Source organism: Paenibacillus aestuarii (genome assembly GCF_027789125.1).
GTDB lineage: Bacteria > Bacillota > Bacilli > Paenibacillales > NBRC-103111 > Paenibacillus_E > Paenibacillus_E aestuarii.
The window spans coordinates 1-57,671 of record NZ_JAQFVF010000046.1; the positions used below are offsets into that span (position 1 = coordinate 1).

Annotated in this window: 56 protein-coding genes and 1 riboswitch (1 of these 57 running past the window's edge); of the genes, 52 read left to right on the top strand and 4 right to left on the bottom strand. The window is 50.1% G+C overall.

The window, feature by feature from the left end; translation table 11 throughout:
- Positions 1-969: 969 nt before the first annotated feature.
- The 34 genes from dpsA (at position 970) to O9139_RS19780 (ending at position 36,488) form a co-directional block, all read left to right on the top strand.
- Positions 970-1,869 carry a dipicolinate synthase subunit DpsA gene (gene dpsA / locus O9139_RS19615; protein WP_270881165.1) on the top strand — a complete coding sequence of 300 codons (900 nt, stop codon included), beginning with the start codon at positions 970-972 and terminating at the stop codon, positions 1,867-1,869.
- Positions 1,866-2,459, top strand: coding sequence for a dipicolinate synthase subunit B (locus O9139_RS19620; protein ID WP_270881166.1), 594 nt, complete (start codon positions 1,866-1,868; stop codon positions 2,457-2,459). Before dpsA ends, O9139_RS19620 begins: the two co-directional genes overlap by 4 nt.
- Positions 2,460-2,491: 32 nt before the next feature.
- Entirely contained in the window at positions 2,492-3,529 is a 1,038-nt protein-coding gene (locus tag O9139_RS19625) for an aspartate-semialdehyde dehydrogenase (RefSeq protein ID WP_270881167.1), read from the top strand.
- Positions 3,530-3,577: 48 nt separating this feature from the next.
- Positions 3,578-4,795, top strand: a complete 1,218-nt coding sequence (gene dapG / locus O9139_RS19630) for an aspartate kinase (protein ID WP_270881168.1) — start codon at positions 3,578-3,580, stop codon at positions 4,793-4,795.
- A gap of 30 nt (positions 4,796-4,825) precedes the next feature.
- Complete coding sequence (gene dapA, locus O9139_RS19635; RefSeq protein ID WP_270881169.1) at positions 4,826-5,689, top strand: 4-hydroxy-tetrahydrodipicolinate synthase; 864 nt, start codon at positions 4,826-4,828, stop codon at positions 5,687-5,689.
- 174 nt (positions 5,690-5,863) lie between these two features.
- Complete coding sequence (locus tag O9139_RS19640; protein WP_270881170.1) at positions 5,864-7,540, top strand: ribonuclease J; 1,677 nt, start codon at positions 5,864-5,866, stop codon at positions 7,538-7,540.
- 196 nt (positions 7,541-7,736) lie between these two features.
- Positions 7,737-8,474 carry a ClpP family protease gene (locus O9139_RS19645; RefSeq protein ID WP_270881171.1) on the top strand — a complete coding sequence of 246 codons (738 nt, stop codon included), beginning with the start codon at positions 7,737-7,739 and terminating at the stop codon, positions 8,472-8,474.
- A complete protein-coding gene (locus O9139_RS19650) occupies positions 8,474-8,704 on the top strand; it encodes a YlzJ-like family protein (protein ID WP_270881172.1) in 231 nt (76 codons plus the stop codon). Before O9139_RS19645 ends, O9139_RS19650 begins: the two co-directional genes overlap by 1 nt.
- Positions 8,705-8,777: 73 nt before the next feature.
- Positions 8,778-11,426, top strand: a complete 2,649-nt coding sequence (locus O9139_RS19655; protein ID WP_270881173.1) for an FtsK/SpoIIIE family DNA translocase — start codon at positions 8,778-8,780, stop codon at positions 11,424-11,426.
- 405 nt (positions 11,427-11,831) lie between these two features.
- Entirely contained in the window at positions 11,832-12,644 is an 813-nt protein-coding gene (gene sleB, locus O9139_RS19660) for a spore cortex-lytic enzyme (protein ID WP_270881174.1), read from the top strand.
- A gap of 103 nt (positions 12,645-12,747) precedes the next feature.
- Complete coding sequence (gene yfmF / locus O9139_RS19665; protein WP_270881175.1) at positions 12,748-14,028, top strand: EF-P 5-aminopentanol modification-associated protein YfmF; 1,281 nt, start codon at positions 12,748-12,750, stop codon at positions 14,026-14,028.
- Between the two features lie 3 nt (positions 14,029-14,031).
- Positions 14,032-15,321, top strand: a complete 1,290-nt coding sequence (yfmH, locus tag O9139_RS19670) for an EF-P 5-aminopentanol modification-associated protein YfmH (protein WP_270881176.1) — start codon at positions 14,032-14,034, stop codon at positions 15,319-15,321.
- On the top strand, positions 15,318-16,073 hold the full coding sequence (gene ymfI, locus O9139_RS19675) for an elongation factor P 5-aminopentanone reductase (RefSeq protein WP_270881177.1): 756 nt from the start codon (positions 15,318-15,320) through the stop codon (positions 16,071-16,073). The genes yfmH and ymfI overlap by 4 nt, the downstream gene beginning before the upstream one ends.
- Positions 16,074-16,179: 106 nt before the next feature.
- Positions 16,180-16,428 (top strand): DUF3243 domain-containing protein, encoded by a 249-nt coding sequence (locus O9139_RS19680; protein ID WP_270881178.1) that lies wholly within the window; start codon positions 16,180-16,182, stop codon positions 16,426-16,428.
- 115 nt (positions 16,429-16,543) lie between these two features.
- Positions 16,544-17,398, top strand: coding sequence for a hypothetical protein (locus O9139_RS19685; RefSeq protein WP_270881179.1), 855 nt, complete (start codon positions 16,544-16,546; stop codon positions 17,396-17,398).
- A gap of 127 nt (positions 17,399-17,525) precedes the next feature.
- Entirely contained in the window at positions 17,526-18,269 is a 744-nt protein-coding gene (locus O9139_RS19690; protein ID WP_377524134.1) for a DUF3388 domain-containing protein, read from the top strand.
- A 47-nt stretch (positions 18,270-18,316) separates the two neighbouring features.
- Complete coding sequence (locus tag O9139_RS19695) at positions 18,317-19,195, top strand: helix-turn-helix domain-containing protein (RefSeq protein WP_270881181.1); 879 nt, start codon at positions 18,317-18,319, stop codon at positions 19,193-19,195.
- 141 nt (positions 19,196-19,336) lie between these two features.
- Entirely contained in the window at positions 19,337-19,828 is a 492-nt protein-coding gene (locus O9139_RS19700) for a YajQ family cyclic di-GMP-binding protein (protein WP_270881182.1), read from the top strand.
- A 116-nt stretch (positions 19,829-19,944) separates the two neighbouring features.
- Complete coding sequence (rimO, locus tag O9139_RS19705) at positions 19,945-21,273, top strand: 30S ribosomal protein S12 methylthiotransferase RimO (RefSeq protein WP_270881183.1); 1,329 nt, start codon at positions 19,945-19,947, stop codon at positions 21,271-21,273.
- The gene (pgsA, locus tag O9139_RS19710; RefSeq protein ID WP_270881184.1) at positions 21,270-21,857 is read left to right on the top strand and encodes a CDP-diacylglycerol--glycerol-3-phosphate 3-phosphatidyltransferase; all 588 of its coding nucleotides are present in this window, start codon (positions 21,270-21,272) and stop codon (positions 21,855-21,857) included. Before rimO ends, pgsA begins: the two co-directional genes overlap by 4 nt.
- Before the next feature lie 61 nt (positions 21,858-21,918).
- Positions 21,919-23,169 (top strand): competence/damage-inducible protein A, encoded by a 1,251-nt coding sequence (locus O9139_RS19715; protein WP_270881185.1) that lies wholly within the window; start codon positions 21,919-21,921, stop codon positions 23,167-23,169.
- Between the two features lie 171 nt (positions 23,170-23,340).
- Entirely contained in the window at positions 23,341-24,387 is a 1,047-nt protein-coding gene (gene recA / locus O9139_RS19720; protein WP_270881186.1) for a recombinase RecA, read from the top strand.
- 76 nt (positions 24,388-24,463) lie between these two features.
- Positions 24,464-25,153, top strand: coding sequence for a regulatory protein RecX (locus tag O9139_RS19725; RefSeq protein ID WP_270881187.1), 690 nt, complete (start codon positions 24,464-24,466; stop codon positions 25,151-25,153).
- Between the two features lie 377 nt (positions 25,154-25,530).
- Positions 25,531-27,069, top strand: coding sequence for a ribonuclease Y (rny, locus tag O9139_RS19730; RefSeq protein ID WP_270881188.1), 1,539 nt, complete (start codon positions 25,531-25,533; stop codon positions 27,067-27,069).
- Positions 27,070-27,141: 72 nt separating this feature from the next.
- Positions 27,142-27,936 (top strand): TIGR00282 family metallophosphoesterase, encoded by a 795-nt coding sequence (locus tag O9139_RS19735; RefSeq protein WP_270881189.1) that lies wholly within the window; start codon positions 27,142-27,144, stop codon positions 27,934-27,936.
- Positions 27,937-28,074: 138 nt separating this feature from the next.
- Positions 28,075-28,335: a stage V sporulation protein S gene (locus O9139_RS19740; protein WP_005550495.1), complete on the top strand. Its 261-nt coding sequence runs from the start codon at positions 28,075-28,077 to the stop codon at positions 28,333-28,335.
- Positions 28,336-28,463: 128 nt separating this feature from the next.
- The gene (locus O9139_RS19745) at positions 28,464-29,405 is read left to right on the top strand and encodes a dipeptidase (RefSeq protein WP_270881190.1); all 942 of its coding nucleotides are present in this window, start codon (positions 28,464-28,466) and stop codon (positions 29,403-29,405) included.
- 202 nt (positions 29,406-29,607) lie between these two features.
- On the top strand, positions 29,608-31,356 hold the full coding sequence (locus tag O9139_RS19750) for a 2-oxoacid:acceptor oxidoreductase subunit alpha (RefSeq protein ID WP_270881191.1): 1,749 nt from the start codon (positions 29,608-29,610) through the stop codon (positions 31,354-31,356).
- Entirely contained in the window at positions 31,344-32,210 is an 867-nt protein-coding gene (locus O9139_RS19755) for a 2-oxoacid:ferredoxin oxidoreductase subunit beta (RefSeq protein WP_270881192.1), read from the top strand. Before O9139_RS19750 ends, O9139_RS19755 begins: the two co-directional genes overlap by 13 nt.
- 114 nt (positions 32,211-32,324) lie before the next feature.
- Positions 32,325-32,897: a phosphate propanoyltransferase gene (gene pduL / locus O9139_RS19760; protein ID WP_270881193.1), complete on the top strand. Its 573-nt coding sequence runs from the start codon at positions 32,325-32,327 to the stop codon at positions 32,895-32,897.
- Between the two features lie 204 nt (positions 32,898-33,101).
- The gene (gene miaB / locus O9139_RS19765; RefSeq protein ID WP_270881194.1) at positions 33,102-34,688 is read left to right on the top strand and encodes a tRNA (N6-isopentenyl adenosine(37)-C2)-methylthiotransferase MiaB; all 1,587 of its coding nucleotides are present in this window, start codon (positions 33,102-33,104) and stop codon (positions 34,686-34,688) included.
- An 84-nt stretch (positions 34,689-34,772) separates the two neighbouring features.
- Positions 34,773-35,186, top strand: coding sequence for a RicAFT regulatory complex protein RicA family protein (locus tag O9139_RS19770; RefSeq protein WP_270881222.1), 414 nt, complete (start codon positions 34,773-34,775; stop codon positions 35,184-35,186).
- Between the two features lie 94 nt (positions 35,187-35,280).
- Positions 35,281-36,015: a phosphonate ABC transporter ATP-binding protein gene (locus O9139_RS19775; RefSeq protein ID WP_270881195.1), complete on the top strand. Its 735-nt coding sequence runs from the start codon at positions 35,281-35,283 to the stop codon at positions 36,013-36,015.
- Positions 36,012-36,488: a low molecular weight protein-tyrosine-phosphatase gene (locus O9139_RS19780; protein ID WP_270881196.1), complete on the top strand. Its 477-nt coding sequence runs from the start codon at positions 36,012-36,014 to the stop codon at positions 36,486-36,488. Before O9139_RS19775 ends, O9139_RS19780 begins: the two co-directional genes overlap by 4 nt.
- 57 nt (positions 36,489-36,545) lie before the next feature.
- Here O9139_RS19780 and O9139_RS19785 read toward each other — a convergent pair whose 3' ends face one another.
- Positions 36,546-36,953: a hypothetical protein gene (locus tag O9139_RS19785; RefSeq protein WP_270881197.1), complete on the bottom strand. Its 408-nt coding sequence runs from the start codon at positions 36,951-36,953 to the stop codon at positions 36,546-36,548.
- Between the two features lie 201 nt (positions 36,954-37,154).
- Here O9139_RS19785 and O9139_RS19790 point away from each other — a divergent pair, with 201 nt between their 5' ends.
- The 10 genes from O9139_RS19790 (at position 37,155) to mgrA (ending at position 46,379) form a co-directional block, all read left to right on the top strand.
- Positions 37,155-37,319: a hypothetical protein gene (locus tag O9139_RS19790; protein WP_270881198.1), complete on the top strand. Its 165-nt coding sequence runs from the start codon at positions 37,155-37,157 to the stop codon at positions 37,317-37,319.
- A gap of 119 nt (positions 37,320-37,438) precedes the next feature.
- The gene (locus O9139_RS19795) at positions 37,439-38,449 is read left to right on the top strand and encodes a 2-oxoacid:acceptor oxidoreductase family protein (RefSeq protein WP_270881199.1); all 1,011 of its coding nucleotides are present in this window, start codon (positions 37,439-37,441) and stop codon (positions 38,447-38,449) included.
- A gap of 42 nt (positions 38,450-38,491) precedes the next feature.
- A complete protein-coding gene (locus O9139_RS19800) occupies positions 38,492-40,795 on the top strand; it encodes a thiamine pyrophosphate-dependent enzyme (protein WP_270881200.1) in 2,304 nt (767 codons plus the stop codon).
- Positions 40,796-40,861: 66 nt separating this feature from the next.
- A complete protein-coding gene (locus tag O9139_RS19805) occupies positions 40,862-41,149 on the top strand; it encodes a hypothetical protein (protein WP_270881201.1) in 288 nt (95 codons plus the stop codon).
- 146 nt (positions 41,150-41,295) lie between these two features.
- A riboswitch (cyclic di-GMP riboswitch) is annotated at positions 41,296-41,383 on the top strand.
- A 155-nt stretch (positions 41,384-41,538) separates the two neighbouring features.
- Positions 41,539-42,492 carry a C40 family peptidase gene (locus O9139_RS19810; RefSeq protein WP_270881202.1) on the top strand — a complete coding sequence of 318 codons (954 nt, stop codon included), beginning with the start codon at positions 41,539-41,541 and terminating at the stop codon, positions 42,490-42,492.
- Between the two features lie 107 nt (positions 42,493-42,599).
- Positions 42,600-43,193: a ribonuclease H-like YkuK family protein gene (locus O9139_RS19815; protein WP_270881203.1), complete on the top strand. Its 594-nt coding sequence runs from the start codon at positions 42,600-42,602 to the stop codon at positions 43,191-43,193.
- A 144-nt stretch (positions 43,194-43,337) separates the two neighbouring features.
- Positions 43,338-43,844 (top strand): ADP-heptose synthase, encoded by a 507-nt coding sequence (locus O9139_RS19820; RefSeq protein WP_270881204.1) that lies wholly within the window; start codon positions 43,338-43,340, stop codon positions 43,842-43,844.
- Between the two features lie 20 nt (positions 43,845-43,864).
- On the top strand, positions 43,865-44,902 hold the full coding sequence (locus O9139_RS19825) for a phosphotransferase (protein ID WP_270881205.1): 1,038 nt from the start codon (positions 43,865-43,867) through the stop codon (positions 44,900-44,902).
- Positions 44,903-45,085: 183 nt separating this feature from the next.
- Positions 45,086-45,208 (top strand): hypothetical protein, encoded by a 123-nt coding sequence (locus O9139_RS19830; RefSeq protein ID WP_270881206.1) that lies wholly within the window; start codon positions 45,086-45,088, stop codon positions 45,206-45,208.
- A gap of 178 nt (positions 45,209-45,386) precedes the next feature.
- Positions 45,387-46,379 carry an L-glyceraldehyde 3-phosphate reductase gene (mgrA, locus tag O9139_RS19835; protein ID WP_270881207.1) on the top strand — a complete coding sequence of 331 codons (993 nt, stop codon included), beginning with the start codon at positions 45,387-45,389 and terminating at the stop codon, positions 46,377-46,379.
- 3 nt (positions 46,380-46,382) lie between these two features.
- Here mgrA and xerS read toward each other — a convergent pair whose 3' ends face one another.
- From xerS to O9139_RS19850, 3 genes are all read right to left on the bottom strand, one after another.
- Entirely contained in the window at positions 46,383-47,465 is a 1,083-nt protein-coding gene (gene xerS, locus O9139_RS19840; protein WP_270881208.1) for a tyrosine recombinase XerS, read from the bottom strand.
- Positions 47,466-47,912: 447 nt separating this feature from the next.
- Positions 47,913-48,122, bottom strand: a complete 210-nt coding sequence (locus tag O9139_RS19845; RefSeq protein WP_270881209.1) for a hypothetical protein — start codon at positions 48,120-48,122, stop codon at positions 47,913-47,915.
- 119 nt (positions 48,123-48,241) lie between these two features.
- A complete protein-coding gene (locus O9139_RS19850) occupies positions 48,242-48,967 on the bottom strand; it encodes a YqjF family protein (RefSeq protein WP_270881210.1) in 726 nt (241 codons plus the stop codon).
- A 78-nt stretch (positions 48,968-49,045) separates the two neighbouring features.
- Between O9139_RS19850 and O9139_RS19855 the strand changes: the two genes are divergently transcribed.
- The 8 genes from O9139_RS19855 to O9139_RS19890 form a co-directional block, all read left to right on the top strand.
- Positions 49,046-49,246: a YwbE family protein gene (locus tag O9139_RS19855; RefSeq protein WP_270881211.1), complete on the top strand. Its 201-nt coding sequence runs from the start codon at positions 49,046-49,048 to the stop codon at positions 49,244-49,246.
- 305 nt (positions 49,247-49,551) lie between these two features.
- A complete protein-coding gene (locus tag O9139_RS19860) occupies positions 49,552-50,919 on the top strand; it encodes an aspartate aminotransferase family protein (RefSeq protein WP_270881212.1) in 1,368 nt (455 codons plus the stop codon).
- A 16-nt stretch (positions 50,920-50,935) separates the two neighbouring features.
- Positions 50,936-52,294, top strand: coding sequence for an NAD(P)-dependent oxidoreductase (locus tag O9139_RS19865; protein WP_270881213.1), 1,359 nt, complete (start codon positions 50,936-50,938; stop codon positions 52,292-52,294).
- Positions 52,295-52,305: 11 nt separating this feature from the next.
- Complete coding sequence (gene preA / locus O9139_RS19870) at positions 52,306-53,571, top strand: NAD-dependent dihydropyrimidine dehydrogenase subunit PreA (protein ID WP_270881214.1); 1,266 nt, start codon at positions 52,306-52,308, stop codon at positions 53,569-53,571.
- A gap of 31 nt (positions 53,572-53,602) precedes the next feature.
- Entirely contained in the window at positions 53,603-55,003 is a 1,401-nt protein-coding gene (hydA, locus tag O9139_RS19875; RefSeq protein ID WP_270881215.1) for a dihydropyrimidinase, read from the top strand.
- 9 nt (positions 55,004-55,012) lie between these two features.
- Entirely contained in the window at positions 55,013-55,225 is a 213-nt protein-coding gene (locus O9139_RS19880; protein WP_270881216.1) for a hypothetical protein, read from the top strand.
- 286 nt (positions 55,226-55,511) lie between these two features.
- Complete coding sequence (locus O9139_RS19885) at positions 55,512-57,272, top strand: ABC transporter ATP-binding protein (protein ID WP_270881217.1); 1,761 nt, start codon at positions 55,512-55,514, stop codon at positions 57,270-57,272.
- Positions 57,269-57,671: the start of an ABC transporter ATP-binding protein gene (locus tag O9139_RS19890; RefSeq protein WP_270881218.1), read on the top strand. The gene runs 1,433 nt beyond the window's last position; 403 of the gene's 1,836 nt are visible here — the first part of the coding sequence; it begins with the start codon at positions 57,269-57,271; the stop codon falls past the right edge of the window. The genes O9139_RS19885 and O9139_RS19890 overlap by 4 nt, the downstream gene beginning before the upstream one ends.

The window sequence follows — 57,671 nt, forward strand, 5'->3', positions numbered from 1 at the left end:
ATTGGGTAAAATCGACCTGCAGCGCGCTCACCAGAAGTCAGTCACTCTCTAATTGGGTAAAATCGACCTGCAGCGCGCTCACCACAAGTCAGTCATTCTCTAATTGGATAAAATCGACCTGCAGCGCGCTCACCACAAGTCAGTCACTCTCTAATTGGATAAAATCGACTTGCAGCGCGCTCACCAGAAGTCAGTCACTCTCTAATTGGGTAAAATCGACCTGCAGCGAGCTCACCAGAAGTCAGTCACTCTCTAATTGGATAAAATCGACCTGCAGCGCGCTCACCAGAAGTCAGTCACTCTCTAATTGGGTAAAATCGACCTGCAGCGAGCTCACCAGAAGTCAGTCATTCTCTAATTGGATAAAATCGACCTGCAGCGCGCTCACCAGAAGTCAGTCACTCTCTAATTGGATAAAATCGACCTGCAGCGAGCTCACCACAAGTCAGTCATTCTCTAATTGGATAAAATCGACCTGCAGCGAGCTCACCAGAAGTCAGTCACTCTCTATTGGGTAAAATCGACCTGCAGCGCGCTCACCAGAAGTCAGTCACTCTCTAATTGGGTAAAATCGACCTGCAGCGCGCTCACCACAAGTCAGTCACTCTCTAATTGGATAAAATCGACCTGCAGCGCGCTCACCACAAGTCAGTCACTCTCTGATGGATAAAATCGACCTGCAGCGCGCTCACCACAAGTCAGCCACTCTCTAATTGGGTAAAATCGACCTGCAGCGCGCTCACCACAAGTCAGCCACTCTCTAATTGGGCAAAAGCGGACTTCGGCATCTTACACGCACACGCACATTCAACACTCCCACAGCGGCCTTTTTTTTGCGTTTTCTTCTTTTTGTACAAGAAAAGAAAGGCTGGGCGAAGCTAAGGAACTGAGCGTGAAGAAGTCACCCATCCTTGGGCGAAAGCATAAGATAACATATCGAAACGGACCGAGAAAGGGGTGTAAGCGGGAATGCTTACTGGTATTTCGGTTGCTTTCATGGGCGGAGACGCTCGGCAGCTTGAAGTGATACAGAAGTTCACGGAACTTGATGCGACGATAACATTGATCGGCTTTGATAATTTGGGCCGGCAATTTAGCGGAGTGACCAGCGCCAAGCTGCAGCCGTCGCTGCTTGCGAACATTGACGCTTTGGTATTGCCTGCTGTAGGTACTGATGATGCGGGCCAAGTGGAATCGATCTTTTCCAGCGATGAGTTGATTTTGACGGATGATCACATTGCAGCGATGCCTAAACATGCCAAAGTATACACGGGGATGGCCAAGAGCTATTTGAAGAAGCTTTGCGCTGCACATGGGATTACTTTGGTTGAATTATTCGATCGTGACGATGTGGCCATTTACAACTCGATCCCAACCGCAGAAGGCGCTTTGATGATGGCGATCCAGAACACGGATATTACCATTCACGGCTCCATGTGTATGGTTCTTGGGTTTGGCCGCACCGGATTTACGATGGCAAGAACGCTGCAAGGATTAGGCGCGACAGTGAAGGTTGGCGTAAGGAAACCGGAGCATTTTGCCAGGGCGTACGAGATGGGATTTCAGCCTTTTTACACGAAGGATCTGTACCCGGAAGTGGGGAATATTGACTTGCTTTTTAATACAATTCCGACTATGATAGTCACAGCGCAAGTAATTACCAATATCCCACATCGCGCGCTCATCATCGATTTGGCTTCGAAGCCCGGCGGAACGGATTTCCGTTTCGCGGAGAGACGAGGCATTAAAGCGATGCTGGCGCCCGGATTACCTGGCATCGTCGCACCGAAGACAGCTGGCCGCATCATCGCGAATACGCTGAGCCAACTGATCGAGGAAGACTTCATAGACAGGAGCGATGTGGAATGAATTGGCAGGATAAAACGGTGGGATATGCATTAACCGGTTCCCATTGTACATTAGAAGAAGTGATGCCGCAGATTAAGAGATTCGTAGATGCGGGAGCTAGGGTGATTCCGATTGTTTCCAATTCAATCCTGACAACAGATACGCGTTTTGGCAAATCTGCGGATTGGCAGCAGCAATTGAAGGACATTACAGGGAATGACATCATATCTTCCATTGTCGATGCAGAACCGCTTGGCCCATCCAAGCTGTTGGATGTTATGGTGATTGCGCCATGCACCGGCAACACGACCAGCAAGCTGGCAAATGCCATGACGGAAAGCCCGGTACTTATGGCAGCCAAAGCGCAAATGAGGAATCAGCGCCCGCTCGTTCTGGCGATCTCCACGAACGATGGCCTTGGACTGAATGCAATGAACATTGCGAAGCTCCTCATTACGAAGAACATTTACTTTGTTCCGTTCGGCCAAGATGCGCCAGGCGCCAAGCCCAATTCGCTGGTGGCCAGAATGGATTTGATAATGGAAGCTTGTGAAGCGGCGCTGCAAGGCAAGCAGATGCAGCCGATGCTCATTGAGAGATTTCAATATTAATTGATATACAATTTGACCGAAGGGGAGAGGACATGTCGAACCAGAAGCTATTCAACGTTGCAGTTGTCGGCGCAACAGGCGCCGTCGGTGAACAAATCATTCGTCTGCTTGAAGAGCGGAATTTCCCCATTCAAGAACTGAAATTGCTGTCCTCCGCCCGTTCTGCGGGCGTGAAGCTCACTTTTCGCGGTCAACCGGTCATCGTTCAAGAAGCTACGCCAAATAGCTTCAACGGAGTAGAGATTGCGTTATTCAGCGCTGGAGGAGATGTCTCCAAGGCGCTGATTCCGCATGCCGTTGAAGCCGGTGCAATCTGTATCGATAACACTAGTGCTTATCGGATGGATCCGGATACGCCGCTTGTCGTCCCTGAAGTGAACGTTGACAAAATCAATGAACACAGGGGCATCATCGCGAATCCGAACTGTTCAACGATTCAGATGGTTGCCGCATTGAAACCATTGTATGACCGCTATGGTATATCCAAAATCATCGTTTCAACTTATCAAGCGGTGTCCGGCGCAGGTGCCAAAGCGATCAACGAGATGCTGCGCCAGTCCAAAGAGGTATTGGAAGGAAAGGCATCCAATCCTGACATTTTGCCTGTCGGGTCGCTGCCAGTGAAGCATCAAATCGCCTTCAATGCGATTCCGCAAATTGATAAGTTTCATGACAACGGCTTTACCAACGAAGAGATGAAAATGATTCTCGAAACGAAGAAAATCATGGGCGACGACGCCATTGAGGTGACGGCGACTTGCGTTCGGATCCCGGTGGTATACGGTCACTCGGAATCCGTCTATGTCGAGTTGAAAGAAGATTTCGACATCGAGGAAGTGAAGAGCTTAATGGCAAGCGCGCCTGGTATTGTCCTTGCAGATAACCCGGCTGAGCAGGTGTACCCGCTCGCCACTGACGCTGCAGGCAAGCTGGAGACCTTCGTGGGGCGCGTCCGCCGCGATTTGAGCAACCCAAGAGCAGTCAATATGTGGATTGTATCCGACAATCTGCTGAAAGGCGCTGCGTGGAATGCGGTACAAATTGCTGAATATATTGCTATTGAACAATAATTAGCACCTGCTGCACGTTGAAGCAGGATATGAATTTGGGGGAAACACATGCGTATACTCGTACAGAAGTTCGGAGGTACATCGCTTTCCACCGTTCAAGCTAGAGAACATGTCATTGGTCATATTCAAGACGCACTAGCGCAAGAGTATAAATTAGTTGTTGTGGTGTCAGCGATGGGGAGGAAGGGAGAACCCTATGCGACGGATACGCTCCTCGACCTTGTTCGTCAGAACGGGGAGGGGCTGCCGGCAAGGGAGCTCGATATGTTGATGGGCTGCGGCGAGTTAATCTCAGCCGTACATTTGAGCAGCTTGCTGCAGGCAAATGGCATTGCGTCAACTGTTCTTACCGGCGGGCAAGCCGGCATTCAGACGAATGACGTGCATGGCAATGCGCAAATTACATCGATCCAACCTACTCGGATTCTTGAATTATTAGAGCAAGGACAAGTGGTCGTCGTAACAGGATTCCAAGGGGTATCCAGCCAGGGAGAGTTAACGACACTTGGTCGCGGAGGCAGCGATACATCGGCAACGGCACTCGGTGCGGCGCTGAAAGCTGACATCGTTGACATTTTCACCGATGTCAACGGCATCTTAACGGCCGATCCGCGCATCGTTGAGGATGCCAAACCGCTGGTTCGCGTGAGCTTTGCCGAAATTTGCAACATGGCGCATAACGGCGCGAAAGTCATCCATCCGCGTGCAGTCGAAGTTGCGATGCAGGCCAATATTCCGATTCGCGTCCGGTCCACCTTCTCGAAGGAGCTGGGCACATTGGTCACTGCCGGCGACACGATTCATCATGAGTCCAGTCAAGTAACGGACCGGTTCGTCACAGGCATTGCGCAATTTACGAACATTACGCAGATCCAGGTAAGCGCGATAGAAGGCGATTTCGATCTCCATCTGCGCGTTTTCAAGACGATGGCTCAGCATCAGATCAGCGTCGATTTCATTAACGTGAACATTTCCGGTGTCGTGTACACCGTATTTGACCACGAAGCTGATCGCGCTGTCCGTTTACTGAAAAACCAAGGCTATGAGCCGAAGGCTCTGCGCGGTTGCGCCAAAGTATCGGTTATCGGCGGCGGCATGAACGGTGTACCGGGCATTATGGCGCAAATTGTCGAAGCTTTAACCAATGAGGACATTCGGATTCTGCAATCGGCAGACTCGAATACCACCATTTGGGTGCTTGTGCATGGGGAAGATATGGTCAGATCCGTTCGGGCTCTGCACCAGAAATTTTATTTGAACAAATAATCATTTATGTAAGCTTTGGGAGGCGTTACGGTGGATTTCGGAAGAGTAGTCACAGCGATGGTAACCCCATTTGACGATCAATTACGCATCAATTGGGACCAGGTTGAACCACTGATTAATTATTTAATCGAAGAACAGCAATCGGATAGCCTCGTGATCTGCGGGACTACAGGTGAATCTCCGACGCTGACGGAAGAAGAGAAGCTGCAGTTGATCGAAGCATCCGTCCGCGCTGCCAAAGGCCGCTGCAAAATCATTGCAGGTACGGGCTCTAATGACACAGCACACACGATTCATTTTTCTCAAAAAGTTGAAAAACTTGGAGTTGACGCGCTTCTCGTCGTCGCTCCTTACTATAACCGTCCTTCGCAAGAGGGGCTCTATCAGCATTTTAAAGCGGTTGCAGAAGCGGTTCAAGTTCCTATCGTGCTGTATAATGTGCAAGGACGCACAGGTGTGAACATCGATGCGGATACAACGATTCGCCTTTCGAGCATTCCGAACATTGTGGCTACCAAAGATTGCGCCAACACGGATCAGCTTACGCGCATTTTGAATGGCGTTGCGGCAGATTTCTCGGTGTACAGCGGGGAGGACAGCAATACGCTGCCAGCGATCGCCATCGGCTGCAAAGGCATCATCAGCGTTGCCAGCCATGTGATTGGAAAAGAAATGCAATCTATGATAAAGTATTATTTAGAAGGCAATATACAGCAAGCGGGAGAACTCCACCGTAAATTACATCCTATTTTTACCGGAATTTTCTGTGCGCCAAGCCCTGCTCCAATCAAGCATGCCCTTGCTTTGAAAGGAATCCAGACAGGCGGCGTAAGACTTCCGTTAGTTCAGGTATCCGAGCAAGAAGGACAATTCATCCAATCTCTTTTTGTATGATAACGCCTAATGAATCGGTGCTTCCAGCATCGGTTTTCTTTTTTGGGGGACACTAGCGATAGCAGGGTGGTTCGACTTGTAATTGCTGTTTTTCTTCATGTATAATGGTTGCAAGTGACTGGTTCGGTTTAATCATCTAAAATTCGTCGTCCAATCTAAGAAGGAGGTATATTCTTGTCCAAAAAAAATATAGATAAACTTTTGATCTTCGCTCTTGGCGGCGTGGGCGAAATCGGAAAGAACATGTACTGCGTGCAGTACGCGAACGATATTGTAGTTATTGACAGCGGTTTAAAATTTCCAGAGGAAGATATGCTCGGGATTGATATCGTCATCCCGGATATCGGCTACTTGACGGAAAATCGGGATAAAGTACGCGGCATTATCATCACTCACGGTCATGAAGACCACATTGGCGGTCTGCCATATGTGCTTAAGCATTTGAATGTTCCTGTGTACGGGACGAAACTGACACTTGGCTTGATCGAAGCGAAGCTGAAAGAAGCGAACCTGCTTGGGGAAACGAAGCGGATGCTGATTAATTCGGAATCTGTACTCAACCTCGGAACGATTACGGCTTCATTTTTCAAAACTAATCATAGTATTCCGGACTCTGTGGGCGTAGCTTTGGATACGCCGGAGGGCGTCGTTGTTCATACAGGGGACTTCAAGTTCGACCAGACTCCGGTCAACGAACAATACGCAGACTTGCACCGCATGGCGGAAATTGGGAAGAAAGGCGTTCTCGCCTTGCTTTCAGATAGTACGAACGCGGAGCGTCCAGGCTACACAGGCTCGGAAAAAAGCGTTGGCGTGGAAATTGAAGAAGTGTTCCGCAAAGCTAAGCAAAGAGTGATCATTGCGACTTTCGCTTCGAACATTCATCGCGTGCAGCAGGTTTTCGATGCCGCAGCCGCTACGAATCGCAAAGTGACCGTCATCGGCCGCAGCATGGTGAACGTGGTTTCGATCGCGAGCGAGCTAGGCTATCTGCACATTCCGGACGGCATGCTGATTGAGCCTGAAGAGGTGAACAAGCTTGCCGCAGATCGTGTCGTCATTTTGTCGACGGGCAGCCAAGGCGAGCCAATGTCAGCATTGACGAGAATGGCCCGTTCCACGCATCGCAAAGTTGACATTTTGCCGGGAGATACCGTCATTATTGCAGCTACACCGATTCCGGGGAATGAGCGTTATGTCGGTCGTACGGTGGATGAGCTGTTCCGTATCGGTGCTAACGTGATCTACGGTCCTGGTTCTGTTACCGGGGTGCACGTATCAGGTCACGGCAGCCAAGAGGAATTGAAGCTGATGCTGAATCTGATGAAGCCGAAGTATTTCATCCCGATTCACGGGGAATACCGCATGCTCCGTCAGCATGGTTTGCTGGCTGAGTCGGTAGGTATCAACCGTGAAGATATCTTCATCTGCGATATCGGAGATACGGTTGAAGTTCAGAACGGCGTAGCCCGCAAAGGCTCCAAAGTCCAAAGCGGCAACATTCTGATCGATGGCTTAGGCGTTGGCGATGTCGGTAATATCGTGCTGCGCGACCGTAAATTGCTGTCGCAAGACGGAATTTTGGTCGTCGTCGTGACGCTGAGCAAACAAGACGGCAAAATTTTATCCGGTCCGGATATCATTTCCAGAGGATTCGTCTATGTTCGTGAATCCGAAGGCCTCTTGGAAGAAGCGAACCGTATTGTAACGAATACGTTGACGAAACTCATGAACGAAAATGTGAACGAATGGGCATCTCTCAAAACGAATGTGAAAGATGCGCTTGGACGATTTTTATATGAACAAACCAGAAGAAGACCTATGATCCTTCCTATTATTATGGAAGTCTAGTCTCGAACTAGTCACTTGAACCTATGCAAATAACGAGAGCTCTCTCCACCGCGGAGGAGCTCTTTTTTTGGTTCCCGACTGCCAATGCATGAAAGTGTCGCGGTCACATCATACTATGGGAGATACTGAGAACTGTCAGTGTATGGATGGCAACGACGCCAGCTCATCTGGCGATTAACGCTTGGGAGGAATAGTCATGGCAGATACGAAGCAGCAGGAACCAGCAACAGAAGAGGGGAAAAAGAACCCCGCACTCGAAAATATTCAACAGCTAGGCCAGACGAGTACGCCGCCTACCGGTGAGTCGAACATTTTTTGTTTGACTATCATCGGCCAAGTGGAAGGTCACATTGTGCTCCCGCCTCAAAATAAAACGACAAAATACGAGCATATCATTCCCCAGCTTGTTGCGGCTGAGCAGAATCCGAAAATTGAAGGTGTGATGATCATCTTAAACACCGTCGGGGGCGACGTGGAAGCCGGGCTTGCCATTGCGGAAATGATCTCGACGTTATCGAAACCAACGGTTACCTTGGTGCTCGGCGGGGGTCATAGCATTGGCGTACCGATTGCGGTATCGGCGAATCATTCGATCATTGCCGAAACGGCCACGATGACGATTCACCCGATCCGTTTAAACGGGTTAGTTATCGGAGTGCCACAAACGTTTGAGTATTTGGATAAAATGCAGGAGCGCGTCACACGCTTCGTCACCAAACATTCGCATGTCTCCGAGGAGAAATTCAAGGAGTTGATGTTCAAAACCGGCGAGCTTACCCGTGATATCGGAACGACGGTTATCGGTGCGGATGCCGTCAAGTACGGCTTGATTAACCAAGTCGGCGGCATTGGCGAAGCGATCAAAGAATTGAATCAGCGGATCGAAGAGAAGCGGAAAACAGCCACGACGGCGGCTAATGAGGTGCTCGTCTAATGATCCATTATTCAATCGTACCACTGGAGGATATTTATCAAGGGATGGACAGCTTTGCTCCCAATTATATGGAAATTACAGTGCAGGGCGTGACCATGCAAGTGGAGCCGGTCGGCGGCTTCCAAGCGCGGATCGTACGGCTGCACAGCTGTAATCCGCAAGATTATTTGAATACGCGCTATGCGCCGGGGACGATGATTACATACAGTCCTGATTTGTCAGTGACCTAAGTTAGCTAAGCCTTTCTGCCAGTATCTTCCCCCTAACCCGATATGGTATAATGTGGTCTTGGGGGTGACATGAATGGCAAGACGCAAAAAGAAGACGACGAAGTCCGTCAAGTCCGTTAAGACGAACCTGCTCTTCGAGTTATACGGGATTGTCATCTTGATTTTTTCGGTCATCGCGCTAGCCCAGCAAGGCCATGTTGGCAATTCGTTGACGTATTTGTTCCGCTTTTTCGTTGGAACCTGGTACGCGCTGATACCGTTAATTTTTATTTATGTGGCGTTGTATGCCATGATCAAGCGAGCGTGGCCTCCGCTGAAAACTTCGAAGAAAGCAGGAATCCTCCTGTTTATTCTGGGGCTGCTCATTAAGAATCATATTGATTTGTTCGCGCAGTTATACCCGGACGGCGGATTTTCATCCGGCAAAGTCATTTCCTCGACGTGGGAAGCCATGTTAGCTGGGCTTCATCCTACGGAAGCCGGCAAGGCTGCACTGCAGCACGGAATCGGCGGGGGTATGATCGGTGCTGTGCTGTATGCGATCCTGTATTTTTTGTTCGATTATTTAGGGGCGAGACTGATTCAATACGCTTTGTTTGTCATCGGTTTCATCCTGGCCACAGGTCTATCTTATGTTGATATTGGGCATATGGTTCGTGGCCGTTTCCAAAATGTGGGCGACAATTTCAAAGAACGAATGAAAGAATGGCTGCAGGATCGGGAAACGCGTCAGCCGCAGCGTGCGGCGGTTGCAGCGGAAACCGGCGGCGCAGGGGGCTCAAGTGGTTCGGGAAGCGGCAACAACCGGATGAAGAAGCCGGCCTATGTGCCTGTCGACGATGAGTTTGATGAAGAGGTATTAAGGCCTGTGAAACGGGCGAAGAAGGCACCATTGTTCATGGAGCTGCTGCGTCCAGTGAAGGAAGGGCGGAAGAAGCCGGAAGTTGACAAGGATGATGAAGATGAGCAAAGCCCATCTGACGCTACGGAGAAGGTCGTCTACCAGGCTGAGCAAGCGGATCGGGACGAGGCGCCTGGTATCGCCATGGATCAGCGGGAAGATCAGCCAGTTACACCGATCATTCGCGACTTTCAAGAGCAAGTGTATCAGGAAGCGCAGCAAATGGGCCTTGGGGATGAGGGGCTGGTCCAACAAACCGTTCCGGCAGCCAAGGCCGCTGCTCAGACGGCACCTGCTAAGCTAGCCAGCTCGAAAGCGGAAGGAGCAGGAGAGACGGGGGATGATGGCGAGAACGTCTCAATGGAGTTCAAGCAGGATGCGCCTCAAGTTCAGCTGCGTCCCTACGAGCTGCCTGCATTAGATTTGTTGGCCAAGCCTGCTGTCGGCAAAGGCAGCGAGATGTCGGACTACAAAGCGAATGCCAGGAAGCTGGAGGCGACTCTCGAGAGCTTCGGCGTCCGCGCCAAAGTGTTGGAAGTTGTGCGCGGCCCAGCCGTGACACGCTATGAGATCCAACCTGACGTGGGGGTCAAAGTCAGCCGGATCGTCAGTTTGACGGATGACATCGCCTTGGCGCTCGCGGCCAAAGATATCCGGATGGAGGCACCGATTCCCGGCAAGTCAGCCATCGGTATCGAAGTGCCGAACTTGGAAGTGTCGATCGTGACGATGCGCGAGGTCATGGAGACGAATGCCTTTAACGAAGCAAGCTCACGCTTGTCGGTCGTATTGGGGCGCGACATATCCGGCCAGCCGATCGTCGGCAATCTGGCGAGAATGCCGCATTTGCTCGTAGCGGGTGCGACAGGCTCAGGGAAGTCCGTCTGCATTAACGGAATCATTACGAGCATTTTGTACAAAGCCAAGCCGAATGAAGTAAAGTTCTTGATGATCGACCCGAAGATGGTCGAGCTGAACGTGTACAACGGCATCCCGCATTTGCTGGCGCCCGTTGTGACTGATCCGCGCCGGGCATCGCTGGCGCTTAAAAAAATCGTCGTCGAGATGGAAAAGCGCTACGAGCTGTTCTCTAAGAGCGGTACACGCAATATCGAAGGTTATAACGCGATGTTGACGGAAAGCGGCACAGCGCCGCCTCTGCCTTATTATGTTGTCATCGTCGATGAGTTGGCCGACTTAATGATGGTCGCCGCCAATGATGTCGAGGATTCGATCTGCCGTCTGGCGCAGATGGCGCGTGCAGCAGGCATTCACTTGATCATTGCGACCCAGCGTCCGTCCGTGGACGTTATCACAGGGGTCATCAAAGCGAACATTCCTTCACGGATCGCGTTCGGGGTTTCCTCACAGGTCGATTCCCGTACGATCCTGGACATGGTTGGCGCCGAGAAGCTGCTAGGGCGGGGAGACATGCTCTACCTGCCGGTTGGCGCATCGAAGCCGGTTCGCGTGCAGGGCGCTTTTTTATCCGATCAGGAAGTCGAACACGTCGTGACCTTCTGCCGGACGCAGGAGCAGGCGAACTACCAGGAAGAGCTGGTGCCGCAGGTCGAGGAGCAGACGGAGGAGCAGGAAGAATTTGCGGACGAGCTGTATGATCAAGCGGTACAAATCGTTCTCGAAGCGAAACAAGCTTCGGTTTCCTTACTGCAGCGCCGCATGCGCGTAGGTTATACCCGTGCCGCCCGTTTGATTGATTCCATGGAAGCCAAAGGGGTTGTAGGCCCTTATGAAGGAAGCAAACCGCGGGAAGTATTGATGTCCGTGGAGCAGTATCACCATAATCGAATCAGTTCCTAACGCGATTAAGAGAAGCACTCTCAGTATGAGAGTGCTTTTTTGTTGATATCAGCTTGGAAAATGGAAAATCAAGACTGCATCCGCTCAAACACTAAACTCTCCGCATTTAGAGCCTTACCGCCACTTGGCATAACATGCTGTATAACGGTTAAGCCGACTTGCAGCAGATGCAAGGCTTAACACACGCGCTCCAGTCTGATATCTGCCGATAAAGTGCAGCCCGCCCCCTTTCGATCCCCCAGCAGTCTGATCTTGTCAACTTATTGCCGAAGGTAATGGAATTTTCATTATAGCTTGTGACCCGGTCCAGGTTATGAGAGTTTTTTGTTGTGCATAATCATCGCCTTCCATTCTCATAATAAGCAAGAAAAGGCTGCTATTTGAAAAGAGAGGTTGAGTACGGGAATGAACAAAAGACTAATCGTCATCACGTTTTGTATCGTTTTTGTATTAGTTGTAGCATTTCAGCTTAAACAAAAGATGACTCCGTCAACAGAAGAAACGTTTAGTAAAAACGAGATCAGATATGGAGCAACAGGGACGGATGTTAATGAACTTCAAGGACGACTGAAATTCATCGGCTTTTACGGAGGCAATATTGATGGGGATTTTGGTTACAAAACTTTGGTCGCTGTGAAACGTTTCCAAGGTGAATTCGGGATGACCGTTGACGGTATTGTCGGGCCGAAAACGAAACTGAAGCTGTGGGAGGCAACCAAAAACTGGAAGCCTACAGTGCCAATCTCAGGTGGCGGCACCAGCGGCACTAGCGGCGGTGGAACCACAACAGGTGGTGGAGGTGGCGGAGCGACAACAGGCGGAGAATCCTCGGCGAATCTGACCCCGTCGAACAACTTGGGCCTATCCGAGCAGGATCTGAATTTGATGGCCAATGCCGTTAACGGCGAGGCGCGTGGCGAGCCTTACATAGGTCAAATAGCGGTGGCTGCGGTCATTCTCAACCGTGTGAAGAATCCTAGCTTCCCGAATTCCGTATCCGGCGTGATCTTTCAGCCAGGTGCTTTTACCGCTGTAGCCGACGGCCAGATTTGGCTGACGCCTAACGAATCTACGAAGCGAGCTGTCAAGGATGCGCTGAACGGCATGGACCCTACCGGCGGCTGCATTTACTATTTTAACCCGGAAACGGCCACATCCAAATGGATCTGGAGCCGCCCGCAAGTGAAGCAGATCGGCAAGCATATTTTCTGTAAATAATAGCAGTGAGGACAAGGAGAAGGAGCCAGCTTTGGTTGCTTCTCTTGTTCGTATAGGAATATAATGGATACATATCTTGGAATCAGGAAGGGAGACACGACCTTTGAAGCAGATACACTTTGAGCGGAGCACGTTGAATCATATACGCCTTCACGTGCTGCCAACAGATCAATTTAAGACATTTGCCATATCGGTGTACATAGGCCGTCCCTTAGCGGAACAAACCGTTACAAGCACGGCGCTGACGCCTTTTGTATTGCGAAGGGGCACTGAGCTCAGGCCGGAAACAAAGCAATTTCGCGAGTACCTGGACGATCTGTATGGTGCCGGCTTTGGCTTCGATATTTACAAACGCGGTGATTATCAGATTGTGCAGATGCGCATGGATATCATCAATGATCGTTTCGTCTCTTCTAATGAATCCCTTTTGAAGAAGGGGCTGGAATTCGTTGGGGAAACGCTCACACGCCCAGCCATGGAGAACGGCCATTTCCGTGATAAATATGTCGATTCCGAAAAGCAGACGCTGCAGAAGCGCCTCGAAGCTGTCATTAACGACAAAGTGCGTTATGCGGCTGAGCGCTGTATCGAAGAGATGTGCAGCGACGAGCCCTATCGCCTGCATGCGCTTGGCAAGATCGAAGAGCTTGAAGGGCTTAGTTCGCAGTCTTTGTACAACGATTATCAAGCTTGGCTGCAAACCGCGCCGCTTGATATTTATGTGGTCGGCAATACGACGCTTGAAGAGGTAGAAGCCATCGTCAAAGAGGCGTTCAAGATCGACCGCAGTCAAGATGCGGTTTATGAGACCTCGAAGACACATGCCGTGCAGCGTGAGGTTAAAACAGTCGTTGAACGCCTTGATGTCAATCAAGGCAAATTGAATATGGGTCTGCGGACCAACGTCAGTTACCGGGATGAGCAGTATCCGGTCGCCCTGATGTATAACGGCGTGCTTGGCGGTTATGCACATTCAAAGCTGTTCATCAACGTTCGGGAGAAAGCGAGCCTGGCCTACTATGCCTCTTCGCGGTTTGACGGGCATAAGGGAATTCTGACCATCCAATCGGGCATTGAGATGCAAAATTATGAGAAGGCCGTCGACATCATCAAGCAGCAGCTGCAAGCGATGGAGCAAGGGCAAATCAGCGAGACCGAAATGAACCAGACGCGGGCGATGATCTCCAATCAGCTTCGTGAGCTGCAGGATTCGGCATTTGAATTGATCTCATTTGATTTTAATGCGATTTTATCCGGAAAAGAGCGCACCGTCTCTGGCCTCATCGAAGCCGTGAATCAGGTGGACGCAAAGACAATCGCGGAAGCTGCGAAGCGGGTTCAGCTGGATACGATTTACTTTTTGCGGGATCAGAAAGGGGAGTAGACCATGAAGGTAATACCTTATCCACATCTCAATGAAACGCTCTATCACGAGCAGCTTGACAATGGGTTACATGTGTTTGTACTTCCCAAAGAAGGCTTTCAAAAGACGTATGCGACCTTTACAACGAAATATGGGTCGGTTGACAATCATTTTCAAGTTGAAGGGAAAGAGGAAGTGCGTGTACCTGACGGGATTGCGCATTTTCTGGAGCATAAAATGTTCGAAGAGCCGGAAGGCGACATCTTCGCCAGCTTTGCTTCGCAAGGTGCATCGGCGAATGCGTTCACTAGCTTCGACCGTACGGCTTATTTGTTTTCCTCGACGGATCACATTTTGACAAACCTCAAAACGTTGATTAACTTTGTGCAAAACCCTTATTTTACGGATGAAAACGTTGAAAAGGAAAAGGGCATTATCGGTCAGGAAATCAAAATGTACCAGGATCACCCAGATTGGAGAAGCTATTACGGGCTTATCGAGTCGTTGTATGCGAAGCATCCGATCCATATCGATATTGCCGGAACAGTGGAATCCATCGCGCAGATTACGAAAGAAACTCTATATGAGTGCTACCATACGTTCTATCATCCGAGCAATATGAGCTTATTTGTCGTAGGCGGCGTGAATGCCGAGGAAGTGGTGGCCTTTGTTAAAGAGAACCAGGCAGCCAAAAGCTTCCCTGCACAAGGGCAGATCCATCGGTTTGCTGTAGAGGAGCCGCTGGAAGTCCGTGAGGCGCGCCGCATAACGAACCTTCCTGTCTCCATGCCGAAATGCTTGTTCGGACTGAAAGAGCCGGCGCCTGGCGTCAGCGGCAAAGACCTGCTCGTCCGAGAAGTTACGACGAAGCTGATGCTCGATATTTTGTTCAGCTCCAGCTCTGATATTTATCAAGCGCTTTATGATGAGCAGCTGATTACCGATAACTTTGGCCATGATTATAACTGCAGCGAAGATTATGCCTTTTCGATTCTGGGCGGAGATACGAAGGATCCGGATCAGCTCGTGGCGCGAATCAAAGAAGAGGTGGAAAAGCGCCGAGAGCCCGGCCTTGACGCCGTTACGTTCGAACGCAGTCGGAAGAAGAAAATCGGCAATTTCCTGCGCATGATGAACTCTCCGGAAGCTATTGCCAACGAGTTTACGAAATACCGCTTCAAAAGCATCGATTTGTTCGATATTTTGCCTGTCTATGAGAGCTTGACACTTGAAGACGTCAATAAGCGCTTCTGCGAGCATTTCGATTGGAGCCGTCTGGCTGTCTCGATCGTGCAAAGCAGGGGGCAATCGTGAATCCTGCCAGGCCCTTTACTGAGCAAACCGTTCTCATCACCGGTGCCAGCAGGGGCATCGGCGCGGCGATCGCGGAGCGCTTTGCGACGGTGGGCATGAACGTCGTGATTCATTACCGCGAGTCGCATGAGGCGGCGAATGAAGTCGCCCGCAGGTGCATGAAGCATGGCGCCAAGGTGTTGACGGTTTCCGCCGACATCCGCTCCCGCGAGCAGATCGGCAAGATGAAGGAGAAGCTGGAGCATAAAGGCATGATTCCTGATATCGTCGTGAATAACGCCGGGATAGCCCATTATGGCCTGCTTTCCGACATCAGCGAGGAAGATTGGGATTTGATCATGGATATCAATCTCAAAGGCGCATTTCTGTGCACGCAAGCCTTTATGCCGCACATGATCAGTCAAAAATACGGACGCATCATCAATGTATCCTCCATCTGGGGGATCTCCGGTGCGTCCTGCGAAGTTGTTTATTCCACAGCCAAGGGCGGAATGAACGCTTTTACCAAAGCTCTGGCGAAGGAGCTGGCTCCCTCCGGTGTGACCGTCAATGCGGTTGCACCGGGAGCCGTACATACAGAGATGATGGCGGGCTTTCAGGAGGAAGAGAAAGCGGCAATCGAGAGCGAAATTCCTGCGGGACGTTTCGCGCTGCCGGATGAAATCGCTTCGCTCGTTTATTTCCTGGCGCTGCCGGAATCCGGTTACATCACCGGTCAGATTATAAGTCCGAACGGCGGTTGGTTGACGTAGGTTCAACTTTCGTTTAGAACGCCCCCCGCGAATAATTCTTTGAGGTGAAGAGAATATTATTTTACGTAATGTCCATTTCTCAGAACTCAAAGGAGGATTTTCTAACATGTCGGTACTTGAAACATTTGATAAGTGGAAAGGCTTTTTGTCGGAGCGCGTGGATCAAGCGCAAAACACCGGGATGAACAACGCTACGATCAACAATCTCGCTTATCATGTCGGTGACTATCTGTCCACCCAGGTAGATCCCAAAAATTCTCAGGAGCGGGTGCTCAAAGAGCTTTGGGATGTGGGAAATGAGGAAGAGCAGCGTGCGCTCGCTGGTCTTATGGTAAAATTAGTGGACAAAGGCTAATAACCGTTTTACAATTCAATAAGGCAGTTCACTTAAGCCTCCTTCGTGGAGGCTTTTGTCTGCTTGACAACTAAAGAACCTCACTTCTTTAGGATAGAAAGGAACCGTAAACTTCATGAGAAAGCAGCGTTTTGTAATTGGTTTACTCTTCTTATCATTGATGGTAACCGGCTGTGGAAACCGAGGCATTCCAGCGATTAAGCAGGAGCTTATGGACAAAAAAATGTCAGTATTAATGCTGACAAGCGCCAGCTTAAGCGACCCGGCGGAACAGACTGTCAGCCAAACCTTGTTGCAGTGGCGGGACTCCAACCAGATCGCTTTTGATTGGGTCAAAGATTTGCAGACCATGGATGATTCGGTTGCTGCAAAGTTGAAATCGAAGCCTTATGACTACATATACGTAATCGGCAATGAACTGCTGCCTGCTGCAAACCCGCTAATCAGCCAGAACCTGACCACAGGCAAGTGGACGCTGATGCAAAACCAGCTGGATCCCAGCGCAAGCGGTGCGGGCGGTGCAGTGGCAAAGGCGGCGGTGTTCCAAATCGACCCGGCGAAGATCGATACGTTGAAAAACCAATGGGTCAGCGGTGTCTTAGCAACGAATACATCAGTCGAATGGGTGACGCGCGCAGACCGTCCGATTCCGTCGGCGTGGGCGCCTTCGGAGGAAGCCGACCATATCGTGCTGCTTGACAATAACCAGCAATGGTTTCAGCAGCTGTCACTCCAGACGAAGCAGCATGCTTCAAGCTGGATCATCTTCAATGCGGCCACAGATGCCGCCCATATTCAAAAAGCGAAAACGCTTGGCGTATCCGTTATGGACCTAAGCGATGCCTTGTCGGCGGATCTCGATTGGACGGCTATTATGAATAATCGATTGAACGGCATGCTCCGGCACACCTGGCAGAGCGGCGCGACAACATATAGCGATCAAGAGTTGAAAGAGCTGAAATTGAAATAATTTTTGTATCCCTTATAATGGTATAGAAGGATTGTGCCGAAATTTGTAGAAATATTTCACGCTTGGCTATCTAGATAGCCATGGAAACGACGATGAGGTGGAAAGATTGGACATAAAAGAGTGGTACATGGAGTACAAGATTCATAAGAACCGTCCCGGTTTGCTGGGGGATATCGCATCGCTTATGGGGATGCTGGATATCAACATTGTGACGATTAACGGGGTTGAAGACCGTACACGCGGCATGCTTTTGCAAACGAATGATGAAGAAAAAATCGATTTAATGGGTAAAATGTTAAAAAAAGTAGATAATATCACTATCACGGCGCTTCGCCCACCTAAGCTGGTGGATATTTTGGCTGTGCGCCATGGCCGCTATATTGAACGCGATTCCGATGACCGCAAGACGTTCCGCTTTACGCGTGACGAGTTGGGTTTGCTGGTTGATTTCCTTGGCGAAATCTTCAAGCGTGAAGGTAACCAAGTGATCGGTCTGCGCGGCATGCCGCGTGTCGGTAAAACAGAGTCGATTATCGCAGGCAGTGTATGCGCGAATAAGCGCTGGACGTTCGTCTCTTCCACTTTGCTTCGCCAGACTGTGAGAAGTCAGCTTTCCGAAGATGAGATGACGACGAATAACGTTTACATCATCGACGGCATTGTATCTACGATCCGTTCGAATGAAAAGCACTACAGCTTGCTTCAGGAAATCATGGCAATGCCTTCGACCAAAGTCATCGAACACCCGGATATTTTTATTCGCGAGTCTGAATATACCTATAATCACTTCGATTACATCATCGAATTGCGCAATACACCGGATGAAGAAATTAATTATGATTCCTTTACATATACATCGGAGCCATTCTAATTATTGCTGATATCTGGACATGACATTTTTTTCAAGGAGGTGATCTTGTGTCTGAGCTTGGGAATATCCTGCGTAAAGCGCGCTTGGACCAGAAGATTTCACTGGACGACCTACAGGAAGTAACGAAAATTCGCAAACGCTACCTGGAGGCTATCGAAGAAGGCAACTATAAAGTGCTGCCGGGAAGCTTTTACGTCCGAGCTTTTATTAAGAGTTATGCAGAAGCGGTAGGGATGGACCCTACTGAAGTATTGAATATGTACCAGACGACGAACCCGTCTCCGGTAACGGAACAGCCGGTTGTGGAGACGATTCGTACCAAACGGAAGAGTGTTCGCAATACGGAGAAGATGAGCCGCTGGGCATCCAGCGTCATGTTCATTTGCTTTATCTTGTTAATATTTGGGATCGTGTACTATTATACATATAAGAACGCGAAAGGAACGCCTGCGGAGGATAAGCCCTCCCAGACGCAATCGCCCAAAATTACAGATTCCACGAATCCCGGCGGCACGAAGCTGAACTCGGCAACGGAAGCGACATACGCGGCAACGCCTACACCGATTCCGGCTACACCAGTGCCAACTCCGACTCCAACTCCGGCTGTGCAAGTGAAATACAGCAGCAATGAGAAGGGCGTGGATAATTATACGGTGACAGGTTCGGATAAGCTGAACGTCCAGCTGAAAATCATAGGCTCGCAGTGCTGGATTCAAGTGAACGCTTTGAAAGCTGATAATTCGAAGGAAATGCTCAAGCAGAAGCTGTACAGCAACGGTGACACGGATACATTTGAGATTGACGGTTCCGCCTATTTGAGTGTCGGTGCGGCTAGCGCATTGGAACTGACGGTGAATGGAACAGTCATACCGGTTGGCGATACGCCTAATCCGAAGAAAGTTCAGCTGAACTTGCAAAAAAGCTAGAATTTTGGCGCATTCCGCGCTTTCCCGGGCAATGAATAGGTTTGGAGAGCATCCCAAGGCATACAAGCTGCGGGATGTTTCTTTTTGAGCCGCTTCTTGCTATAATGCAATATGAAATTCATGGAAAAGGGGTATGTGTAGATGAGTTCAGAGAGTTCATTTGATATAGTATCGAAGGTGGACATGCAGGAATTGAACAACGCCATCCAACAGGCGGAGAAAGAAATTTTGACCCGATTTGATTTTAAAGGCAGCAAGAGCAGCATTAAGTTGGAAAAGGACCAACTGACGGTCATTTCCGATGACGAGTTTAAACTGCAGAACGTGCTCGATATTTTACATGGCAAAATGACGAAGCGCGGCATCTCCATCAAGAACCTGGAGTACAGCAAAATAGAGCCTGCCGCATCTTCCACGGTGAGACAGAAGATCTCCTTGAAACAAGGCGTGGACCAGGAGAATGCGAAAAAAATTAACATCCTGATCCGCGATTCCAAGCTGAAAGTAAAAAGCCAGATTCAAGGCGATCAAATTCGCGTAACCGGCAAAAGCAAGGATGACCTGCAAGCGGTGATCTCGATGCTCCGCAAAGCGGAAATTCCGCTCGATTTACAGTTTGTCAACCTGAAATAGAACGATTAAAACCATGCAACCCCCTAGATATAGGGGGTTTTCACTTTTTGACACCCTATAGGGCATGTATTATACTTGTAAAGAGTGGTTTAGGACTATTGGAGGTTGTTTTATTCATGACAGAGAAGGTTAAAGTAGTTACGCTCGGATGTGAGAAAAACTTAGTCGATTCCGAAATTATGGCTGGTTTGATTCACGGCCGAGGCTTCCAACTTGTAGATAACAAAGAGGATGCAACCGTTATTATTGTGAATACGTGCGGATTTATCGATGCAGCGAAGGAAGAATCCGTGAATACGATTCTGGATATGGCTGAGCTGAAGCAAACGGCTAATTTGAAGGCGCTCATCGTCTCCGGCTGTTTGACACAGCGCTACAAAAAAGAATTGATGGAAGAGATGCCGGAGATCGACGGCATTGTCGGTACGGGAGATTTTGACAAGATCAATCACATTGTAGATGAAGCATTGCGCGGGAAGAAGCCGGTTCTGATCGGGAACCCTGTGTTCAACTACGATGCGGACCTGCCTCGTCAAGTTACGACGCCCCGCTACACGGCGTATGTCAAGATTGCTGAAGGCTGCGACAATGCTTGCACCTTCTGCAGCATTCCGATTATGCGCGGTGCGTTCCGCAGCCGGAGCATGGAATCGATCGTCAATGAAGTGACTCAGCTTGCTGCGCAAGGCGTGAAAGAGATCAGCCTGATCGCGCAAGATTCAACTAACTATGGTACGGATATTTATGACGGATTTGCGCTGCCTGCACTTCTGAACAAAGTGAGTGAAGTTCCAGGTATCGAATGGGTGCGCCTGCACTACGCATATCCAGGCTTCTTCAGTGATGAATTGATTGCGACAATCGCTGCCAATCCGAAAGTGTGCAAATATATCGACATGCCGTTGCAGCACAGCGAGGATTCCATCCTGAAGCGCATGCGCAGACCAGGCCGTCAGAAGGATACGCGCGAGCTTGTGCGTAAAATTCGCGAAGCGATTCCGGATGTCGCGCTGCGCACTTCGTTGATCGTTGGCTTCCCAGGGGAAACGGAAGAAGATTTCGAGAACCTAAAGGCGTTTGTGCGTGAAATGGAATTCGACCGCATGGGCGTATTTGCTTACTCCAAAGAAGATGACACGCCTGCTTCGCGCCTGCCGAATCAAGTACCTGATGATGTGAAGGAGTTCCGTGCCAACACCTTGATGGAGATTCAACGCGAAATTTCCAATCAACGCGGCGGCCAAAGAATCGGGCAGGAGATTGATGTTCTAATTGAACGTTACGATGGCAGAAGCGATGTCTATGTTGGCCGTTCCCAATACGATGCGCCGGAGATTGACGGCGAAGTGTTCGTATCGAATGCCAAATTGAAAATCGGTGAAATGGCAAAAGTGCGCATTACTCACTCTTATGAGTTCGACTTATCAGGGGAGGTTATTGCATGAACTTAGCCAATCGCATCACGATAGCGAGGATTCTGCTTGTTCCGGTCATCATGTTTTTCCTGTTGATCAAAGTGAAATTCCCTCACATCAGGATCGAGGAGTTCAGCATTACTTATAATCAGATTATTGCCGCTTTAATTTTTATCATTGCGGCAAGTACGGACAGCTTGGACGGTTATATCGCAAGAAAGCGCAAGCTGGTAACGAATCTGGGCAAGCTGCTTGATCCGCTCGCGGATAAGCTGCTTGTTACGGCTGTTCTCGTATCGCTCGTGGAGATGGGCAAAGTTGACGCCTGGATTGTAATTGTCATCATCAGCCGGGAGTGGGCAGTAACCGGTCTTCGTCAGATTGCTCTCCTGGAAGGCACCGTGATGGCGGCTAGCAAATGGGGAAAGGCAAAGACAGCTGCACAGATTACGGCTATTATTGCGTTGCTTATTAATAATTTTCCGTTTACGTTTTTGGATATCCCCTTCGATATTATTGCGAGCTGGGTAGCAGCGATTATTACGCTGTACTCAGGTATTGAGTATTTTGTGAAAAACAAGCATGTCATAGATTTTTCGGATAAGACACAATAGGGCAACCTATTGTTTTTTCCGTTTCGATGGCGGGTTGAATTTTGAGGGAGGGATAAGGAAGATGAAAGCTGAGATTGTAGCTGTTGGCACCGAACTGTTGTTAGGTCAAATTGTGAATACGAACGCGCAGTTTCTGTCGCGGGAATGCGCAGCCTTAGGAATTGACATGTTTTACCAGACGGTTGTCGGCGATAATGAGCAGCGGTTGATGGATGCTTTTCAGCTCGCGGCTTCGCGGGCGGATATCGTCATTTGTACCGGTGGACTAGGTCCTACCCAGGACGATTTGACTAAAGACGTTCTGGCCGCCTATACAGGTCGTCAGTTGGTTCTCCATGAGCCATCGATGCAAGCGATTACCGAGCTGTTCAGCACACGCGGCATTCATATGGTCGAGAGCAACCGCAGGCAGGCGCTGATGCTGGAAGGCAGCGATCCCTTACATAACGAGACCGGACTCGCCGTCGGCGTCGCGCTGACGCATGAGGGCACGCATTTCATACTGCTCCCGGGCCCGCCTAAAGAAATGAAGCCGATGTTTATAAAGTATGCTTCCGAGTGGCTGCGCGGCGTCATGACGGACGAAGTGCCGCTTTATTCCAAGATGCTGAAATTCGCCGGGATCGGCGAATCCAACTTGGAGCATCAGCTCATCGATCTGATCGAATCCCAGAGCGACCCGACCATTGCGCCTTACGCCAAAGAAGGGGAAGTGACCATCCGCCTGACAACCCGGGCTTTATCGGCGGCTGAAGGGGAACGCAATCTAATGGCGACCGAGGCGGAGATTCGCCGCCGTGTCGGGGAGCACTTATACGCCGTGGAAGATGTCCCGATTGAAACGGTCATTCTGCAAATGCTGGGCCAGAAGCAGCTCCAGCTAACCGTCGCCGAAAGCTGCACAGGCGGTCTTCTCAGCGATATGATCACGAATGTGCCGGGCAGCTCGCAATCGTTCCTCGGCGGTATCATTTGCTACTCCAATGCGCTGAAAAACAAGCTGCTGAACGTTCCTATGCAGGTGCTTGAAGGCACGGACGCGCCAGGAGCCGTGAGCAAAGAAACGGCCGCCATCCTGGCCGAGCAGCTGCTGGTTGTGACAGGCAGCGATTTCGGTATCTCGGTCACTGGCGTAGCCGGTCCGGGCGCTTCCGAAGGTAAGCCTGTCGGGCTTGTCTACTTGGGCCTAGCCCAGCGCGGCGTGGAGGCGAAGGTTGTGACCTTGCAGCTCTCGGGCACGCGTGAGACGATCAAGCATCGGGCGGCCAAAGGAGCATTGTATCATTTCTGGAAACTGTTGAAAGAAATCTAGCTTTCGCTTATAATAAATCTATCTGTTAACGGAAGAACCGTAGCAAAGCGATAACTTTGTTGCGGTTTTTTGTTTGTTCGCAAAATAACGAATGTATGTTCGAAAAAATGCTTGGCAAACGACCTGAAACGAGTTATCATATACCTATAATGATAAAAGGAAGTGAGTGTTTTGACAGATCGTCGCGCCGCACTTGAAATGGCACTTCGTCAGATTGAGAAACAGTTCGGTAAAGGCTCCATCATGAAGCTTGGAGAAAGCACACATATGCAAGTTGAAACGATCTCAAGCGGTTCGCTTGCTCTTGATATTGCACTTGGAATCGGCGGATTTCCGCGCGGAAGAATTATTGAAGTATACGGACCTGAATCCTCAGGTAAAACAACTGTAGCTTTGCATGCCATTGCAGAGGTGCAAAAGGTGGGCGGTCAAGCTGCTTTCATCGACGCCGAGCACGCACTTGATCCTTTGTATGCAAGCAAACTGGGCATTAACATCGATGAGCTTCTGCTGTCTCAACCGGATACCGGTGAGCAAGCGCTGGAAATTGCTGAAGCACTCGTGCGCAGCGGCGCGGTTGATATTATCGTTATTGACTCCGTTGCGGCACTGGTGCCAAAGGCTGAGATTGAAGGCGAGATGGGGGACTCCCACGTAGGTCTGCAAGCCCGCCTGATGTCCCAAGCGCTTCGTAAACTGTCTGGTGCCATCAACAAATCCAAAGTAATTGCCATCTTTATTAACCAATTACGTGAGAAAGTAGGCGTAATGTTCGGTAACCCGGAAACGACGCCAGGCGGTCGCGCATTGAAGTTCTATTCCTCCGTTCGTCTAGACGTTCGCCGGATAGAAACAATTAAACAAGGCAACGACATGGTTGGTAACCGCACGCGGATTAAGGTCGTTAAGAATAAAGTAGCTCCGCCGTTCAAACAAGCGGAGATCGACATTATGTATGGCGAAGGCATCTCCCGTGAGGGCAGCATCATCGATATCGGTACCGAAATGGACATCGTGAACAAGAGCGGCGCCTGGTACTCCTTCGATGGCGAGCGCCTCGGTCAAGGCCGTGAGAACGCCAAATCGTTCCTCAAAGAGAACAAGGCGATTGCCGAAACGATCGAGCAAAAAATTCGCGACAACAGCAACTTGATCAAAGTAACAGGTCCGAATACGGACGATGATGAAGATGAAGAAGCAACGCTTGCTTTTGAATAAGTGAATGAATGGGCATAGACGGCAGCACTTTAACCTCAGGTTAAGGTGCTTTCGTTCATTAAAGGAGTTGTAGACGTTGACGGAAGAAGAGCAGGGGCTGCCGGTCATCACGATGGTGGAAAGGCAGAAGCGGGGCAAGCACCGTTATAACATTTTCATTAATGAGGAATACACGTTCTCCGTGCATGAAGACATCATGATCAAGCATCGTCTGTTCAAAGGGGAAATCATCGATCCAGAGCGGATGGCCATCATCATTCGAGACGAAGAGCGGAATAAAGCGTATACGAAAGCGCTGTACATGATTGGGCGCAGACCACACGCTTCGAGCGAAGTGAGACGAAAGCTCAAAGAGCAAGGATTTGAAGCTGACATCATCGATGGGGTCATGGAAACGCTGGAGAAGCAAAATTATCTCAATGATGAAGAATTCGCCAAAATGTGGGCGGAGCATCGCATTTATTCGCAGCGCCGGGGACGCAACTGGGTCAAGCAGGAGCTGCAGCAGAAAGGTATTCACAAAGAGCTGGTGCATGGTGCCATTGCGGGCATTAATGCGGAGGATGAGCTGGAAGGTGCATTGAAGCTGGCTCGTAACAAGTGGAAAATTACTTCAGGCTCAACCATCGATAAGAAGCGTAAAACAGGTGCTTTTCTTATGCGCAGAGGCTATACAGGGGGAATTGTTAACAAAGTGTTAGGGCAGTTAAGTGCAGGAGAGGGAGACGAAGAGCACGAGTTTTATGAAGAAATGATGGATGATTAACGGCATACACGAAGCATACATGAAGCATACATGAAGGCTTTGTTCAATGAACTGCACGAGCAAGACTGTGTCAATCCCTTGACAAGCTTCTTCGACAAAAGATAAAATAACAATGTATATTTTCATAAGGAGTCAAAATCATAAGAATTTTTGTGAATTTGACGTAACAGTTGTAGAAACCGCCAATTTTTACGCTGTTGGTTATGAATCACTCGCACCAACGTGGTGACACGCGCCGTGCACATTCATTTTGAGCCATGCTCATTTTTTTAGTATGGGGTACGTTGAAGCTATTGCCTAACAATTAAAAATCGGATTAAAAAACCGAAGGAATCCCAAGCTAACACCTTGGAGAAACCAACGAGGAGGTGAACAAGATGACTTTCATCTGGATCGCGATCATTCTCGTTGTTGGAGCTGCATGCTTAGGGATTGGTTATTTTATCCGCAAATCTCTTGCAGAAGCGAAGATTTCCAGTGCAGAAGAAGCCGCTGAACAGATCCGTGAAGCTGCCAAGAAAGAAGCGGAGGCGCTGAAAAAAGAAACGGTTCTGGAAGCGAAGGACGAAGTGCATAAGATTAGGTCCGAAGCTGAAAAAGACATTCGTGAACGTCGAAATGAAATTCAACGACAAGAGAGACGATTGTTGCAAAAAGAGGAATCGCTGGATAAAAAATTAGAATCTCTCGAGCGTAAAGAAGAGCAAGTAGCCAACAAAGAGAAGCGAATCGAGGATACACAGACACAGATCGACCAGCTTTATAGAAGTCAAGTTACGGAATTGGAGCGAATCTCCGGCCTGACGATGGAAGAAGCGAAGAGCATCATTCTTACCAATGTCGAGCAGGAAGTTCGTCACGAAACCGCTCAGTTGATTAAAGAGATTGAACAGCAAGCCAAAGAAGAAGGCGATAAGAAAGCCAGAGAAATCATCACGCTCGCCATTCAACGATGTGCTGCTGATCACGTGGCTGAAACTACAGTTTCAGTGGTGACCTTGCCTAATGAAGAAATGAAGGGCCGTATTATCGGTCGTGAAGGCCGCAATATCCGTGCATTGGAAACATTGACGGGGATCGACCTTATTATTGATGATACGCCTGAAGCCGTCATTTTATCAGGTTTTGATCCAATCCGACGCGAAATTGCCCGCACATCCCTGGAGAAGCTTGTTGCAGATGGTCGAATCCATCCGGCAAGAATCGAAGAGATGGTGGAGAAATCCCGCAAAGAAGTGGACGAGCGTATCCGCGAATACGGGGAGCAAGCGACGTTCGAGGTTGGCGTTCATGGACTGCATCCGGATCTGATCAAGATTCTGGGCCGACTGAAATTCAGAACAAGTTACGGTCAAAATGTACTGAAGCATTCCATGGAAGTAGCTTATCTGGCCGGTCTGATGGCTGGAGAGCTCGGAGAAGACGTAACTTTGGCGAAACGTGCCGGGCTGCTTCATGACATCGGTAAAGCACTTGACCACGAAGTGGAAGGTTCCCACGTGGAGATCGGTGTGGAGATCGGTAAGAAGTACAAGGAACATCCAGTTGTCATCAACAGTATTGCTTCGCATCATGGCGATGTGGAAGCAACTTCTGTTATCGCGATGCTGGTAGGCGCAGCGGATGCCTTATCCGCAGCAAGACCGGGAGCGAGAAGAGAAACGCTGGAAACTTACATTAAGCGTCTTGAGAAGCTCGAAGAGATTTCTGAATCGTTTGATGGCGTTGAGAAATCATACGCAATTCAAGCAGGTCGTGAGGTTCGTGTCATGGTTCAGCCGGAGAAAGTGGATGATACCGAAGCGTTCCGCCTAGCCCGCGATATCACGAAGAAAATCGAGGGAGAACTCGATTATCCAGGACATATCAAGGTCACGGTCATTCGGGAAACGAGAGCTGTTGAATACGCGAAATAAGGGTATACTAGGTGAAAAGTGGCTGATGAAGCCACTTTTCCTCATTTTTAAAAGGGAGCATGGAGAGCTATTATGAAAATTGTATTTATCGGAGATATTGTAGGATCCGTGGGGAGAAAAGCCTTAAAGAAGGTCATGCCTAGACTGAAGCAGGCTTATCCGAATGCGGTATTCATCGCTAACGGCGAGAACGCAGCGGCAGGCAAAGGGATCACGGCGGCGATTGCCAAAGAGATCTATGAGCTGGGCATCCAAGCGATGACGATGGGCAACCATACATGGGATCAGAAGGAAATCTTCGATTTCATCGATCGCGACGAGAAGATGGTCAGGCCGGCCAATTTCCCACCAGGCACGCCGGGTAAGGGACACGTAGTGATCAAGGTGAAAGATCAGGAGCTCTTGATCATCAATTTGCAAGGCCGCACGTTCTTGCCGCCGATTGACTGTCCGTTCCGCAAAGTGGATGAGATCTTGGAACAGGATAAGAAGAAACACAAGTTCGTGTTCGTCGATTTCCATGCGGAAGCCACATCGGAGAAAATCGCCATGGGCTGGCACTTGGATGGCCGCGTATCGGCTGTTGTAGGCACGCACACGCACGTACAAACCAACGATAACCGCGTATTGCCGCAAGGGACGGCATATGTGACCGATGTGGGCATGGTAGGCCCGCGAGATGGGGTGCTGGGCGTTGAGAAGAACGCAGTGCTGCAGAAATTCAAGACACAGCTTCCTGTCCGTTTTGTCACCGATGAAGGCAAGTGGCATTTTCATGCGGTTGTCATCGAATTGAACGATCAAACGGGATTGGCCAAAGAGATCAAGCTCATTCGCTATGATGAAGATGAAGTCATTTTCGATTAATCTTAGTTAAATTTTCGTTTGAAACACAATTCTAAATATTTAGAATACTCTCCTTGAGATAAAAAGGTATTTTTGAAGATCCTTGAGAATATGATGGTTACTGGAATCCTATCCATCATTCCTGAGGAGGTACTTTTCATGGAAGTATTAAAAGTTTCAGCAAAATCTAATCCAAACTCCGTTGCAGGTGCACTGGCAGGCGTATTGCGCGAACGTGGAGCTGCGGAGCTTCAAGCGATTGGCGCAGGTGCCTTGAATCAGGCCATTAAAGCAGTAGCTATCGCGAGAGGATTTGTGGCGCCTAGTGGGGTTGACTTAATATGTGTGCCAGCATTCACCGACATTGTGATCGACGGGGAAGATCGGACAGCTATTAAATTGATTGTAGAACCTAGGTAGGATGATATTTATACATAGATGTGATCCAACACCTGTTTACCTTGTAGACAGGTTTTTTAATTTGTCTTGGCGTCCGCTTGGCTAACGGTCATGAATAAACTTGTTCGGTTACAAGGAGGATGACGTGTATGAGAATCATGGACGGTCACTGCGATGCTTTAACGAAGCTGTACCATAATCCGAAGCTTGATTTTGACAAGGTAGAGCTGGAATTGGATGTAAGTTTCCCGCGGCTGTCCAAGGCCGGCGTCAAGGTGCAGTGCTTCGCGGTTTATTTATCGGAAAGCATCGCGAATCCATCATTTGATCACATTTTGCAGATGATTGATATTTTTCATCGCAAGGTCGCCAGCCATCCGGGCATGACGTTTATTCGCAACGCCGCAGACTTCCAGGCTGCGGAGAGCAGCGGGCAGATCGGTGCGATTTTGACACTTGAAGGCGTGGACGCTCTGGCGGGCAATATGGTGCATTTGCGCTCGCTTTACTATCTAGGTGTAAGATTGATCGGACTGAGCTGGAATTACGCCAATTGGGCGGTTGACGGCGTTATGGAGCCGCGTAAAGGCGGGTTCACTTTAAAAGGGAAGCGCATGTTAAAAGAATTAGAAACAATGGGTATAATAGTGGATGTGTCACATTTGTCCGAGAAGGGATTCTGGGAATTGTTTGAGCTGTACGGGAAGCCCATCGTCGCAACGCATTCCAACTGCGCCAGACTTTGTCCCCATCCAAGAAATTTATCAGATGAACAACTCACCGCGATCATCAAGCGGCAAGGACAAATCGGACTTACATTTGTCCCCTATTTTGTTGAAGCTGCCCGTACGCCTGTCCGAATTAGCGATTTGCTGAAACATATAGATCACATATGCGCTTTGGGAGGGGAGGAACATCTCGGCTTTGGATCGGACTTTGACGGCATTGCGCAGTGGATCGAAGGATTGAGACATTCAGGCGATTATCAAAATATTATAGAGGCTCTATGTCAAAACTATAGAGAGTCCCAAGTGGAGCGATTCCTATATGGAAACTGGCGGAAGTTCATGCTAACCAATCTCCCCAGATAAATTTGTGAATCGATCTAAAATTGATATAGGTTTCATCTAAAAACTCTATGTTTTAGATTTGTTCAAACCTCTTGCAATTTGCACCATAAAGGCATAGAATTTGGTTGACAAGTGAAAGATTTTTTTTATAGCTCTTTTCCGAAATTATGTTTTAGACTATGTTTTCTTCATTGCAGCTACAATCAAAAGGAGTGGACGTAAGGTGATTAGTCAGTTATCTTGGAAAATCGGAGGTCAGCAGGGTGAAGGGGTCGAATCTACAGACCGTATCTTCTCCACTGCGTTGAACCGTCTCGGTTACTATTTGTATGGATACCGTCATTTCTCTTCGCGGATTAAGGGGGGACATACAAATAACAAGATTCGCATCAGCACCAAGCCGATTCGCGCAATCTCTGACGATTTAGACATTCTGGTGGCGTTTGACCAAGAAAGTATCGATTTCAACGCACACGAACTGCGTGAGAATGGGGTTATCGTTGCGGACGCGAAATTCAACCCTGTCTTGCCAGAAGGTATTAAAGCGCGTTTGTTCCCAGTTCCAATCACTGCGATTGCAGAAGAATTAGGCACATCCCTATTTAAGAACATGGCCGCATCTGGCGCTTCCTGGGCATTGCTCGGATTGCCGCTTGATGTGTTTAATAAAGCTGTAGAAGAAGAGTTCGGCCGCAAAGGCGCAGCTGTCGTTGAGAAGAACATTGAAGCTGTTCGCAAAGGCGCAGAATCCGTTCTGGAACTTGCTGGCGGCCCTATCGCCGACTTCCAATTGGAACCTGCTGACGGCAAACAAAAGCTGTTCATGATCGGTAACGATGCCATCGCTCTGGGAGCTGTAGCTGCTGGCTGCCGTTTCATGCCTGCATACCCGATTACACCAGCATCCGAAGTGATGGAGTACTTGATCAAAGCGCTTCCAAAGTTCGGCGGTACCGTTATCCAAACGGAAGACGAAATCGCGGCTTGCACAATGGCAATCGGTGCTAACTACGCTGGCGCACGTGCATTGACAGCTTCCGCTGGTCCTGGTCTTTCCTTGATGATGGAAGCGATCGGCCTTGCCGGTATGACAGAAACGCCTGTCGTTATCGTGGATACACAACGTGGGGGTCCAAGTACAGGTCTGCCTACGAAACAAGAGCAATCCGACTTGAATGCTATGGTATACGGTACGCACGGCGAAATCCCGAAAATCGTCCTGTCCCCAAGCACAATCGAGGAGTGCTTCTACGATACGATCGAAGCGTTTAACTTGGCAGAGAAATACCAATGCCCAGTTATCTTGATGACGGATCTGCAGCTTTCCCTGGGTAAACAGTCTGCTGAGATGCTGGACTACAACCGCATCGTAATCGACCGTGGTAACCTTGTTACAGAAGCTCCAGAATTGACAGACAACCAACTGTTCAAACGTTATGAGTTCACAGCGAACGGCGTTTCCCCGCGCGTGATTCCTGGCGTGAAACATGGTCTGCACCACGTAACAGGCGTAGAGCATGATCAAACAGGCCGTCCATCCGAGAGCACGGATAACCGTCAAAAAATGATGGATAAACGTCTGGAGAAATTGAAGCATATCGAAGTAACAGACGCGATCAAAGTCGACGCGCCTCACGAGAATCCGGATCTGTTGATCATCGGTATGGGTTCCACTGGCGGCACCATCGACGAAGCAAGAAGCCGCGTAGCGAAGGAAGGTATCACAACCAACCATGCTACTGTTCGTCTGATTCATCCGTTCCCGGCTGAACAACTGCGTCCATACGTAGAGAAAGCAAAAACGGTAATCGTAGTTGAAAACAATGCGACAGGTCAACTTGCGGATCAAATCAAATTGCATGTGGGTCACGCTGATAAAATCAAGAACGTATTGAAATATAACGGTAACCCATTCCTGCCATCGGAAATTGAACAAAAATGTAAGGAGCTGACCCTAGCATGGCAACGTTAAAAGATTTTCGCAACAATGTAAAACCAAACTGGTGTCCAGGATGCGGAGACTTCTCCGTACAAGCAGCGATTCAAAGAGCGGCGGCAAACGTAGGTCTTGAGCCTGAAGGTTTGGCTATCGTTTCCGGTATCGGTTGCTCGGGTCGTATCTCCGGTTACATCAACGCATACGGCTTCCATGGTATTCACGGAAGATCCCTGCCAATCGCGCAAGGCGTGAAAATGGCTAACCGCGAATTGACAGTTATCGCTTCCGGCGGTGACGGCGACGGTTTCGCGATCGGTATGGGCCACACGGTTCATGCGATTCGCCGTAACATTGATGTGACGTACATCGTTATGGATAACCAAATCTACGGTTTGACAAAAGGTCAAGCTTCTCCACGAAGCGCGGAAGGCTTCAAAACGAAAAGTACGCCTCAAGGTTCCATTGAGTCCGCGATTTCCCCGTTGGAAGTTGCGATGGCTGCAGGCGCAACATTCGTGGCACAATCTTTCTCCAGCAACTTGAAACAGCTGACTGCTGTCATCGAAGCTGGTTTGAACCACAAAGGCTTCTCCCTGATCAACGTATTCAGCCCTTGCGTAACGTTCAACAAAGTGAACACTTACGACTGGTTCAAAGAGAACATCGTGGACTTGGATGAAATCCCTGATTACGATCCAACAAACCGCGTTATGGCTATGACGAAAATCATGGAGACGAATTCCATGCTCACGGGTATCATTTATCAAAATAAAGATAAAAAGAGCTATGAAGAATCCGTTCCTAACTTTAAAGCGGAAGGTATTGCGAAGCAAGATATCAAAATTACAGAAGCAGATTTCAACAAATTGCTTGCTGAATTTAAATAAGATTGACTCCCAAAGACAAGAAGGGCGTATGGAGATATCTCCGTATGCTCTTTTTTGCTGAAGGGCTTTTTTTCGAATATAATAAAATGTACATACTTGGAAGGAGAAGCTGATATGACGATAATGGTACCTGTAGGCGTTTCCGCAAGACATATACATTTATCTCTGGCTCATATCGATATTTTGTTCGGAGCGGGCTATCAACTGACGAGCTTTAGAGATTTATCGCAACCTGGACAGTACGCGGCTAACGAAATGGTGTCCATCGTTGGACCTAAGGGCCGCTTCGATAAAGTACGGATTCTAGGGCCTGCACGCGGCGCAACGCAGATCGAGATTTCCCGTACGGATGCGTTCGCGTTAGGCATTAACCCGCCCGTTCGTGAATCCGGGCACATTGAAGGAACACCAGGGCTGAAGGTGATCGGTCCGCAAGGCGAAGTGGAGCTGGAGCAAGGTGTGATCGTGGCAGCGCGTCACATCCATTTTCACACCAAGGATGCCGAGCAATGGGGCATTGCCGACAAGCAAATGCTGCGGGTGAAAGTCAACGGCGAGCGGCCGCTTATTTTTGAGAATGTGATTGCACGTGTGTCCGAGCAGTATGCGCTCGATATGCATATTGATACGGATGAAGGGAACGCTGCAGGCGTGAAAACCGGCGATCAAGCGGAGATTTTGGATTAATAGCAGGATAAGCTTTTCAAAAAGAAAAATAAGGCATGACAATTTTCAGGTGAAGCATTGAGTTACAGCCCTTGGTTGCTCCATTAAGATCGATTGAGGGTTATTTTTATGTTTGGATTAACGATGGGTATTTGTGCTATAATATTACATTGGGTTGAATACAGCTAAGAGCAATACTTTAGATAGAGGGAAGTGATTCACGATATGTCAAAGGAGAATCAAAATACATCGGACTTAAAATCCGACAAGGTTAAGGATTACTCCAAATACTTTGATTTTTCCGATGCCAAGGTGGTAAGCGAAGAAGACGGGAAAACGACTTACCGAATAAGCGGACGGGATATTCAAATAAATTCTGCCCCCAACTACAAAGATGAGAAGCGGCGCGGAAAAGAAGATATACAAGTTCATTATGATTTTATTATCCCTGAGGATATGCAAGAGTTCGGCAAAGATAAATTTTATTTGATTCGCACCTTCGGTTGTCAGATGAATGAGCATGACACGGAAGTGATGAAGGGTCTGCTGGAGCAAATGGGCTACCAGCCAACGGAGGACAAGTTCCAAGCGGATATCATTCTGCTTAACACCTGTGCGATTCGTGAAAATGCGGAAGACAAGGTGTTCGGTGAGCTCGGACACTTGAAAGGGTTGAAGGCGGAGAAGCCGGGCCTCGTTCTCGGCGTGTGCGGCTGCATGTCGCAAGAAGAGGCTGTCGTCAGCCGGATTATGCAAAAGCATGCTTTTGTCGATTTGATTTTCGGCACGCACAACATTCATCGTCTTCCTACGCTGCTGAAGGACGCCTATTACAACAAGGAAATGGTTGTAGAAGTGTGGTCCAAAGAAGGCGACATCGTGGAGAACCTTCCGAAGAAGCGTGAAGGTATCCGAGCTTGGGTGAACATTATGTATGGCTGCGACAAGTTCTGTACCTATTGCATTGTGCCGTACACACGCGGCAAAGAACGAAGCCGCAGACCGCAGGACGTACTGGCGGAAGTCAGAGACCTGGCCCGCCAAGGGTTCCAGGAGATCACGCTCCTTGGGCAGAACGTGAACGCCTATGGCAAAGATTTTGAAGACATGACGTATTCCTTTGCCAACTTGATGGACGATATCCGCAAAATTGATGTGCCGCGGATTCGTTTCACGACTTCGCACCCACGCGATTTCGACGATGCGTTGGTTGAGGTGCTCGGCAAACGCGGCAACTTGGTTGAGCATATCCACTTACCGGTTCAATCCGGAAGCACAGAAGTGCTCAAGCGCATGAGCCGGAAGTACAGCCGCGAGCAATATTTGGAGTTGGTGAGAAAAACCAAAGCCACGATCCCGGATGTCGTGCTGACCACGGATATCATCGTCGGTTTCCCAGGCGAGACAGATGAACAATTCGAGGATACGATGACCTTGTATCAAGAAGTGGGCTTTGATCTAGCTTTTACGTTTATTTATTCGCCGCGTGAAGGCACGCCGGCTGCTGATATGGAAGATAACGTGCCCATGGAAGTGAAGAAAGAGCGGTTATACCGCTTAAATGAGCTGGTCAATGCTTGCAGCAAGTTGAGCAATGAGAAGCTGCTGGGACAGACGGTGGAAGTGCTTGTGGAAGGCGAGAGCAAGAATAATCCGGATGTGCTGTCCGGACGTACGCGTACGAATAAGCTGATTCATTTTACCGGTTCGAAGGATTTAATCGGCCGCATGGTGAATGTTAAAGTAACGACTGCGCAGACGTGGGTCTTAAAGGGCGAAATTGTTGCTTCGCCGCTGAAGATGTCCATATAAGCGCGGCTCGACATAGAGGAAGTTAAACAGACAGGAGTGTGCACGGAAGTGTCGGATCATCATAATCACCCACATGCTTTTGAAATGGAAGAATACACCAATACAGAACTGATCGTTCGTGAAGATATTTTAACTAAAGCCAAAGAGCTGGCCGAACTGCTGACAACGTCAAGCGAAGTTCAGTTCTATCAACAAGCGGAGAAGCAAATTAGCGGCAACTCGGAGATTCAAACGTTAATCAGCTCGATCAAGAAGAAGCAAAAAGAGATCGTCGCTTTTGAGAAGTTCCAAAACCAAAAAATGGTGGAAAAGATCGAGAAAGAAATCGACGATTTGCAGGACGAGCTGGATGGCATTCCGATTGTTAGCGAGTTTAAGCAGACACAGACGGATATTAACTATTTGCTGCAGCTCGTTATGTCCGTGATTCGCGATACGATTTCAGATAAAATCAATGTGGAAGCCGGCAAAGCTGAAAGTCCGAAATCCTGCGATTAAGTAGATTTCGCGCCAACCGAAAATCGCCCTCTTCATGGCTTGTGCCGGATGAGTGGCGATTTTTGCCAAACGCCAACATGGAGGAGACGTTGTCATGATTACGGTTCGAAATCTGAGTAAAGTATTTCCCCCTGATAACAAGGTGCTGTCACAGATTAGCTTTCAAGCTGACGAAGGCGAGTTTATCGCGGTCGTAGGCGGAAGCGGAAGCGGGAAGACGGCGCTGCTGCGCTGTATCAGTCATCGAGAGAAGTGGACCTCCGGGCAGCTGATCTATCAGTCCAACGACCTTACAACGCCCGGTTTGGTGGAGCGGTGGAAGCTGGGGAAAGACTTTGCTTTCCTTGAAGAGAAGCCTGCGCTGAATCGAAATAAAAGCGCTATCAAAAATGTGATGTTTGGCAGAATCTACCAGACACCAGTTCGCTTGCTGACGGGGACAACGTCCCGGGATGAGCATGTGATGGGCATGGATTATCTCGAAAAGGTCGGACTGCTGGATAAAGGCGACAAGAAAGTCGGCCAGCTTAGCGGCGGTGAACAGCAGCGCGTTGCGATCGCGAAAGCGCTGATCCATAATCCGAAGGTGCTGGTCGCGGACGAGCCGGTCTCTGGACTCGATCCGAAGTCCAAGGAAATGATCATGCAGGATCTTCGCGCGCTTTGCCAAGAGAAAAATATGTGCGTGATCGCCTCGCTGCACCAGGTTGAGCTTGCTGAACGGTTTGCCACTCGCATCTGGGGGCTTGCAGAAGGCAGAATCGTGCTCGACATTCCAGCCAGATCGCTGACGATGCGGGAAAAACAGCTTATTTTCGGTGCGCCATGATCCAAGTCTTATTCGTATGTTTGGGCAACATTTGCCGCTCCCCTATGGCTGAGGCGGTGTTCCGCCATAAAGTCAAACAAGCAGGTCTGGAAGGCGTCATCGTCGTGGATTCCGCGGGCACGGGGGATTGGCATACGGGCGAACGGCCGCATCATGGAACGCGAAAGATTTTGGATCAATATGGCATTGATCACCAAAGTCTCAGAGCGAGACAGGTCAAGTCGCAGGACTTCGAGCAATTTACTTATATCATCGCCATGGATGACAGCAACGTGAGGAATTTGCAGAGCTTTGCGCCAGATCGGGATAAGCAGAACGCAGAAGTACGCAAGCTGTTGGAGTTCGCGCCGAGCCGCGGCGTGCGTGATGTGCCGGATCCTTATTATACCGGCAATTTCCAGGAAGTGTACGAGATGGTGGAGGAGAGCTGTGACAGGCTGCTCGCCTACATTCGGGAAGCGCAGGGAATCTAGCCGCGATAAATCAAAAGCAGCTTTGAAAAGTTTACACTTTTCAAAGCTGCTTTGTCGTTAATTGGATTGAAAAGACATTAAGCCAAGCTTGCTTCCGCATTCAGCGATTGCGCTTAAAACTTCGCGGTGAATCGGAATGATGACATCGGTCGCGCCTAACTGAAAGATGCCGCTGCGGTTATGCATCGTCGCGGCATGTACGTAGATCCGGTAATGGTCGGAGCCTGGCGACAGATGGGTGGATTCTTGCCCGACAGCGCGCGAGCTGGTAAAGGAAATCCGCTTCAGCGCGGAGTTATCAAAAGGGAGGATACTAATAATGTCCTCCAGTTTAAAAAAATAATTGACGTGGGGCTTATGCAGAATTAACTCTTGCGTCGTGACCGTGAGACCGTAGTCTCTTTTCTTATGCGACATCTTAAGTTCGCCTTCAAAGTATTTGATCTGGATAAAATCTGGATTCATTGCCGTAGTCCTCCTTCACAATACCTTGATGCATGCTTGTCTAAACAGAATAACATAGTTCGGGACGGTTGTTAATGTTTGTGCAGCTGGAACGAAAAGTAAAAAAAGACGGATGGGCAAGATGGGCGCTGCGCGTTATAATATAAGAAAAGTGACTGCAAGCGTTTACAACATGCGGGTTGAAAACGGGGAGCGATGATCATGAAGGTGTGCTCACAGGTTTGCGGTGTTGTCTTTGATCCGATGGAAGAGGATTATGTGGATGTGTGTGAACATTGTGAGTTGAAACAGGATACCCACGATGAGGAGCAGGAACCGAGTTATTATATGGGCGCTTGCGGACTAATCATCGATTACTTGCTTTGACGTTGGACCCGCAAGCTAAAAAACTGTTGCTTACCAGAATTTTCTTGTTACAATGGTAGTAGACTTACTATTCATACTATTCAATCTTGATGCAGTTCATTGTTGAAAGGAGACATGGAATGGTAACTTTGCCCAAAATTAACGATCTCGGTTTTTTCGAGATTAGGCTGGAATCTATCGGTGGTTTAGGCGCGAACCTTGCGGGTAAAATGCTTGCAGAAGCAGGCGTTGTCGGGGTCGGATTAAACGGGGTAAGCTTTTCTTCCTACGGTTCGGAGAAGAAGGGCTCAGCGGTCAAGGCACATATCCGATTCTGTGATATGAACACCAATATTCGGGATACGTCTCCCGTTGAACGGCCGCATGTTGTAGGCGTGTTTCATGAGTCCCTATCCAAAACAGTCAACGTAATCAGCGGAATCTATGAAGACAGTACGGTTCTCGTCAATTCAACCAAAACACCTGATGAGCTCAGGGAAAAGATGAAACTCAAGGGCGGTACAATTGCCGTGATTGATGCCATCGGCATTTCGCTCGAGGAGAAGAACCGGGTGAACATGGCGATGCTTGGCGCGTTGTTCCGCTTATGTACGTTTCTCGACCCTGAAGTGATGAAAGGCGTCATCCGCAAGTCGTTGGAAAAGAAATATCCACAAGCGGTTGCCCCTGCATTACGCACCTTTGAACGCGGTTACAATGAAGTGCAGTTCCAAACGTATGCGCTTCCAGAAGGGGAAACGATGCCGGATTTCGTGCGCTTTGACACGCCAGTGCTCGGTTATGCAACACAACCGATGGGCGGCGTTATTACGAACCCGGGGAATAGCATACTGAAAGATTTGAGCATTTCGCGGGCCGGTATGATGCCGCACTTTCACGAGGATAAGTGCATCCACTGCGCATCGTGCGATAATGTGTGTCCGGACTTTTGTTTCGTCTGGGATGAGCAGCCGGATAAGAAGGGCCGCCCCCAAATGTTTCTTCAAGGCATTGACTATCAATACTGCAAGGGCTGCTTGAAGTGTGTCCAAGCCTGCCCGACGGAAGCGTTGTCGGGCGAACGGGAAGTAGATGGATACGCGGACGCACATCGCATGCCTCATCGATTTCATCTAGCGGTAAACTCTTAAATGTAAAGAGGATATTCGAGGGAGAAGGGTGGAACTAACGAAATGGCAGTAGATATGAAGAGGGAATTCGGGCAGGCTCAAGTAGAGCAACGCATCGTGTATGAATCAGGCAACGAGATGGCTGCTTATGCCGCTCATCAAATTAATTATCATATTATGGGATATTTCCCCATTTCTCCGTCGACCGAGGTTGCGCAATTTCTCGATCTGATGAAGACGAACGGCCAGCACGACATCGTCCTGATTCCAGCAGACGGAGAGCACGGATCTGCGGGGGTCTGTTATGGGGCTTCGACCGCTGGCGGCCGCGTATTCAACGCGACTAGCGCCAACGGTTATTTGTATATGCTGGAACAAATGCCTGTGCAATCAGGAACTCGTTTTCCCATGGTTATGAACTTGGTATGCCGCTCCGTATCGGGGCCGCTTGACATTCACGGCGATCATTCCGACCTGTATTACGCGCTGAACACAGGCTGGCCGATCTTGATGTGCCGCGATCCGCAGGCCGTCTATGACATGAATCTGATGGCGCTCAAACTGGCTGAAGATCCTGCTGTACGCTTACCAGTCCTAGTGGCATCGGACGGATACTTCACATCGCACCAGAAGCGCCGCGTACAAACGTTCGCACACCGCGAAGATGTGCACGCCTTCATCGGTGAACAGCCGAAGGGCTTCGCGGATACGCTCGACCGCAACCACCCTATCACGGTGGGACCGTACATGAACGAACCGGATTATATCAATAACTGCTATCAGCAGTCGATGGCGATGTACAAGGCCGAGGAAGTATTCGACCGCATTCGCCAGGAATATGCCGACTTAACCGGCCGCGACTATCCGATCCTCGATTTGTATCGGATGGACGATGCCGAAGTGGCCGTATTCCTTATGAATTCCGCCTCCGAGATCATTAAGGACGTCGTCGATCAGCTGCGCGAGAAAGGCATCAAAGCCGGCTCTATCGCGCCGAATATGATTCGTCCGTTCCCGGCGAAGCACATTGCTGAGGCGCTGCGTAATGTGAAGGCGATCACTGTTGGCGATCGCGCTGATTCTTACGGCGGCCATGGCGGGAACATGGTCAATGAAATCAAGGCGGCGCTGTTCACTCACGGGAACCGCGATACGCTCGTCATCAGCCGTGTCTACGGCTTAGGCGGCAAGGACTTTTATGCCGAGGATGGGCATAACCTGTTCCAATTCGCCATCGATGCGATGCAAAGCGGTACCATCGAGGTGCCATTCGATTACTACGGGCACACCCCCGGCGATCCGACTAAGGCTCCGAAGCGGGTGCTGAATCCGATGAAATATGAAGACCTGAAGACAGGTCTGATTACCGTTACACCTGACGAAACTTCCGGCAAGCTGAACGTGCGCATCCCACCGCTGCGTTCCTTGACGAAGAAACCGAAGCGGATCGCTCCAGGGCATGGTGCATGTCCAGGCTGTGGGATCTTCTCCGGTCTGGAGCTGTTCTTCAAAGGCATCGAAGGCGATATCGTCGCCCTGTTCCATACGGGCTGTGCGATGGTCGTCACAACTGGCTATCCGTATTCGGCGCATAAAGCGACGTACATCCATAACTTGTTCCAAAACGGAGCAGCAACGCTATCCGGCGTCGTAGAGATGTTCTGGGAGCGCAAGCGTCGGGGCGAGCTCGATCATTTGAACTTGCCGGACAATTTCACCTTTGTCATGATCACCGGCGACGGGGGCATGGATATCGGCATGGGGCCGGCGATCGGTGCAGCGCTGCGTAACCATAAAATGATTATCCTCGAGTATGATAACGAGGGATATATGAATACAGGCGCGCAGTTGTCTTATTCGACGCCGATGGGCCATCGGACGTCCACGTCCAACGTCGGCAAGAAGCAAGGCGGCAAGATGTTCCATCACAAAGACACTGCGCAAATCATGGCGGCGACGCATATCCCTTATGTATTCACCGGATCTGAGGCGTTCCCGCAAGACCTGGTGAAGAAAGCGGCCAAGGCGCAGTGGTACGCGCAGCATGAGGGTATGGTGTACGGCAAAATCCTGATCGCGTGCCCGCTGAACTGGCTGTCTGACGACCAGGAAGGGTCCAACATCGTCGGCGCTGCCGTAGATTCTTGCTTCTTCCCGCTCTATGAAGTTGAGCACGGGGTGACGACGCTCACTTACAATCCGGAAGAAAAGAGCAAGAAAGTGCCGCTCTCCAGCTGGCTGAAAACGATGGGCAAAACGAAGCATTTGACGAAACCGGAATACGAAGAGTCGCTCAAATCGTTTGAAACCGAAGTGGAGCGCCGCTGGAATATATTGAAAGCGAAGCATGAGAATCCGTACTTATAACATATTGATTCGAGCAAGCACGCTCTCCCCCGCGGTGAGCGTGCTTTTATGAATGGAGGAAAGCGCATGCCTTATGTGCTCAAGCATAGCGGTATTCATCAGATTTTGACTAGCCGGTTAGTAAATCATTATGGGTTAACGTATTATGGCGTGAAATTTTGGGAGGGCGTTGACGAGGCGGAAGCGCAGAAACAGCAAACATTAGCTTTGGCTGGGGAAATGGATGCGGACGTTTGGGAAATCATGGAGCTGGAGGAAGGGGAAATGAAGCTTTGCAATGTGAGATTGCGGAATGATCCCGCTTATCAGCTCTTTTGGAATGAAGCCCGCAAACCGGAAGTCAGGAAAAGTTAGGTTTTGTAAAAATTACCATGATGTCAATAGGCGCAAGGACATGTACGCAAAAAAGCGTTCGACAAGATTTGCATCTATGCGCCTATTTTCGCCGATACCCCCTCAAATTATAATAGAGCTACGATTCAAAAATAACTGTTCAATCACATCGATAAAGGCAAACCATGCGAAAGCATGGGACGCAAAGCTACAGGGGCTCTCGCGACTCAATTGCAGTGCCAGCCAGCTGCCGAAAGCGAATGAGTGTAAGATGGGGACCCCAGCTCATAGCTGCGGGTTATTTTTGTGTGACAGCACGGAGGTGTCCGAACGAGAAAACAATGATCTGTCTCTCAGCTTACATAACCGTCTAACAACTAAGAAATTTTACACCAAAGGAGAACATGACGATGAAAAAATGGACAATGATTGTTTTTGTAATGATGCTTGCGCTTGTCAGTATTCTGCCTGCAGCTGCAATGGCTGCCGATGGGGCAGTAACCAAAGGGCAGATCGTGGCGGGGGTTAGCTTCCGAGATCAGCCTAACACTTCCAGCAATGTCATTCGGATGCTGAAGACGAATGAGATCGTGACGGTTACTAAAATGGTCACGAACAACTGGTACCAAATTCAAGACGCGCAAGGCGTTGCTGGATACGTATCGACGAGTGCCAAATACATAAACATTATTAGTAACGCAAAAATCATTTACGGTGTGAACTTCCGTACGGCCCCAGCATCGGATAGTACGTCCAAAGTGATCCGCATGCTCAGTAAAGGCGAAGAAGTGCTCGTACTGGCGAAGGTTAATGACAGTTGGTACAAAGCTAAAGATGCTAACGGTACCGTTGGCTATGTGAGCACTGGCAGCAAGTACATGGTGACGGATTTCACCGTAGTTATTCCGGATATGCCGCTAGCTGATGAGGTTGAAGCTGTTATTGATGCTGGCATGAACTACCTCGGAACACCATATGAGTTCGGATCCGACCGCAATGATCCGACAACGTTCGATTGCTCCGATTTTACGCAAACCGCTTTCTGGGACGCGCTTCATTTCAGCATTCCAAGCGATTCTGCAGCACAAGGGACTTATGTTCAATCATTAGGACCGATCGTAACGGATTGGACGAAGCTCAAACGTGGCGATTTGATGTTCTTTAGTTCGTATAAAGGGTCCAAAGCATCTGACTATGCGGGCATGAACCCGCTGAAGGAAGCAATCACGCATGTGGGCATTTATTTAGGTGACGGCAACGTCTTGCATACGTACTCGGTGGATTCCGGTGGTGTGCGCATCGATTCGATTGCTGGCAAGCAGTGGGAAAACCGTTTCTTGTATGGCGGAAGTGTTTTACGTTAAGCAATGGTTCGATCATGAGGTTTTTGCCATATACTAGGTATAGGAGGCAGATGCTGCAGCCGGCATCTGCTTCTTCCTAGTTCTAAGCAGAAGGGAAGAACCGTTCGTTGAGACCATCATATGCCTATCACCCGTTGGAATTTCGGAATACGACTGAAAGCGGTCTTACCCTGGAGAACGTTCATGAACGAATCCTCCGTTTTATGGGGCTAGATCCTGCGGCCGTATACAAGTTTATTATCGGCACGGACTGCCAGGTGCACTCCGGTCATACGAAATTTATTACCGGCGTCGTTATTCAGCGAATGGGGAAGGGAGCATGGGCCTGCTACAGGCAGGTTATTGTGCCAAGAGCATTACGGTCCGTGAAGGAGAAGCTTTCTATGGAGACTGCACTCAGCGAGGAAATTGCGACTTATTATGACGAGAGCAAGAGGCGGGACATGGAGAATATCGTGCTGCCGCATCTCTATCAAGGCGCGTCTCTGGATATGTTCATACATATTGATGCCGGAGCTGATGAACACAGGAACCGCACGGCCAAATTCGTGCAGGAGATGGTCAGACGCGTAGAGTCCGTAGGGATGGTGGCCGTGATTAAGCCCGATTGTTATGTGGCGTCTTCGTACGCGAACCGCTTTTCCAAGAAACCGTATAAGCTTGGATTACATGATCATGAGGTGACGGATGGCAGTTTATAATTGGATAGAAACCATGAGCTTGGCTTGATCGGTAGATCAGTTGCAGCTGATGGTTTTTATTTTTGTGCGATTTTTTAGCAGGAAATTGTGCAAAAGGCAGCGAAATTAATGCTCCATCTACAAATAAGGGAGGGGAGTCCGAGGATGTCCCGTACGTTCGTAATTGAAGCTGTTATGTTGGCGATTCATGGCCAATTACTGGTGCCAGGGCGCCCAGTCACTTATGTCATCCCCTATTCGAGCATTCAAGAGTTGTATGAGCTACGTATCATCGATGAACCTATTATGGCGACTCCTGAGGATGACGGCTACGTGAAGCAGCGAATTGGGGAACTGCTGACCTTTTTCGAAGAATCCTTCAATAAAAAGAAAATTGAAAAGGCGTTGGCGATGCCATGGCGCAAAAGCCCGCCGTTGCCTATACATGAGAACGTAACGTTCCTCATTGTGAATGCGGTCGATAATGAGCAATATGGTGAGCGATTTGATCCGATTGAAACCGAGTTGATTATGACGTCGATCAAAGAGCAAGCGGCTTTGCTGACCGACCAATTGGAGCTGCTGGAGCGGATTGTGGAGGCTGAACTGCCTGTGGAAGCGTTCGATGTGGAAGATTTTGAATATGCTGTCGATGGCGACTTTTTGGTGTAAGCGAAAGGGGATACGCGGCAATGAGGGATATGTTCACGCAAGTTGAAGAGCAAGAGGAGCTGCTCAGCTCCTTACCTGAACATTGGTTTCCGGCTCAGAATTGGTCGATGCGCATCGGAACCGGCGGGATGAATAATACGACCCGATTCGTTGTTGTGGACGGGATTACCTACGTCCTTCGCGTCTATGAGACACACCGTGATTTGGCCAAAATCAAGTATGAACACGCCGTGCTGCGCGCCTTATCGCACCAGAAGCTGCCCTTCCGGCTGCCTGTGCCGCTGGAGCTGCCGGATGGTGGGACGGTCGTAAGAACCGCAGACGGTCAAGGGAAACTGGCTGCATTATTTACGTACACAGATGGCTGCAATCCGACTTGGACGTCGCTTGGGCAGCTGCAGCAGTTCGGTGAGACGGTCGCTCAGCTCTCGCAAGCGTTAGCGAGCATCGAAGTCGCGCTTCAGCCGGTGTACCCGCCGTATTATGAAATCGAACATATTCATCCACGGTGTACGCCGGAAGCGATCGATGCCTTCTGTACATCCCCGCCAGAGGCGTTCGCGTCATTGCGCTCAACGCTCATGTATATCCATGAGCGGTTCTTGTCCTTTTACCAAGAAGTTCCACATCTTAAGGGGCTGCCGCATCAGCTTGTCCATGGCGATATCAATGGCTCTAACATGCTGGTGCATCCCGATGGGCGAATTGCGGCGGTGTTGGATTTTGAATTTGTCACGAAGGATGTCCGTGTCATGGAACTGGCCGTATGTTTATCGGATCTCATCGATCCTGCGCTGCCCGCGGATGAGATTTGGCGCAAATGCGCAGCATTTTATAAGGGTTACAGCCAGTATATGACGCTGCAAGCTGACGAGCTTCGTCTGCTGCCTATCCTGATCGAACTCCGGCGGCTGGATGTGTTCGTTCACTTTTTGGGCCGGTATCTCGATGGCGTAGATGATCCAAACGTGCTGACGGGAATGATTCGAAGTACAGCCGCCAAGGTACAATGGCTCGCGGAGCAGGGCGGGGCGCTGGGACAAGTCCTCCAAAGTTAGGAAAAATGTCCGCATGGCAACCGTACAGCCGATGTCAGAGGCAGGGGAATACGTTATAGTACCAATTCATAAGGTGGTGCTTGTATTGTCCAAAGTGTATCAAGCCAATCTTCGCGCGTTTCCCAGCTGCGGCCGTTTTTGCCGGAATGTGTGTACACGGTTGTTTGTAGTCGGGCGGAACCAATGCATCGTGGATTGTTTGCGCTGTGGTGGGATTCAAAGGAGTGCGGGATCGAGCATGGCAACGAAAGCGCATCATATACACAAGAGCAAACGTTCGTGCAGCTGCGGCTGCGGCAAGTGTAAAGGATAAGAAAGATGAGCTGCTGATGCTAATCAGCGGCTCTTTTGTTTGGCTAGACTTACCTCAGGGTAAGTAAGATACATTTTTTTCAGTTCTTTTTTTGTTCGCTTGGTTATCCTATACTAATACAAGGAAGTGGACAAGCAAATTTAAGCAATGATGTTGAGGAGGATTTTTGGAATGGTTTATCAAGCAAGTGCTACGCGATATGCAGAAATGAAATATAACCGGGTCGGTCAATCCGGCCTTAAGCTGCCGGCGATTTCTTTAGGATTATGGCACAACTTTGGCGGTTTGGACATTCATGAGAATGGCCGCGCCATGCTGCTCCGTTCGTTCGATCTGGGCATCACGCATTTCGACCTTGCGAACAACTATGGACCGCCTCCAGGGTCTGCCGAAGAAATGTTCGGCAAAGTGCTCAAAAGCGATCTGGGCGCCTACCGCGATGAATTGATCATTTCCACCAAAGCTGGCTACCACATGTGGGAAGGGCCGTACGGCGAATGGGGTTCCAAGAAATATTTGATCGCCAGTCTGGATCAAAGCTTGAAACGGATGGGACTCGACTATGTGGACATTTTCTATTCACACCGTCCGGATCCGAATACTCCGTTTGAAGAGACGATGGCGGCGCTCGATCAAATCGTTCGCCAAGGCAAGGCGCTGTATGTCGGTCTTTCCAACTATACCGCTGAGCAAACGCAGCAAGCCGCGGAGATTCTTAAAAAGCTGGGCACACCGCTGCTGATCCACCAGCCGTCCTACAGCATGTTGAACCGCTGGATTGAGAACGGCCTGCAGGATGTGCTGGATGAGTACGGCGCAGGCAGCATTGCCTTTTGCCCGCTGCAGCAGGGCTTGCTGACGAACAAGTACATAAGCGGCGTACCGAGCGACTCCCGTGCCGCAGGCAAGAGCGTCTTCCTGAACGCGAAAGATATTACGGAAGAGAAGCTGACGATGATCGTCAGGCTGAACGAAATCGCCAGCAGCCGCGGTCAAAGCTTGGCGCAAATGGCGCTTGCCTGGGCGCTGCGCGGCGGCCGATTGACATCCGCGCTGATCGGGGCGAGCCGTGTCTCGCAAATCGAGGAGAACGTGGCTGCGTTGAAAAATCTCGAGTTCTCTGCTGACGAACTCGATGCCATTGAAAAAATCCTGAAGGCGTAAGCCTCAGGATTCTGCTCTTCGATCGATGGCTTCAGCCATCGTTTTATCGGTCAGATGCGCGTAGATTTGCGTCGTCTCCGGTGAAGCATGGCCCAGCTGCTCCTGTGTTTTGTACAAATCGTTCTGCAAGTAGTAATCGGTAGCGAACGAATGGCGCAGCTTATGGACCGATAGATAAGGCTTGCCGAACCGTTTGGCATATTTGATGACCATTTCTTGAATCGCGCGTTTGGTCATGCGCTCTCCCTCTTTTTTCCCATTGGCAATGGCCAGAAAGAGGGCTTTTTCTTTTTTGGCGGGCTTGTAGCGGGTTTGCCGAATAGCGAGATAATCGTTCAGCGCCTGAATGGCGTCCTGCCGGAAATATACGGGCGTTTTGAACGTATCGTCGTTTTTACCTTTGCGGTAGACGTGGGTCAGCTTTTTTTTCAGATCGATGTCGTCGGCGTTCAAATTAAACACTTCGGATACACGGAGACCGGAGTTCAGGATCAACGTGATGATGCAGGCATCGCGGACTTTATTGAGCTCATAGGAATAGAGCGCCTGCTTATTTGTAGCGACATCGTGCTCGTAGCCTTGGTGGACGTAATCAATAAACTCCAGAATTTCATGCTCCTGCAGCAGTTTGCCCTCCAGCTTTGCCGCCGTATCTTTGGGCTTATGCGAACGTTTGATCTCTATTTTGGCCATGACGTTTCGCTTCAGCAGCGGGTAGAAATTCTCATCCTCGGCAATTTGGCTTAAGTAATGAAACAGCGAGCGCAGTGCGGACAGCTTGCGGTTGATTGTTGTTTTCACATTGGCCTGATCTTTGCGCACTGCCAAAAACATGCGGAAGTTATCGACGCTGTCCATATGCAAGCGTTCCAAGTCTTCGATCGGCACCTGTGAGATGGAGGGAGCGGAAGTAAGCCCTTCGGCCAGCAGCCAGGAGAAAAAGATTTCGTAATCCCGCACATATTCAAGCAGCGAAGAGGGGGAGAGGTCGGGCAGTTTGTAGTTAATAAATTTTTCTACATACCAGGGCATTGTCGGAATTTTCTTTTCCAGCTCGATGCGGTCTTTAACTTTAATGATATTCATAGGAGCTGTCACCTCTAGCATTCTAATCTTTCTAGTTGCTAGTATAGCAGTGCGCTGCGGAAAATGGTAGCTTTCGCCAGTCGGGTGGTGCAAGTGAGGGTGGAATTCTTGCTGGCGGTGATAAGGAGGGCACGAGTGGGTGTGCGGTGGATCGTGGCGGAGCTGGTGGAGAGTAGTTGTGCGGTGGAATAGGCACGAGTACTCGGGAGTTGAAAGGAACAGATAACGTTGTTATTCAACGTTACTTGTGGCTGCGAATCCGCTTGCGGCGTGATAAATATGAAAAACAGCGTTAATTGCGCGTAAGCGGCGGTTTGAGGCTAGGACAGGCGAGATAACGTTGTTTTACGAAGCTAACTGAAGCAGAGCGCTCGTCGGTGGTGCGGTAAAGCTGTAAAACAACGTTAAGTCAGCTTTTGACCTTGAATCAGCGAACGCCGCCATCTTCTATGAAAAAATAGGGATTCTCGCCTTATTGCCGTCGCCTGCATACAGAATCGCCTCTGCTATAAACAAATCGATCATACTGACACCGGTCTGCAAATTATGTAGCGTAAATTTGTTGGCGCGAAGTGCGGCCAGAAGCGGCGGGATGAGCCGCTGATCGGCCCCGAATAGGTTGACCGTTACGTCCTGCTCATTAAACTGAATCACCATGGATAATCATCTCCTAAAGTTTGCTCTAAATAAGTCTATGCAGGAGACGAACAAATCTTTGAAAAGAGATATGATCAATTTGTGACATTTTCATTTCAAAGATTTCAAGAACAGCACCTTCAGCGAATGGTCTGCAGCAGCCAAACCCGAACATCCAGCGTCTTGGCAAAATGGAGGATAGGGTCGGTATCAGGCAGCGTAATGCCCATAGATTCAGTCAGCGTATTGCTTAGGATATCAGCTTCAGCCTTTTGTAACGGCCAGGGATCATGATCGATTTCGCCGCGATACAAGGACCCTTTTTGATCAGTGCTGTATAAGCAGTAGCGTTCGGTCAGCCAGTAATCCAGAGAGCCTGGGACGGCAAACTGGACATCGGAAGTTGGCCGATAGGAACCTGCGAAGCCGGCAGGACGGGCGCGTCTGTCATCGCGGATACAGGTGTACGTCGTCGTTCCACGCGGCAGATGCTGAACTTGAATCCTGGCATAATAATAGGGCAGGCGGTAGCTCAAGCGAGCAGCTTCTACCATGAAGCGATTCTGCGCATCGAGGCTGAAGAAGTAGACGCCGGGCTTATTGCCAAGGTTCACATAGGTCCGCAGATTGAGTTCAGGGAAAGCCGAAAAGTACGGCAAAGGCGGCAGTCCGCGCGGCGTAACACCGGTCATATGGAAAGGAACGACACCGATCCAGGCGGTTCCATCATAGGTATCAATCGGTAAAGAAGCGGGTACATGAGGCCTAAGCAACGATACATCGATAGGCCAATGGGCGAATAGCAGATCGTTCCAGGTTTGTTTCATCACCCATGGGCGGTTTGGCAGGGGATAGGGTCGGCTCATTGTGCAGCTCTCCTTCGTCATCATCTTTGTGTTATAATGGTTCATCATGGTGTATAGAAAGCAGGCGAGTCATTCGAAATGAACGGTCAAAACCGCAAAGACATCCAACCCGGCATCGAAGTGAATATCGTGCTGAAGCAAGATCAGCGCACGGGCAAGCTGACACGGGGCATTGTCAAAGATATTTTGACGAACTCCCCTAATCACCCGCACGGGATTAAAGTACGACTGGCGGACGGCCAAGTTGGACGTGTGAAAGAAATTTATGCGAAAGCGTAATTGCCGCCATCGTTTAGTTTAAGCTTAGCAAAGAAAAATATGTTGTCGAGACCCAAGCCCTCTATGTTCATAAACGAGCATAGCGGGTTTTTTTTTATGAAAATAGGGTTTTATTTCGGAAAATGAGGTTAAATGGGACTCCAGCCTCGGAAGGCGATGGAATTTTCATTATCATCATAACCTGAGACCCGATCCGTGGTTGTAATTTTTTATAAAAAACATGGACAGGTAGGGATGTCCGCATCGCGAAGCTCATAGATTTAGGATAGGAAGGTATTTCCATTCACTGGGAAGGGGTGTCGTTCGTGAGTGCGAATGAAGCTGACAAGGCAGCAAGAAAAGAGCGGCTGCTGGAGAAAGACCGTAATTATGTATGGCATCATATGTCACCCCACAATGATAATCCGCTCATTATCGAATCGGGGAAAGGCAGCTGGGTGACCGATATCGATGGCAACCGCTATTTGGACGGCATGGCCGGCTTATGGTGCGTCAATGTGGGACATGGCCGCAGCGAGATCGCGGAAGCGGCGGCAGGTCAAATGATGAAGCTCGCTTACACGACGCTTGTCCAGTCGCACATTCCGGCGATTGAGCTGGCTGCTAAGCTGAATGAATGGCTGGGTGGCGATTATCGCATTTTTTTCTCTAATTCAGGATCGGACGCTAATGAAGTCGCCTTCAAAATCGCACGGCAATATCATCATCAAAACGGCAAGCCGACGAAACATAAATTTATTTCCAGGCACCGTGCGTACCATGGAAGCTCGATGGGAGCTTTGGCAGCGACAGGGCAGGCCCAGCGCAAGCTGAAATATGAGCCGTTAGGCGCCGGCTTTGTCCATGTGCCACCGCCGTATTGCTACCGCTGTCCGTTTGGACAGACCGAGGGCGCGTGTCAATTGCAGTGCGCCCAAGCTGTCGAGGACGCCATCGTGTGGGAAGGGCCGGACTCGGTGGCCGGCATGATCCTGGAGCCGGCGATTACCGGAGGCGGTGTGCTGGTTCCGCCGGACGGGTACTTGCCGAAGGTACGCAGCATTTGCTCCAAATACGACGTACTGCTCATCGTCGATGAGGTCATTTGCGGCTTCGGACGCTCGGGCGAGAAGTTCGGCCATCAGAACTTTGGCGTGAAGCCGGATATTGTAACGATGGCCAAAGGATTGACCAGCGCGTATTCACCGCTCTCTGCGACGGCCGTATCTGCGGAGCTGTATGCATCGTTTAAAGAGAAGCAGACGGAGAGTCATTTCCGGCACATTAATACTTTCGGCGGCAATCCGGTATCGTGTGCTGTCGCTTTGAAAAGCATAGAGATTCTGGAAACGGAGAATCTGGTGTCGCGATCAGCGCAAATGGGTCGTGCCATCACAAGCGGTTTAGAACCGCTGAAGGCGCATCCGCATGTAGGTGACATCCGCGCATTCGGCTCCGCCATCGGCATTGAGCTCGTCGAGGACCGCGCCAGCAAAGTCCCGGCAACCGCGGAGCGGGTCGCGGCTATCATAGCGGGCTGCAGGCAGAAGGGACTGCTGATCGGGAAAAACGGGGATACCGTGCCGGGGTATGCGAATATTTTGACACTGAGTCCGCCGCTTTCGTCAACGGATGAGGATATTGCTTTTTTGATCCGAACCTTGAATGAGGTGTTTGCTTTACACGTAGCGTAGCGAAGGAGGGGAATGGATGCGCACTGCCTATATATCGTTAGATGATCTCAAGCGGAATTTTGTCGAGGTAAAAGCAGGCATGAGACCGAAGGAAGCGAGTGAAGAATCCAACCGCTGCCTCTACTGTTACGATGCGCCTTGCGTTCAGGCATGTCCAACAGGCATCAATATCCCGTCATTTATTAAAAAAATTGCCACAGGCAATCTCCTCGGCTCGGCTCGGACGATTATGGAGGCCAATCCAGTGGGAGCGAGCTGCTCGCGGGTATGTCCGACGGAGGAGCTGTGCGAAGGCGCGTGTGTGCTGAATCAATCGTCCAAACCGATTTTGATCGGGGATCTGCAGCGCTATGCAACTGACTGGGCGATTCGGAATCGGCAGGTGCTGTTCCAGAAGGGGAGCAGCATCGGCAAGTCCGTCGCTATCGTCGGCGGCGGCCCTGCCGGGCTGTCTGCGGCACGGGAGCTGGCGCGGTATGGGTTTGCCGTTACGATTTTTGAGGCCAAAGAGCAGGCAGGCGGACTGGATACCTATGGCATTGTATCGTTTCGCTTGCCGCAGTCCGTCTCCTTGTGGGAGGTGGAGCAGGTTCAAGCATTGGGCGTGACCATTCGGACAGGCACGAAGGTTGGCGTTGATGTGACGGCTGACGAGCTGCTGGAGACGTATGACGCTGTTGTGCTGGCCGCCGGTATGTCCAAGGTGCCGATGCTGGGCATCGAAGGCGAGACGCTATGCGGCGTCTATGATGCGATCGACTTCGTTGAAGCGACGAAAACGGCTTTGGATACGCAGCTGATTGGCAAGCGCGTGGCGGTCATCGGCGCGGGGAATACCGCGATCGATGCGGCGACTTGTTCCGTACGCCTCGGTGCGGCGCAAGTGCAAATTGTGTATCGCCGGACGGAAGCGGAGATGACGGCGTACGATTTTGAGTTTGATTTTGCCAAAAAAGACGGCGTTGTGTTTCGTTGGCTGACCGCTCCAAAACGGATCATCGGCGGCAATAGCGGCGAGGTTGTTGGACTGGAGTGCATCCGCATGGAATTGGAAGATGGAGGCTCCGGCAGAAAGCGGCCCGTACCGGTCGCAGGTTCGGAATTTGTGCTTGAGGTCGATGCGGTCGTGAAAGCAATCGGGCAAACGCGCCACCAATCGCTAATCGAGCAATTCGGCTTGGCCCATGCGCAGGGCGCGGTGACGGTGGATCCGCGTACGGGGCAAACGTCTCATCCGAAAGTTTTTGCTGCCGGGGATGTAACCTTTGGCGGCGGACAAGGCGAGGCGATGGTCGTCTCAGCGGCGCAGCAAGGCAAGCTGGCGGCTTCCGCCATTTATGATCAGTTGGTGACAAGTCACAACGAAACCGCATAGGGGGAATCCGGATGGCAGACTTACGAATAAACTTGGCCGGCATCGCCTCGCCGAATCCGTTCTGGCTGGCGTCCGCGCCGCCGACGAATACAGGATATCAAGTGCAGCGGGCGTTCGAAGCGGGATGGGGCGGCGCGGTTTGGAAAACGCTGGGCGATCCGATTATCAATACGTCCTCGCGGTTTGCTGCGGTTCATTTTAATGGGCAGCGTGTAGCTGGGTTTAACAATATTGAGCTGATCACGGACCGGCCGCTAGAGGTGAATCTCAAAGAAATTTACGAAACGAAAAAACGGTTCCCGCACAACGTCATCGTCGCTTCACTGATGGTTGAACCCAAACAGGAGAAGTGGCATGAAATTGTAAAAAAAGTCGAGGCCATCGGGGTCGACGGCCTGGAGTTGAACTTCGGCTGTCCACATGGGATGGCCGAGCGCGGCATGGGCTCGGCCTCGGGCCAACAGCCGGACTTGGTGGAGGCGCAGACGATGTGGGTCAAGGAGGTCGCGACGACGCCTGTCATCGTCAAGCTGACGCCGAATATCACCGATATTACGGCGACAGCCAAGGCGGCTGTGCGAGGCGGCGCAGATGCGATCTCGCTCATCAACACGATCAACTCGCTTGCCGGCGTGGACCTGGATACGTGGAACACGATCCCGCATGTCGGCGGCAAAGGCGCGCACGGCGGCTATTGCGGGCCGGCCGTCAAGCCCATTGCGCTGAACATGGTCGCCGAATGCGCGCGCAATGCTGCTGTCGGCGTGCCGATCTCGGGCATTGGCGGCATCTCGTCATGGCGTGATGCGGTTGAGTTCATGCTGATGGGAGCGACCGGCGTGCAGGTATGCACAGCGGTGATGCACCATGGCTTCCGCATTGTGGAAGAGATGATCGATGGGCTGAACAACTACCTCGATGACAAAGGGCTCAGCAGCGTAAACGAGCTTATCGGCCGATCCGTTCCCCGCTATTCCGATTGGGGAAATCTGGATTTGAACTATGCGGTGGTCGCCCGGATCGACACGGACACGTGCATCAACTGCAATAAATGCCATATTGCCTGTGAAGATACGTCCCATCAATGTATTGATCGGATAACGGGGGAAGATGGCAGGGCGTATTTGCAGGTACGTGAAGAGGATTGTGTCGGCTGTAACTTATGCTCGATCGTCTGTCCGGTAGAGGGAGCGATATCCATGGTCGAGGTGCCCTCTGGGGAAGGCATCATGACGTGGAATGAGAGGCAAGCTGCATTAGCTCGACTTTCACCTTGATCATAAGATCAGAAGGAGGCGAAATGGAATCATGGCTAAATTGATCAAAAACGGAACGATTGTCACGGCTGCCGACCAATATCAGGCGGATATCCTCATCGAGGGCGACATCATTACCCGGATTGGCTTGAATCTGGACATCGAGGATGCCGAGGTTATCGATGCGTCTGGACGTTATGTTTTCCCGGGAGGCGTTGATCCGCATACCCACCTGGATATGCCTTTCGGCGGCACCGTGACGGCCGACAATTTCGAAACGGGGACGAAAGCCGCCGCATTTGGCGGAACGACGACGATCATTGATTTTTGCCTGACCAATAAAGGGGTCCCGCTGAGCCGTTCTGTGCAAACATGGCACGATAAAGCCACGGGAAAAGCTGTCATTGATTATGGTTTTCATTTGATGATTGCGGAAATGACCGAAGATGTGCTCGCAGAGCTGCCGATCATGATCAAGGAAGAGGGTATCACTTCACTGAAAGTGTTCATGGCTTATAAAAACGTATTCCAGGCAGACGACGGGACGCTGTACCGCACGCTGATCGAGGCGAAACAGCACGGAGCGCTCGTCATGGTGCATGCGGAGAACGGGGACGTCATTGAGCACTTGATTGCCAAGGCACTCGCCGAAGGGAAGACGGAGCCGATCTATCACGCGCTGACACGCCCTTCGGTGATCGAAGGCGAAGCGACGGGACGGGCGGCGAAGCTGACGCAGCTGGCGAATTCGCAGCTATATGTCGTCCATGTCACTTGTCAGGAGGCCGTCGAGCAGATCGCTGAAGCGCGGAACCGAGGTGTGGACGTGTGGGGAGAGACATGTCCGCAATATTTGCTGCTGGATCAGACGAGTCTGGAGAAAGATGACTTTGAAGGCGCGAAATACGTATGGTCGCCACCGCTTCGCGCAAGGGATCATCAGGAAGCGCTCTGGAACGCTTTGAAGAACGGGCAGCTGCAGACGCTTGGCTCGGATCACTGTTCTTTTAATTTTAAAGGTCAAAAAGAGCTGGGATTAGGTGATTTCAGCAAAATCCCTAATGGCGGTCCGACGATCGAAGACAGGTTCTCGATCTTGTTCTCTGAAGGTGTGAAGAAAGGGCGAATCACACTAAATCAATTCGTTGATATCGTATCGACACGGAGCGCGAAGCTTTTTGGTTTATTCCCCCAAAAAGGAACGATTGCCGTCGGCTGCGATGCGGATATCGTCATTTTTGACCCGAATGTGCAGCGCACACTTTCAGCGGAAACGCATCATATGAATGTGGATTATAATCCGTTCGAGGGCATGACCATTACCGGCGAGCCGGTTTCGGTCTTATCGCGAGGCAAGTTTGTCATTCGGGACAAACAATTCGTCGGATCTCCAGGTGCCGGGCAATTTCTGAAGCGGTCGATTTACAACTCGGCTGCGCCTGGCGTGATATAGGGGGAGCTTATGAGCGAGTATGAGCAATATTTGAAGGAGAAGCAGCAGTTAGAGGTGTTGGTGGCACTGCTTTACAAAATCACAAGTGTCAAAGAGAATTTGAGCGGAGCTTACGTGCATTTGGAGAATGCCCAAGGCGAAACCGCCATTCTTCATCTGGAGACAGCGAACGCCCGCAAATATTTGGGCACCGTTCTCATCCAGCAGGAAAGTTCTGCATGAGCGTTACGAACCGCACCCTAAGTGCGGTTTTTTAAATGGAAAAAACCAACTTGATTACGATACGGAATGTATCAACAAATAAGATTATAACGAAATTGATTCATTATAAAAGCAGCGGAAACAAAGAATTTATCCATTTAAGCCTAGTGAATACGGGATGACCGGGAAGCCGCAGCCAACAGCGGCTTTTTTGCTTTGCTTGGGAAATCCTTGATTGTCGTTAACGTGTGAATTTAGTATGATGGATTGTACGAACTGGAAAAAATCAACAGGAGGACTTTCCTACATGCAGCGCTCCAAAACGAACCATTCGGTGCGGCAATATTATGAAATTTTGCACCGGTATTTGTTGCCGCAGCGAGGCACGCTCATCGTACTTGCCTTGTTATTATTTACCTCAATCGGCATGCAGCTGATTAACCCGCAAATTATTCGCTATTTCATCGATACAGCCCAGTCGCTGGGGGATTTACAGCCGCTTTTCGTTGCGGCCGGATTGTTTATCGCATTTTCGCTCATTCAGCAGCTTATCTCCGTGATTGCCACGTATTACAGTGAAAATGTCGGCTGGAAAACAACGAACACGCTGCGTGTCGACCTGGCTGCACATTGTTTGTCACTGGACATGACGTTTCACAAATCACACACGTCGGGTTCGCTGATCGAACGGGTGGATGGGGATGTGAATGCGCTGGCGAATTTTTTCTCCAGCATGATTATTCATCTCGTCGGCAATTTACTGCTGATGATCGGCATTATCGTTTTACTTTTTCGCGAAAGCTGGATGATCGGCGTAGGCATGACGATCTTCATTTTGTTCGCCATCTTTGCGATCCAACGGATTCGCAAGTTCGCTGTCCCCGTCTGGACGGGATGGCGGCAGGCGAACGCGGAATTTTATGGATTTATCGGCGAACATCTGGAAGGTACGGAGGATGTTCGCGCGAATGGAGCGGCCGGGTTCGTCATGAACCGCTTCTACTCGATGCTTAGACGCATGCTGCCGCTGCGCGTCAAAGCTTTTCTCGGCTTTTGCGCGATGTGGAATGCATCGATTTTGGTGTTCGCGCTCGGGAATGCGACGGCTTTTGCGATCAGCAGCTATCTGTGGCACACGTCCAACATTTCACTGGGGACCGTTTATTTGATTTTTTTCTATACGGAGCTGCTCGCAAAGCCGATTGAAAAAATCCGCACCCAAATGGAGGATTTGCAAAAAGCGGACGCCAGCATCACGCGTATTCGCGAGCTGTTCGCGACGCGTTCGGCCATTGCCGACGGCCATGGAGAGCCGCTGCCGCAAGGCGCGCTCGGCGTCCAGTTCAGAGGCGTCACCTTCAGCTACGACGGCGATCAGCCGACGCTCGATCATCTGGACCTGACGCTGCAGCCCGGCGAAGTGCTCGGCTTACTCGGGCGCACAGGTAGCGGCAAGTCGACGATGGCGCGCCTGCTGCTGCGCTTCTATGACCCGCAGCAAGGGGAGATTATGCTGGGCGGTGCGAATATTCGCAGCTGCAAGCTGGCGGATCTACGTAAGCGCGTAGCCATGGTGACACAGAATATAGAAATTATGCAGGGGAATGTGCGCGATAACCTGACATTTTATGATGATTCGATTGCGGATGAGCGCATCATCGAAGTGCTGCAAGATCTTGGCCTGGGCGCTTGGTATGAAGCGCTGCCGGATGGTTTGGATACGCTGCTGGCTTCCGGCGGCGGCAGTTTATCAGCGGGCGAAGCGCAGCTGCTGGCGTTTGCCAGGGTGTTTTTGACCGATCCGGGCTTGGTCATCATGGATGAAGCGTCTTCCCGGCTCGATCCCCTCACCGAGCAGCGGATGGAAAAAGCCGTATCCAAGCTGCTTCAAGACCGGTCCTGCATTATGATTGCCCATCGCTTAAGCACGGTGCAGCGGGCGGATCATATTTTGATCCTCGACCATGGCAAGGTTTTGGAATCAGGCAAAAGAGAGCAGCTGGCCGCTGATCCTTCTTCACGATTCAGCCAATTGCTGGCAACCGGCCTAGAGGAGGTGCTGGCATGACGACGTTTCAATATTTATGGCGCTTGATTATGTATAAGCCAGTTCGGTATGTCATCAATGCCATCGCATGGACCGTCATCTATTTGGCGCCAATTGCCCCAGGGCTTGTGACGAAGGAGTTTTTTGACTCGCTCACCGGCAATGCCAAGCTGGGGTATGGCGTCTGGGGTATTATCGCCTTGCTGATGGCTGCAACATTAGGGCGGATCGTGCTCATCGTCGTCGGCTTTATTACCGACGTGCATTTCCGCTTCCGCATGGGGATGCTGCTTCGGCGCAATTTGCTGGAGCATGTGCTCAAGCAGCCTGGCGCGCGGGCGATTCCCGTATCGCCGGGCGAAGCGATCAGCCATTTTCGCGACGATGTGGATCAATCTGAGGAAGCGGCGAGCTGGTCGG

Coding starts and splice junctions, on each gene's coding strand:
- dpsA (WP_270881165.1), top strand. CDS start 970: ATGCTTACTGGTATTTCGGTTGCTTTCATGGGCGGAGACGCTCGGCAG.
- O9139_RS19620 (WP_270881166.1), top strand. CDS start 1,866: ATGAATTGGCAGGATAAAACGGTGGGATATGCATTAACCGGTTCCCAT.
- O9139_RS19625 (WP_270881167.1), top strand. CDS start 2,492: ATGTCGAACCAGAAGCTATTCAACGTTGCAGTTGTCGGCGCAACAGGC.
- dapG (WP_270881168.1), top strand. CDS start 3,578: ATGCGTATACTCGTACAGAAGTTCGGAGGTACATCGCTTTCCACCGTT.
- O9139_RS19645 (WP_270881171.1), top strand. CDS start 7,737: ATGGCAGATACGAAGCAGCAGGAACCAGCAACAGAAGAGGGGAAAAAG.
- O9139_RS19650 (WP_270881172.1), top strand. CDS start 8,474: ATGATCCATTATTCAATCGTACCACTGGAGGATATTTATCAAGGGATG.
- O9139_RS19655 (WP_270881173.1), top strand. CDS start 8,778: ATGGCAAGACGCAAAAAGAAGACGACGAAGTCCGTCAAGTCCGTTAAG.
- sleB (WP_270881174.1), top strand. CDS start 11,832: ATGAACAAAAGACTAATCGTCATCACGTTTTGTATCGTTTTTGTATTA.
- yfmH (WP_270881176.1), top strand. CDS start 14,032: ATGAAGGTAATACCTTATCCACATCTCAATGAAACGCTCTATCACGAG.
- O9139_RS19680 (WP_270881178.1), top strand. CDS start 16,180: ATGTCGGTACTTGAAACATTTGATAAGTGGAAAGGCTTTTTGTCGGAG.
- O9139_RS19685 (WP_270881179.1), top strand. CDS start 16,544: ATGAGAAAGCAGCGTTTTGTAATTGGTTTACTCTTCTTATCATTGATG.
- O9139_RS19690 (WP_377524134.1), top strand. CDS start 17,526: ATGGAGTACAAGATTCATAAGAACCGTCCCGGTTTGCTGGGGGATATC.
- O9139_RS19700 (WP_270881182.1), top strand. CDS start 19,337: ATGAGTTCAGAGAGTTCATTTGATATAGTATCGAAGGTGGACATGCAG.
- rimO (WP_270881183.1), top strand. CDS start 19,945: ATGACAGAGAAGGTTAAAGTAGTTACGCTCGGATGTGAGAAAAACTTA.
- pgsA (WP_270881184.1), top strand. CDS start 21,270: ATGAACTTAGCCAATCGCATCACGATAGCGAGGATTCTGCTTGTTCCG.
- O9139_RS19715 (WP_270881185.1), top strand. CDS start 21,919: ATGAAAGCTGAGATTGTAGCTGTTGGCACCGAACTGTTGTTAGGTCAA.
- rny (WP_270881188.1), top strand. CDS start 25,531: ATGACTTTCATCTGGATCGCGATCATTCTCGTTGTTGGAGCTGCATGC.
- O9139_RS19735 (WP_270881189.1), top strand. CDS start 27,142: ATGAAAATTGTATTTATCGGAGATATTGTAGGATCCGTGGGGAGAAAA.
- O9139_RS19740 (WP_005550495.1), top strand. CDS start 28,075: ATGGAAGTATTAAAAGTTTCAGCAAAATCTAATCCAAACTCCGTTGCA.
- O9139_RS19745 (WP_270881190.1), top strand. CDS start 28,464: ATGAGAATCATGGACGGTCACTGCGATGCTTTAACGAAGCTGTACCAT.
- O9139_RS19755 (WP_270881192.1), top strand. CDS start 31,344: ATGGCAACGTTAAAAGATTTTCGCAACAATGTAAAACCAAACTGGTGT.
- pduL (WP_270881193.1), top strand. CDS start 32,325: ATGACGATAATGGTACCTGTAGGCGTTTCCGCAAGACATATACATTTA.
- miaB (WP_270881194.1), top strand. CDS start 33,102: ATGTCAAAGGAGAATCAAAATACATCGGACTTAAAATCCGACAAGGTT.
- O9139_RS19770 (WP_270881222.1), top strand. CDS start 34,773: ATGGAAGAATACACCAATACAGAACTGATCGTTCGTGAAGATATTTTA.
- O9139_RS19775 (WP_270881195.1), top strand. CDS start 35,281: ATGATTACGGTTCGAAATCTGAGTAAAGTATTTCCCCCTGATAACAAG.
- O9139_RS19780 (WP_270881196.1), top strand. CDS start 36,012: ATGATCCAAGTCTTATTCGTATGTTTGGGCAACATTTGCCGCTCCCCT.
- O9139_RS19785 (WP_270881197.1), bottom strand. CDS start 36,953: ATGAATCCAGATTTTATCCAGATCAAATACTTTGAAGGCGAACTTAAG.
- O9139_RS19790 (WP_270881198.1), top strand. CDS start 37,155: ATGAAGGTGTGCTCACAGGTTTGCGGTGTTGTCTTTGATCCGATGGAA.
- O9139_RS19795 (WP_270881199.1), top strand. CDS start 37,439: ATGGTAACTTTGCCCAAAATTAACGATCTCGGTTTTTTCGAGATTAGG.
- O9139_RS19800 (WP_270881200.1), top strand. CDS start 38,492: ATGGCAGTAGATATGAAGAGGGAATTCGGGCAGGCTCAAGTAGAGCAA.
- O9139_RS19805 (WP_270881201.1), top strand. CDS start 40,862: ATGCCTTATGTGCTCAAGCATAGCGGTATTCATCAGATTTTGACTAGC.
- O9139_RS19810 (WP_270881202.1), top strand. CDS start 41,539: ATGAAAAAATGGACAATGATTGTTTTTGTAATGATGCTTGCGCTTGTC.
- O9139_RS19820 (WP_270881204.1), top strand. CDS start 43,338: ATGTCCCGTACGTTCGTAATTGAAGCTGTTATGTTGGCGATTCATGGC.
- O9139_RS19825 (WP_270881205.1), top strand. CDS start 43,865: ATGAGGGATATGTTCACGCAAGTTGAAGAGCAAGAGGAGCTGCTCAGC.
- O9139_RS19830 (WP_270881206.1), top strand. CDS start 45,086: ATGCATCGTGGATTGTTTGCGCTGTGGTGGGATTCAAAGGAGTGCGGG.
- mgrA (WP_270881207.1), top strand. CDS start 45,387: ATGGTTTATCAAGCAAGTGCTACGCGATATGCAGAAATGAAATATAAC.
- xerS (WP_270881208.1), bottom strand. CDS start 47,465: ATGAATATCATTAAAGTTAAAGACCGCATCGAGCTGGAAAAGAAAATT.
- O9139_RS19845 (WP_270881209.1), bottom strand. CDS start 48,122: ATGGTGATTCAGTTTAATGAGCAGGACGTAACGGTCAACCTATTCGGG.
- O9139_RS19850 (WP_270881210.1), bottom strand. CDS start 48,967: ATGAGCCGACCCTATCCCCTGCCAAACCGCCCATGGGTGATGAAACAA.
- O9139_RS19855 (WP_270881211.1), top strand. CDS start 49,046: ATGAACGGTCAAAACCGCAAAGACATCCAACCCGGCATCGAAGTGAAT.
- O9139_RS19865 (WP_270881213.1), top strand. CDS start 50,936: ATGCGCACTGCCTATATATCGTTAGATGATCTCAAGCGGAATTTTGTC.
- preA (WP_270881214.1), top strand. CDS start 52,306: ATGGCAGACTTACGAATAAACTTGGCCGGCATCGCCTCGCCGAATCCG.
- hydA (WP_270881215.1), top strand. CDS start 53,603: ATGGCTAAATTGATCAAAAACGGAACGATTGTCACGGCTGCCGACCAA.
- O9139_RS19880 (WP_270881216.1), top strand. CDS start 55,013: ATGAGCGAGTATGAGCAATATTTGAAGGAGAAGCAGCAGTTAGAGGTG.
- O9139_RS19885 (WP_270881217.1), top strand. CDS start 55,512: ATGCAGCGCTCCAAAACGAACCATTCGGTGCGGCAATATTATGAAATT.